The organism is Burkholderia humptydooensis, from assembly GCF_001513745.1.
Taxonomy (GTDB): domain Bacteria; phylum Pseudomonadota; class Gammaproteobacteria; order Burkholderiales; family Burkholderiaceae; genus Burkholderia; species Burkholderia humptydooensis.
On the sequence record NZ_CP013382.1, the window covers coordinates 2,286,883 to 2,342,295 of the forward strand.

53 protein-coding genes, 1 tRNA gene and 3 pseudogenes (2 of these 57 cut by a window edge) are annotated in these 55,413 nt (G+C 64.5%); 22 read left to right on the plus strand and 35 right to left on the minus strand.

Annotation, left to right across the window (positions count from 1 at the left end; translation table 11 throughout):
* The 8 genes from AQ610_RS28810 to AQ610_RS28845 all read left to right on the plus strand — a co-directional run.
* Positions 1 to 431, plus strand: the final stretch of a protein-coding gene (locus tag AQ610_RS28810) for an AMP-binding protein (RefSeq protein ID WP_006027798.1). The gene continues 1,192 nt to the left of window position 1, outside the view; only the last 431 of its 1,623 coding nucleotides appear in the window; the start codon falls outside the window, past its left edge; the stop codon is at positions 429 to 431.
* Positions 428 to 1,189, plus strand: coding sequence for a thioesterase II family protein (locus tag AQ610_RS28815; RefSeq protein WP_009916017.1), 762 nt, complete (start codon positions 428 to 430; stop codon positions 1,187 to 1,189). The genes AQ610_RS28810 and AQ610_RS28815 overlap by 4 nt, the downstream gene beginning before the upstream one ends.
* A gap of 34 nt (positions 1,190 to 1,223) precedes the next feature.
* Positions 1,224 to 2,270, plus strand: coding sequence for a PLP-dependent cysteine synthase family protein (locus AQ610_RS28820; protein ID WP_015602768.1), 1,047 nt, complete (start codon positions 1,224 to 1,226; stop codon positions 2,268 to 2,270).
* Positions 2,271 to 2,274: 4 nt separating this feature from the next.
* Positions 2,275 to 2,844, plus strand: coding sequence for an allene oxide cyclase barrel-like domain-containing protein (locus AQ610_RS28825; protein WP_006027800.1), 570 nt, complete (start codon positions 2,275 to 2,277; stop codon positions 2,842 to 2,844).
* A 12-nt stretch (positions 2,845 to 2,856) separates the two neighbouring features.
* Positions 2,857 to 5,739: a type I polyketide synthase gene (locus AQ610_RS28830; protein ID WP_043282910.1), complete on the plus strand. Its 2,883-nt coding sequence runs from the start codon at positions 2,857 to 2,859 to the stop codon at positions 5,737 to 5,739.
* Between the two features lie 20 nt (positions 5,740 to 5,759).
* On the plus strand, positions 5,760 to 6,773 hold the full coding sequence (locus AQ610_RS28835; RefSeq protein WP_006027802.1) for a Glu/Leu/Phe/Val dehydrogenase dimerization domain-containing protein: 1,014 nt from the start codon (positions 5,760 to 5,762) through the stop codon (positions 6,771 to 6,773).
* 156 nt (positions 6,774 to 6,929) lie between these two features.
* Positions 6,930 to 8,102, plus strand: coding sequence for an ABC transporter substrate-binding protein (locus AQ610_RS28840; protein WP_009916012.1), 1,173 nt, complete (start codon positions 6,930 to 6,932; stop codon positions 8,100 to 8,102).
* A gap of 72 nt (positions 8,103 to 8,174) precedes the next feature.
* Entirely contained in the window at positions 8,175 to 9,458 is a 1,284-nt protein-coding gene (locus AQ610_RS28845) for an FAD-dependent oxidoreductase (RefSeq protein ID WP_006027804.1), read from the plus strand.
* Positions 9,459 to 9,595: 137 nt separating this feature from the next.
* On the opposite strand, the pseudogene AQ610_RS28850 reads toward AQ610_RS28845, so the two are convergent.
* Positions 9,596 to 10,736 (minus strand): annotated as a pseudogene (locus AQ610_RS28850) (AprA-related methyltransferase); the annotation flags it as partial.
* Here AQ610_RS28850 and AQ610_RS28855 point away from each other — a divergent pair.
* Together AQ610_RS28855 and AQ610_RS28860 are read left to right on the plus strand one after the other, a co-directional pair.
* Positions 10,687 to 11,076, plus strand: a pseudogene (locus AQ610_RS28855) (DUF3138 family protein); the annotation flags it as partial. The pseudogenes AQ610_RS28850 and AQ610_RS28855 sit on opposite strands and share 50 nt — an antisense overlap.
* 114 nt (positions 11,077 to 11,190) lie before the next feature.
* Entirely contained in the window at positions 11,191 to 12,495 is a 1,305-nt protein-coding gene (locus AQ610_RS28860) for an NAD(P)/FAD-dependent oxidoreductase (RefSeq protein ID WP_045554720.1), read from the plus strand.
* 448 nt (positions 12,496 to 12,943) lie between these two features.
* On the opposite strand, the gene AQ610_RS35310 is transcribed toward AQ610_RS28860, so the two are convergent.
* Positions 12,944 to 13,831 (minus strand): pyrroline-5-carboxylate reductase family protein, encoded by an 888-nt coding sequence (locus tag AQ610_RS35310; protein ID WP_080595147.1) that lies wholly within the window; start codon positions 13,829 to 13,831, stop codon positions 12,944 to 12,946.
* A gap of 411 nt (positions 13,832 to 14,242) precedes the next feature.
* On the opposite strand from AQ610_RS35310, the gene AQ610_RS28865 reads away from it, so the two are divergent.
* Entirely contained in the window at positions 14,243 to 15,649 is a 1,407-nt protein-coding gene (locus tag AQ610_RS28865; protein ID WP_006027808.1) for an MFS transporter, read from the plus strand.
* A gap of 53 nt (positions 15,650 to 15,702) precedes the next feature.
* Here AQ610_RS28865 and AQ610_RS28870 read toward each other — a convergent pair whose 3' ends face one another.
* Complete coding sequence (locus AQ610_RS28870) at positions 15,703 to 15,942, minus strand: DUF6429 family protein (protein WP_197417883.1); 240 nt, start codon at positions 15,940 to 15,942, stop codon at positions 15,703 to 15,705.
* An 89-nt stretch (positions 15,943 to 16,031) separates the two neighbouring features.
* Here AQ610_RS28870 and AQ610_RS35315 point away from each other — a divergent pair.
* Positions 16,032 to 16,226: pseudogene (locus AQ610_RS35315) on the plus strand (IS4 family transposase); the annotation flags it as partial.
* A gap of 193 nt (positions 16,227 to 16,419) precedes the next feature.
* Here AQ610_RS35315 and AQ610_RS28875 read toward each other — a convergent pair.
* Together AQ610_RS28875 and rpoD are read right to left on the minus strand one after the other, a co-directional pair.
* Positions 16,420 to 16,495, minus strand: a tRNA-Ile gene (locus AQ610_RS28875).
* 123 nt (positions 16,496 to 16,618) lie between these two features.
* The gene (gene rpoD, locus AQ610_RS28880) at positions 16,619 to 18,829 is read right to left on the minus strand and encodes an RNA polymerase sigma factor RpoD (RefSeq protein WP_373281611.1); all 2,211 of its coding nucleotides are present in this window, start codon (positions 18,827 to 18,829) and stop codon (positions 16,619 to 16,621) included.
* On the opposite strand from rpoD, the gene AQ610_RS38260 reads away from it, so the two are divergent.
* Positions 18,720 to 19,070, plus strand: coding sequence for a hypothetical protein (locus AQ610_RS38260; RefSeq protein WP_009917297.1), 351 nt, complete (start codon positions 18,720 to 18,722; stop codon positions 19,068 to 19,070). The two genes, rpoD and AQ610_RS38260, sit on opposite strands and share 110 nt — an antisense overlap.
* Before the next feature lie 46 nt (positions 19,071 to 19,116).
* Here AQ610_RS38260 and dnaG read toward each other — a convergent pair whose 3' ends face one another.
* From dnaG to AQ610_RS28905, 4 genes are all read right to left on the minus strand, one after another.
* Positions 19,117 to 20,994, minus strand: coding sequence for a DNA primase (gene dnaG, locus AQ610_RS28890; RefSeq protein WP_006027810.1), 1,878 nt, complete (start codon positions 20,992 to 20,994; stop codon positions 19,117 to 19,119).
* 94 nt (positions 20,995 to 21,088) lie between these two features.
* Positions 21,089 to 21,535, minus strand: coding sequence for a GatB/YqeY domain-containing protein (locus AQ610_RS28895; protein WP_009917296.1), 447 nt, complete (start codon positions 21,533 to 21,535; stop codon positions 21,089 to 21,091).
* A gap of 166 nt (positions 21,536 to 21,701) precedes the next feature.
* Positions 21,702 to 21,914, minus strand: coding sequence for a 30S ribosomal protein S21 (rpsU, locus tag AQ610_RS28900; protein ID WP_004190342.1), 213 nt, complete (start codon positions 21,912 to 21,914; stop codon positions 21,702 to 21,704).
* A 75-nt stretch (positions 21,915 to 21,989) separates the two neighbouring features.
* The gene (locus AQ610_RS28905) at positions 21,990 to 23,360 is read right to left on the minus strand and encodes a BaiN/RdsA family NAD(P)/FAD-dependent oxidoreductase (RefSeq protein ID WP_006027812.1); all 1,371 of its coding nucleotides are present in this window, start codon (positions 23,358 to 23,360) and stop codon (positions 21,990 to 21,992) included.
* 1 nt (position 23,361) lies between these two features.
* Here AQ610_RS28905 and tsaD point away from each other — a divergent pair, with 1 nt between their 5' ends.
* The gene (gene tsaD, locus AQ610_RS28910) at positions 23,362 to 24,402 is read left to right on the plus strand and encodes a tRNA (adenosine(37)-N6)-threonylcarbamoyltransferase complex transferase subunit TsaD (RefSeq protein ID WP_006027813.1); all 1,041 of its coding nucleotides are present in this window, start codon (positions 23,362 to 23,364) and stop codon (positions 24,400 to 24,402) included.
* Positions 24,403 to 24,492: 90 nt separating this feature from the next.
* On the opposite strand, the gene folE2 is transcribed toward tsaD, so the two are convergent.
* The 4 genes from folE2 to AQ610_RS28930 all read right to left on the minus strand — a co-directional run bounded on the left by folE2 (position 24,493) and on the right by AQ610_RS28930 (position 28,596).
* Positions 24,493 to 25,302, minus strand: coding sequence for a GTP cyclohydrolase FolE2 (folE2, locus tag AQ610_RS28915; protein ID WP_006027814.1), 810 nt, complete (start codon positions 25,300 to 25,302; stop codon positions 24,493 to 24,495).
* Between the two features lie 130 nt (positions 25,303 to 25,432).
* The gene (gene dxs, locus AQ610_RS28920; RefSeq protein ID WP_006027815.1) at positions 25,433 to 27,337 is read right to left on the minus strand and encodes a 1-deoxy-D-xylulose-5-phosphate synthase; all 1,905 of its coding nucleotides are present in this window, start codon (positions 27,335 to 27,337) and stop codon (positions 25,433 to 25,435) included.
* Positions 27,338 to 27,421: 84 nt separating this feature from the next.
* Positions 27,422 to 28,306, minus strand: coding sequence for a polyprenyl synthetase family protein (locus AQ610_RS28925; protein WP_009917292.1), 885 nt, complete (start codon positions 28,304 to 28,306; stop codon positions 27,422 to 27,424).
* Positions 28,303 to 28,596, minus strand: coding sequence for an exodeoxyribonuclease VII small subunit (locus AQ610_RS28930; RefSeq protein WP_006027817.1), 294 nt, complete (start codon positions 28,594 to 28,596; stop codon positions 28,303 to 28,305). The genes AQ610_RS28925 and AQ610_RS28930 overlap by 4 nt, the downstream gene beginning before the upstream one ends.
* A gap of 269 nt (positions 28,597 to 28,865) precedes the next feature.
* On the opposite strand from AQ610_RS28930, the gene AQ610_RS28935 reads away from it, so the two are divergent.
* Together AQ610_RS28935 and AQ610_RS28940 are read left to right on the plus strand one after the other, a co-directional pair.
* A complete protein-coding gene (locus tag AQ610_RS28935) occupies positions 28,866 to 29,972 on the plus strand; it encodes an aromatic ring-hydroxylating oxygenase subunit alpha (protein WP_006027818.1) in 1,107 nt (368 codons plus the stop codon).
* Positions 29,973 to 30,119: 147 nt separating this feature from the next.
* Entirely contained in the window at positions 30,120 to 30,989 is an 870-nt protein-coding gene (locus AQ610_RS28940) for a sulfurtransferase (RefSeq protein WP_006027819.1), read from the plus strand.
* 58 nt (positions 30,990 to 31,047) lie between these two features.
* On the opposite strand, the gene AQ610_RS28945 is transcribed toward AQ610_RS28940, so the two are convergent.
* Positions 31,048 to 31,923 carry a dienelactone hydrolase family protein gene (locus AQ610_RS28945; RefSeq protein WP_006027820.1) on the minus strand — a complete coding sequence of 292 codons (876 nt, stop codon included), beginning with the start codon at positions 31,921 to 31,923 and terminating at the stop codon, positions 31,048 to 31,050.
* Between the two features lie 443 nt (positions 31,924 to 32,366).
* Here AQ610_RS28945 and AQ610_RS28950 point away from each other — a divergent pair, with 443 nt between their 5' ends.
* Complete coding sequence (locus AQ610_RS28950; RefSeq protein ID WP_006027821.1) at positions 32,367 to 34,154, plus strand: TadG family pilus assembly protein; 1,788 nt, start codon at positions 32,367 to 32,369, stop codon at positions 34,152 to 34,154.
* 146 nt (positions 34,155 to 34,300) lie between these two features.
* Here the strand turns inward: AQ610_RS28950 and AQ610_RS28955 are convergent, their stop codons facing one another.
* The gene (locus tag AQ610_RS28955; protein ID WP_006027822.1) at positions 34,301 to 35,701 is read right to left on the minus strand and encodes an NAD(P)/FAD-dependent oxidoreductase; all 1,401 of its coding nucleotides are present in this window, start codon (positions 35,699 to 35,701) and stop codon (positions 34,301 to 34,303) included.
* Positions 35,702 to 36,007: 306 nt separating this feature from the next.
* Complete coding sequence (gene polA, locus AQ610_RS28960; protein ID WP_006027823.1) at positions 36,008 to 38,788, minus strand: DNA polymerase I; 2,781 nt, start codon at positions 38,786 to 38,788, stop codon at positions 36,008 to 36,010.
* A gap of 1 nt (position 38,789) precedes the next feature.
* Here polA and AQ610_RS28965 point away from each other — a divergent pair, with 1 nt between their 5' ends.
* Entirely contained in the window at positions 38,790 to 39,539 is a 750-nt protein-coding gene (locus tag AQ610_RS28965; protein ID WP_006027824.1) for an LOG family protein, read from the plus strand.
* Between the two features lie 397 nt (positions 39,540 to 39,936).
* Positions 39,937 to 40,221 (plus strand): hypothetical protein, encoded by a 285-nt coding sequence (locus tag AQ610_RS28970; RefSeq protein ID WP_006027825.1) that lies wholly within the window; start codon positions 39,937 to 39,939, stop codon positions 40,219 to 40,221.
* 348 nt (positions 40,222 to 40,569) lie between these two features.
* On the opposite strand, the gene AQ610_RS28975 is transcribed toward AQ610_RS28970, so the two are convergent.
* The 5 genes from AQ610_RS28975 to AQ610_RS28995 are packed head-to-tail and all read right to left on the minus strand — an operon-like array spanning position 40,570 to position 42,493.
* The gene (locus tag AQ610_RS28975; RefSeq protein ID WP_009917287.1) at positions 40,570 to 40,767 is read right to left on the minus strand and encodes a hypothetical protein; all 198 of its coding nucleotides are present in this window, start codon (positions 40,765 to 40,767) and stop codon (positions 40,570 to 40,572) included.
* A 35-nt stretch (positions 40,768 to 40,802) separates the two neighbouring features.
* Positions 40,803 to 41,279 (minus strand): DUF2514 family protein, encoded by a 477-nt coding sequence (locus AQ610_RS28980; RefSeq protein WP_006027826.1) that lies wholly within the window; start codon positions 41,277 to 41,279, stop codon positions 40,803 to 40,805.
* Positions 41,276 to 41,824, minus strand: a complete 549-nt coding sequence (locus AQ610_RS28985; protein ID WP_006027827.1) for a hypothetical protein — start codon at positions 41,822 to 41,824, stop codon at positions 41,276 to 41,278. The genes AQ610_RS28980 and AQ610_RS28985 overlap by 4 nt, the downstream gene beginning before the upstream one ends.
* A complete protein-coding gene (locus tag AQ610_RS28990; protein ID WP_043282913.1) occupies positions 41,821 to 42,318 on the minus strand; it encodes a lysozyme in 498 nt (165 codons plus the stop codon). Before AQ610_RS28990 ends, AQ610_RS28985 begins: the two co-directional genes overlap by 4 nt.
* A complete protein-coding gene (locus AQ610_RS28995) occupies positions 42,311 to 42,493 on the minus strand; it encodes a hypothetical protein (protein WP_004532301.1) in 183 nt (60 codons plus the stop codon). The genes AQ610_RS28990 and AQ610_RS28995 overlap by 8 nt, the downstream gene beginning before the upstream one ends.
* A 169-nt stretch (positions 42,494 to 42,662) precedes the next feature.
* Here AQ610_RS28995 and AQ610_RS29000 point away from each other — a divergent pair, with 169 nt between their 5' ends.
* Both AQ610_RS29000 and AQ610_RS35325 read left to right on the plus strand, forming a co-directional pair.
* Complete coding sequence (locus tag AQ610_RS29000; RefSeq protein ID WP_006027829.1) at positions 42,663 to 42,935, plus strand: hypothetical protein; 273 nt, start codon at positions 42,663 to 42,665, stop codon at positions 42,933 to 42,935.
* 77 nt (positions 42,936 to 43,012) lie between these two features.
* Positions 43,013 to 43,825, plus strand: coding sequence for an SGNH/GDSL hydrolase family protein (locus AQ610_RS35325; RefSeq protein ID WP_009917284.1), 813 nt, complete (start codon positions 43,013 to 43,015; stop codon positions 43,823 to 43,825).
* Here AQ610_RS35325 and AQ610_RS29010 read toward each other — a convergent pair whose 3' ends face one another.
* From AQ610_RS29010 to AQ610_RS29030, 6 genes are all read right to left on the minus strand, one after another.
* Positions 43,826 to 44,008, minus strand: coding sequence for a hypothetical protein (locus tag AQ610_RS29010; protein ID WP_043282914.1), 183 nt, complete (start codon positions 44,006 to 44,008; stop codon positions 43,826 to 43,828).
* Positions 44,005 to 45,858: a hypothetical protein gene (locus AQ610_RS36605; RefSeq protein WP_144411866.1), complete on the minus strand. Its 1,854-nt coding sequence runs from the start codon at positions 45,856 to 45,858 to the stop codon at positions 44,005 to 44,007. Before AQ610_RS36605 ends, AQ610_RS29010 begins: the two co-directional genes overlap by 4 nt.
* A gap of 64 nt (positions 45,859 to 45,922) precedes the next feature.
* Positions 45,923 to 46,585, minus strand: a complete 663-nt coding sequence (locus tag AQ610_RS29015; RefSeq protein ID WP_006027832.1) for a DUF2612 domain-containing protein — start codon at positions 46,583 to 46,585, stop codon at positions 45,923 to 45,925.
* Positions 46,585 to 47,766, minus strand: coding sequence for a baseplate J/gp47 family protein (locus AQ610_RS29020; RefSeq protein WP_006027833.1), 1,182 nt, complete (start codon positions 47,764 to 47,766; stop codon positions 46,585 to 46,587). Before AQ610_RS29020 ends, AQ610_RS29015 begins: the two co-directional genes overlap by 1 nt.
* On the minus strand, positions 47,763 to 48,116 hold the full coding sequence (locus AQ610_RS29025; protein WP_006027834.1) for a contractile injection system sheath initiator: 354 nt from the start codon (positions 48,114 to 48,116) through the stop codon (positions 47,763 to 47,765). The genes AQ610_RS29020 and AQ610_RS29025 overlap by 4 nt, the downstream gene beginning before the upstream one ends.
* 8 nt (positions 48,117 to 48,124) lie before the next feature.
* Positions 48,125 to 48,877, minus strand: coding sequence for a Gp138 family membrane-puncturing spike protein (locus tag AQ610_RS29030; RefSeq protein ID WP_043282915.1), 753 nt, complete (start codon positions 48,875 to 48,877; stop codon positions 48,125 to 48,127).
* 10 nt (positions 48,878 to 48,887) lie between these two features.
* On the opposite strand from AQ610_RS29030, the gene AQ610_RS29035 reads away from it, so the two are divergent.
* Positions 48,888 to 49,259, plus strand: coding sequence for a hypothetical protein (locus AQ610_RS29035; RefSeq protein ID WP_006027836.1), 372 nt, complete (start codon positions 48,888 to 48,890; stop codon positions 49,257 to 49,259).
* Here the strand turns inward: AQ610_RS29035 and AQ610_RS29040 are convergent.
* The 8 genes in view from AQ610_RS29040 to AQ610_RS29070 are tightly spaced (at most 47 nt apart) and all read right to left on the minus strand, a layout consistent with a single transcriptional unit that may run on beyond the window.
* The gene (locus AQ610_RS29040; protein ID WP_006027837.1) at positions 49,256 to 50,224 is read right to left on the minus strand and encodes a phage protein; all 969 of its coding nucleotides are present in this window, start codon (positions 50,222 to 50,224) and stop codon (positions 49,256 to 49,258) included. The two genes, AQ610_RS29035 and AQ610_RS29040, sit on opposite strands and share 4 nt — an antisense overlap.
* Positions 50,221 to 50,538 carry a phage baseplate plug family protein gene (locus tag AQ610_RS29045; protein ID WP_006027838.1) on the minus strand — a complete coding sequence of 106 codons (318 nt, stop codon included), beginning with the start codon at positions 50,536 to 50,538 and terminating at the stop codon, positions 50,221 to 50,223. Before AQ610_RS29045 ends, AQ610_RS29040 begins: the two co-directional genes overlap by 4 nt.
* Entirely contained in the window at positions 50,538 to 51,113 is a 576-nt protein-coding gene (locus AQ610_RS29050; protein WP_006027839.1) for a phage baseplate protein, read from the minus strand. The genes AQ610_RS29045 and AQ610_RS29050 overlap by 1 nt, the downstream gene beginning before the upstream one ends.
* Positions 51,110 to 53,236: a hypothetical protein gene (locus tag AQ610_RS29055; RefSeq protein WP_006027840.1), complete on the minus strand. Its 2,127-nt coding sequence runs from the start codon at positions 53,234 to 53,236 to the stop codon at positions 51,110 to 51,112. Before AQ610_RS29055 ends, AQ610_RS29050 begins: the two co-directional genes overlap by 4 nt.
* Positions 53,229 to 53,372 carry a DUF6889 family protein gene (locus AQ610_RS37080; RefSeq protein WP_009917279.1) on the minus strand — a complete coding sequence of 48 codons (144 nt, stop codon included), beginning with the start codon at positions 53,370 to 53,372 and terminating at the stop codon, positions 53,229 to 53,231. Before AQ610_RS37080 ends, AQ610_RS29055 begins: the two co-directional genes overlap by 8 nt.
* Positions 53,373 to 53,419: 47 nt before the next feature.
* Positions 53,420 to 53,980: a phage tail assembly chaperone gene (locus tag AQ610_RS29060; RefSeq protein WP_006027841.1), complete on the minus strand. Its 561-nt coding sequence runs from the start codon at positions 53,978 to 53,980 to the stop codon at positions 53,420 to 53,422.
* 2 nt (positions 53,981 to 53,982) lie between these two features.
* Positions 53,983 to 54,423, minus strand: coding sequence for a tail tube family protein (locus tag AQ610_RS29065; RefSeq protein ID WP_006027842.1), 441 nt, complete (start codon positions 54,421 to 54,423; stop codon positions 53,983 to 53,985).
* A gap of 15 nt (positions 54,424 to 54,438) precedes the next feature.
* Positions 54,439 to 55,413: the 3' portion of a DUF3383 domain-containing protein gene (locus tag AQ610_RS29070; protein WP_006027843.1), read on the minus strand. It continues 501 nt past the right edge of the window; only the last 975 of its 1,476 coding nucleotides appear in the window; its start codon lies off the right edge, out of view; it ends in the stop codon at positions 54,439 to 54,441.

Below are 55,413 nucleotides of genomic sequence, written 5' to 3' on the forward strand. Positions count from 1 at the left end.
CACCGGACGGGTACTACCGCACCGGCGACCTAGCCCATCTCGATGCCGATGGCAACGTCTATATCGACGGGCGCGTGACCGACTCCATCAACCGCGGCGGCGAGAAATTCAGCCCCGAGGAACTCGAAGAATTGAGCAAGGGGCACGCCCGGCTCAAGGACGCCGCCTGTGTCGGCATGGCCGACCCGCGCTTCGGCGAAGTGGCCTGCCTGTTCGCCGTCGCGCATGAAGGCGAACCGTTGTTGCTGTCGGATATCCGCCAGTATTTGGAGACGGCTGGCGTCGCGTCGTTCAAGCTGCCGGAGAAACTCGTTCTGGTCGACGAGATACCCCGCAAGGGCATTGGGAAGATCGATCGCGCATTGCTCCGGGCAAGGGTTCGCGACGATGCCGAAGGTGCCGGACAGGCATCAAAGGCGGCACTGCTATGAGACACCTGCAAACCCAAGCCGAAGGAGCCGTGAGATTCAGCCTTGCGGGCGCAGCGCCGGTGCGGCACCAACTGGTGATCTTTCCGCATGCCGGCGGCAGTACGGAATTCTACCGCCCATGGCGCGACCACCTGCCGGCGGATGTCGAGCTGATCGTCCTGCAGTATCCACAACTCGGCGCAGGCACCGCCTCGGCCTGGGACGATCCCGTCGCCGCGGTCCGTCGTTGTACGCGAGGGCTGGCCAATCTTCTGGGCGTCGCGCCCATCACCGTCTTCGGCCACAGCATGGGCGCGCTGCTGGCCCTGCATGTCGCCCAGGCCCTGGCACCGTTGCGATTTCGAATCGAACAGCTCGTCCTGTCATCGCAGATGACGCCGGCCGCCCTGCAGACCGAGCTTCGAACGGAGCAGGACATCGATCGCCTCGCGCAACAAGCGCTGGGGCTCGGCGAAGTGGACGGGTTGAGCCGGATCGGGGAAGACGCTCAACACCTGCTGGTTTCCTTCATTCGCCAGGATCTCGCGCTGTTGCAAAGGCTGGCGCCGCTACCCGTCGGCGAATTGCCGGCAACCCGCATATTCGGCGGCGACGAAGATCCCCTGGTCGACCGACCCAAGCTCGCCGAATGGTCTGCATTCCTATCGCAACACCTGACACCAGAGGTATTTCCCGGAGGCCACTTCTATCTTCGTGACCAGGTACCGGCCGTGGTGGACGCCCTCCTGAGGTCCCATCGTTCGGCACTCGCCTCATAAACACTCAACTCAAATGCGCAGTGGGAGACTCATCTTGGATTTTGAACTGTTCAATGCTCAGCCAGCAGCCCCCGCATTCGGAAAAGCGCTGGAGCTGTTCCCTCAACTGAAGGCCTATCGCGATTCGCTAGGCAATACCCCGCTGGTAGAGGTCCCGGGGCCGACGAACGGCGCTCGCGTGTACGCCAAGCTGGAGTCCAAGAATCCGTCCGGCTCCATCAAAGATCGCGTGGCGTTCGGCCTCTTCTGCGACGCGATCAACGCCCACGACTTCAGCAGCGGCCCGCTGAAGCTGCTCGATTCCTCAGGCGGCAACATGGCCAAAGCCCTGGCTCACCTGGGCAATCTGTGCGGACTGCCGGTACACGTGGTGATTCCGGATTCTGCTTCGGACGAGCTGCTGCAATCGCTGAACGACAACAAAGCAATCGTCACGAAGGTGGATCGCAGCCACTTTCTGCTCGGCATCATCGCCCGGAGCCAGCAGATCGCTCGCGAAGAACCGGGCTGGACGCTGCTGTCTCAACACTTGAATCTGGTGAACACGGCGGTGCACCAGCACCACACCGGCACGGAGATTTGCCGCCAGCTCGACGGCCGCCGCGCCGATGCCTGGGTCGCAGCCGTCGGCACCGGCGGCACGCTCGCCGGTGTCTACGCGGCGCTGGCGCAGCAGAATCCCGATGTGCGCGTGGTCGGGTGTACGCCCGACGAAATGCCCTTCGGCACCATGGCGCCGCCAAATGGCAGCGCCCGCTTCGCCGGCGCCGGCGGCTTGGGCTACGGATTCCGCCAGCCGTTCGTTTCGCTGATTCCTTTCGCCGTGCCATTCCAGACGGTCACGCATGCCGAGTCGCTCAAGGCGATGTACCGTTTCCTCGAGGAAACGGGCATCCCGATCGGAGGCTCGGCCGCCGCCAACTGGATCGTCGCGTGCAACGTCGCCGCCGAACTCGGACGCAACGCCACCGTCGTGACCGTATTCGCCGATGCCGGCAGCGACGCCGACCGCGAGCGCGGCCGCCAGCTGATGGAAAGTGACAAGAACCCTATCGGGAACCCCGACTATGCCAATGCGTGAGCAAATGCCTGAACTCGACATGATGTCCAGCCTCGTCGCTCTCGCCAATCTGGCAAGAGCGCAACTGGGCCAGCCCGACGGAATCGAAACGGCGCGGCAAGCCGTAGCCGAGCGGATCGGCCATGACCACATGGTCATCATTCCGGCGGTCGAACTGTGCGAAATCAAATTCAAGGCCCAGGCCGACGACCGGCCCAGCGTGGGCGACGTCAACTCGCACAACGACCGGTGGGTCGGCGACGACGGCGATGAACTGGGAACCATCTGCGGCGAAGGCTGGAAGATCTCGCGCCTGGACGATGACGTCGTTTCCTACTATCGGGAAACGGCGGAGACGAAGTTCGGCAGGATCGAGACCGCGGGCATCTGGAATTCGTCCGCGATCTGGCAAGGCCGGTGGCAATCGCTGTTTGCCACCGGCGTCAGCGGCGAGGTGGCCGGCATGTTCGGAGTCCGGCAGTTGTATCAGGAAGTCCCTCGCCTGCGCTATCGGTCCTTTGTGCTGCTGATTCCCATCAACGCCGCCGACGCCGCCCTGCAACAACGCATCCGTCGCGGATACGTGGCCGACTGAATCGGGGATTCCATGCACATCCAGCCCTCTGATCGGGACATCGCCGTAATCGGCATGGCTTGCCGGTTCCCAGGTGCAAGCGATCCCGACGAGTATTGGCACAACCTCGTCAACGGCGTCGAATCGGTGATGGAACTCGGCGATGCGCCGAGCGACCGGCAAACCCTCCCATTCGCCGCGCCGCTGACGGGCGACGTGCTGGCATTCGATGCCGCCTTCTTTGGGATCGGCCATCGGGATGCCGCATTGATGGACCCTCAGCACCGCCTGTTTCTCGAATGTGCGTGGCACGCGCTGGAGCAAAGCGGAATTCGCCCCGGGCGCTTGCCGGATACCGGCCTGTTCGCGGGGGGGAGCAGTTCGGCGTATCTAGCGCACCTGCAGCGATCGGAACTGATGGAGAAATTCCAGCCGTCCGCTTTCGAGCTGCAGATCACCAACGACAAGGACTATCTGGTCAGCCGCACAGCGTGGCATCTGGGCATCGAGGGGCCGGTGCTCGGCGTGCAGGCCGCCTGCGCCACGTCCCTCGTCGCCGTCGCCGAGGCCGTGGAGGCGCTGCGGGCGGGCCGTTGCCGCACCGCGCTGGCCGGCGCATGTACAGTTCGCTTTCCCCAGCGGGTTCCGTACCAGGCCCAGCAGGGCATGGTCTACTCCCGCAATGGCCATTGCATGCCGTTCTCCAGCAACGCGAGCGGCACGGTGTTCGGCAGTGGCGTGGCTGTCGTCGTGCTGAAGCCGCTGCGGTTGGCGCTGGTCGATGGCGATCGTGTGCTGGCGGTGATCAAAGGCTGCGCCGTAAACAACGACGGAGCTCGCAAGGTGAGTTTCACCACCACCAGTGTCGACGGGCAACGCCGGCTGATCAGCCAGGCCATGAAGGATGCCAACCTCGCGCCATCGGCCATGCGGGCTATGGAAGCGCACGGCACCGGCACGATTGCCGGCGATCCGATCGAGTTCGACGCGCTGAACGAATTGTTCGCGACCGGCGACGTCGCCCCCCGCCATTGTGCGTTGGGCGCCGTCAAGGCAAACGTCGGGCACCTTGAAACGTGCGCCGGGATGGCTGGCCTGATCAAGGCCGTGCTTCAGATTCAGCACGGCTGGATAGCACCGCAGATTCATATCGACGAGGTCAACCCGTCCATCGCGCTGGATGGCAGCCCGTTCTACTTTCCAACGTACGCCGAGCGTTGGGAGTCGACGGACCCGCGAACCGCGATTGGCGTCAGCGCATTCGGCATCGGGGGAACCAATACGCACGTCTTGCTCGCCCGTCCGCCCCTGGACGCCGACGAGCGGCCTCCGGCTCCGGCTATCTACCCGTCGGCCGTTCCGGTGTCCGGGCAAAGCGAGGCCGCGTGCCATCGACTGATTCAGACCTACCGCTCGGATCTCTCGGCATTGCCGATCGATACGCTGGCGTGGAGCGCCCAAACGACGCGGCGGCCGCTCAGATACCGCGCGACCTTGCTGGCCGGCAAGGACGGAATGCTTCACGTGGGCGAAGAGGTGCGCGACAGCGGGCGCCGCGCGCCACATGTCGTGTTCCAGTTCCCCGGTCAAGGCAGCCAGTTCCTCGGCATGGCGACGGGCCTCGCGCAGTCCAATGCCCGCTTCGCCACCGTTCTGCGTGAACTAGTCAGCCTGCTTCGCGACAGCGCAAACGTCGACATCTCCCTCCTGCTGCATGGCAGCGGCGGCGCCGGACTCACCGACACCGCGACGGCTCAGCCGGCTCTGGTGGCCGTCCAGATCGCGATGGCGCGTTTTCTCATGCAGCATGGCATCGTGCCCGACGCAGTCGTCGGGCATAGCCTCGGAGAAATCGCGGGAGCGTGCATAGCAGGCGTATTGACTGACGAACATGCGCTCCTGTTCGCTGCCCGCCGAGGCCGGTTGATATCCGCCCTGCCTCCGGGCTCGATGCTGGCGGTATCCATGAGCGAGGAAGCCTGCCAGGACTGGCTTGCGGAGGATGTGTCGCTCGCCGCCGTCAATGGCAAGGAATCGTGCGTGCTCTCTGGCACGGTGGCGGCGATTCAACGCGTGCAGGCATCGTTGTCGGCGCGCGGGGTTCGCTGCCGCGCGTTGTCGGTATCCCACGCGTTCCACTCTTCGATGATGGACCCTGCTCTGGCCGAACTGGCACTGGCGGCGCCGGCCCCATCGACGGACGCTGCCGGGATCCGGTTCCATTCGACCTTGCTGGGTTCCGAACTTGCATCAATGGCGCAGTTGGACCGGGACTATTGGGCTCGGCACGCCCGCGAGCCAGTCCGGTTCATGGACGCGATCCAGTCGATACCGGTCCGGGAAGGAACGGTATTCGTCGAGGTCGGGCCCGGCACCACGCTGACCGCACTGACGATGGCGTTGCGCGAGAAAGACATCGCCGTCCGCACGATGCGCGCCGAACGCGACGAATCCCAAGAACACGAAATCTGGCACGGGGCGCTGCAAAAACTATGGATGGCAGGCGTGGACCTGGACTGGCGCCCGTCATGGGACAACGCCGGCACGGCCGCGCCCTTGCCTCACTATCCGTTCGACAGGACACGTCATGGCATCGCCGCGGATACGGATGCGGCCGGAAGCCCGCCGCCCGAGGCGCCCGTCCGCCGTCCGGCGTCGCGCGAGTATGAAACGCTCGACGCCGCAGCCGCAGCCCTTTGGGAGAAAGCCACTGGAGTGGCACCGTCGGACCCGCATCGGCAGTTCAGCGACGATGGCGGCGATTCGCTGTCGGTCATCAAACTGGTCGCACTTGCCGACTCCGAGCTCGGGGTCATGGTGAGCGTGCCGGACTTCATGCGCGCCCCGACACCAGCAGGCCTACGCGCCTGCCTAGTGGAAGCGGGTGCCGCCAAAGCTATTCGCACACATCGTTAAGGAAAAAAGTACGCTTGACTATGGCCATCATCAATCATCCCCGCTACGGCAAATACGAAGTCGAAACCATCGTCGTGGACGACCAGAGTTCCTTCACCATCGCATGCTCGCCGCGCCGGCACGCGCTGCCGAGCAACGGCGGAATCCGCTGGCATCGATATGACTCGCTGAGCAAGCAGAAGGACGAGGCAGTCATGCTGGCCCATGCGATGGACCTGAAGCACGGCCTCTACCGCACGGGCTTCAGCGGCGGAAAGATCGTCGTCAACAGCAACGCCGCGCCCGACGACGCGCAGCACGTGTTCGACGCAATCGGCGAGACGCTCAACCGGTATGCCGGCTCGATGTACACCGGATGCGACATCAACACCAGCAGTACCCACATGGCCTATCTCCGGAAGTCAACGCAGTGGATTCTGGACGCCATGGACAACCCCCAGATCAATACCTCGATCGCCACGGGCTACGGAGTCTGGAGTGCGTTGCTGGCCGTGCTGCAGTTCACGCACCGGAGCACCGACACGCCGCTGGTGGCAATTCACGGCATGGGCAAGGTGGGCCGGGAGGTGGCCCGGCAATGCCTCGAACGCGACTACGACGTGGTCGGATTCGACGTTCGGCCAAGTCCGGAGATCCCTACCGGCGTGCGTATGCTGAGCGAGGACGAGTTCTGGCCATGCGCATCCGACGTACTATGCGTCGCCTCCCTCTCCGGGATTCTCGACATGAAGACCGTCGATCGCATTCGCACTCGCTGGGTGGTCAGCAGTTCGAACTCCCCGTTCGAGAGCCCGGAAGCGGAAGCGAAGCTGATCGGCAGGGGCATCGGGTATCTCCCCGATTACGTCAGCAATGCCGGCGCTGTGATCTGCGACAGCGTCGAACGGTCGTTCCCGGATGTCTTCCGCATCATGACGCAAAATCAAGCAAACGAATACACCGGGGCGCTGATCGGCGCCAAGACGGAAGAGTTGCTCAAGCGCTCGCATCTGCTGGGTTGCAACATTCCCACGCTGCTTTCGCACGCCCACTAGCCTTGGCGCCCGCGTCCAGGCGATAGGAGCCTGCCTGGTCCGCGTTCGCTGCAAGCGGCACCGAGAGAAAGCGCCGCGTCCGGCGCAGCCCTGCCGTACAGCCGTGCAATCGAGCGGCTGCGCCCGGACGCGGCCCATTCGTCGCGAGATGAAAATTTGACTGACATTTCCCTGTCGCGCCGCGCGCTGCTGCACGGTATGCTCGCCACGGCGTGGCTGGCATCCCTGCCTTCGGCGCGGGCCGTCTCCGCCGAAGCGACGGCGATCAAGGACGTCGCAGACCGCGCCGTACCGCTGCGTCGCCCGGCGCGCCGCCTGTTGCTGGGTGACGGCGCGCTAGCCTATGTCCTGCCCTTGCTGCGTCCGAACGCGCCGTTCCACAACGTGGTCGGCTGGGGGGAGAACTTCCGCGCCGCCGATCTCGACGGCTATCGCGCGTATCAGCGGCGCTTTCCTGAAATCGGCAACATTCCCACGTTTCCGGGCGCGACGTCGGACGCGCTGAGCGCAGAACGGCTCATCTCGCTGGAGCCCGACGTGGTGCTGCTGAACCTGAGCGCACGCTCGGCCGCCGAATCGTCGGGGCTGGAATCGCATCTGGAGCGAGTCGGCATTCCGGTCATCTACCTGGATTTCCGCACGCCGCTGTCTGCCAACGCGACGCGCAGCGTGGAGATCATGGGCGAGTTGCTGGGGTGCCAGGCGCGCGCAAGCAGCTTCCTGGCATTCCGCGACACGCAAACACGGCGTGTGACGGAGACCTTGCAAAAGGTCGCATCGCGGCCGCTGCTCATGCTCGAGCGTGCCGCCGGCCTCTATGACGACTGCTGCCTGAGCTACGGCCATGGCAACTTCGGCATATTGGTCAGAGCTGCGGGCGGCGACAACCTCGGCGACCGATTTCTGCAAGGGGACTTTGGAATACTGCATCCGGAGCAGGTCATCGCATCCGACCCGGACGTCGTGATTGTCACAGGCGCCAACTGGTCACTGTATTCGCCGGCGGGCAATTGGGTCAATCTCGGGCCGGGCGCCAGCCTCGCCGAAGGGCAGGCCCGTCTTCAACGACTGATGGCAAGGCCCGGGTACCGGGCCTTGCGCGCAGTCAGAAGTGGGCGCGTGCATGCGATCTGGCATCCGTTCTACGACAACCCGTATTACTTCATCGCGCTGCAGCGCCTCGCCAAATGGCTGCACCCGGAGCCCTTTGCGGACCTGGATCCCGAAGCCACGTTTCGCGAGCTGCACGAGCGGTTTCTGCCGGTTCCCTATCAACCCGGGTACTGGGTCAGCCTGAGCGCGGCGCAGCCCCGGACCGAGCGCACTTAAGACCCGCTGCGCTGCCGGTCGCATCAATGAATCATCACCATCACGCAAGCTCTAGCTATCAGGAGAATACTGATGCATCCCATCAAATCCGGTTCGAATTTCGACGTGCTGGTCGTAGGCGGAGGCATTCTTGGTCTCGCAAGCGCCTACTATGCGACGGCCAAGGGCCTGAATACGCTGATCATCGATCAGTTCGGTGTCCGCAATGACGTCAATAGCTCCAAGGGCATCGAGCGGATGTTCCGCCTGATGCAGGACAACAAGTCGGAAACGCGTCTGGCCGAAACGTCGCTCGCCCTCTGGATGGAACTCCAGCACGCAACGGGCGCGCAACTGCTTGCGGTGAACGATCTCATTTTCTTTGGACATCGGGATGCGCCGATGACGACCGAAGGCAACATCATGCAGGTCCGGGCGACCATGGACGGCATGGGAATGCCGTACGTGTACTTGGACTCTCCCGATGCGATCCGCCGGCGGTTCCCGGTATTCAATCGGGCGGCCCTGCCTGACGATTATGCGGGGCTTGTCCAGGCCGCGAGCGCCTCTATCAATGCCCAAGCGGCCGCGAAGGCGTTCTTTCTGGCGGCGAAGCAGACAGGCCGTCTGCACGTGCTGGACAAGCATGCCGTGGTCGGCATCGAACATCATCCGGCGGCCGCGGGCCGCAGCTACATGCTGCACACCGAGAGCGACGGCGAGTCGCTCTCGGTCCACGGACAACATCTGATAGCGTGTCCGGGCGTATGGACCGACTCAGTGCTGAAGAGCTTCGGCCTGCAGCAAACGCCGCGCTGGAAGATCTGGCAGATGAACTACGCGTACTGGGAACTCAAGAAACGCAGTCCCCAGGTACCAATCTGGTTTGAGTTCGGGAACATCGATGCGAGCGACCATGGCACGTTCTACGGCTTCCCGCCGCTGGATTTCTCGCCGACCATGAGCAACATGGTGAAGATGAGCGCGGACTACACCTACGATGTCTTCGACTCGCCCGCGGCAATCCGGCCTGGCGTGAACGAGCGCCTGCTGGATGAGCTCACCGGTCATCTCGGCCGGCTCATCGATCCCGGTGTCATCGATGCCGGCCGCTACCATCACGCCGGCACATGCCTCTATTCCATGAGTCCGGACGGCAAGCTCGTCATCGGCCGGATCCCGACGGAACCGTCCACCGACGCGTTCTATCCACGCGCTTCAATGTGCGTCATGGAGTCTGGGCGCGCATTCAAATACGCTCCGTTGTTCGGGCGCGTGCTGGTCGAACTGGCAGTCGAAGGTCAATCCCGCTACCAAGCGGACCTCGATGTCTTTTCGCCCGTTCGCGAAGGACTGTTCGACGTGGCGCGTCCTTGACGTGAAAAGCCTGTCCGTACGGTCACTCCCGCGCAGACAGAAGTGACCGTCCGCGCGACTCTTGTTTTGTCGATCGGGCGGTCGAGTGGGGTTGACCCGGTTTCGTGGACACCTATCCTTTGGAACAGGAGGAGCCCATCATGGGAAAGCACCACAACCCTACGCGCCGGAATTTCGGGCGCAGATGGTCGAGACTGTATGACGTACTGCGCGAGGCGCCGCAGCGCGCTGCCGTCGCCGCAGCCCATGTCGGAAATGCCGGCCGGCTGCTAATCGAGCGGCGTATCGTCGAACAGGCGGCGAATGATCTTTGTCGAAATCTCCCTCGACGCCGGACCCGATCCGGCGCTGCTCGACGCGTACACGTTCATCATGCGATCGATGTGTCCGTCGCGATCGACATCGAGCGGATCGGGGTCGCCGAACAGCAATTCGTCGAGCAACGCGTACGTGCGCAGGTACGATGCGGCAAGCCCCGCATACGGCGCGGCGATCGGCCGATGGATGCGTCCCGCTTCGTTGAGCTGCACGCGCTCGCCCTCGGAATCGACGTCTGCAACGCCCGCGTGGCCCATCAGCGCCCACGCCGCGCTCAGCGCGACGCGATCCACGTCGGGCCGAGCAGCAGCCCGTCCATCGCGTTGCGCAACTGCGCATGGACGTGCCGCCCGAGGCCATCCCGCGGTTCCGGCAGCGGCCATCCGTCGATGCAGATTCGCACGAGCTCCGCATAGAGCGCGCTTTCGTCGTCGTTCACGCGCCGACGATGGCACAGCGCATGCAGGTGCTGCAGCATCGACGTTGCATCGGCCAAGCGCGTGAAGAGCGGTCGCTGCTCAGCGTGACCCAGCCGGCCAGCGCGAGCAGGTTCAGCGTCCCCCACAGCAGCCCGAGATTGCGCGTCGGATCGGCCTTGTGCCCGGCGGCGAACGCGTGCATCGCCCGCGGCTCGCCGGCCTTCAGACCGTCGAACGCGCCCGCGAGCACGAGGCGCGTGAGCGTCGGCACGAGCACGATGCCGTTCGCCCAGTTGCAACTGCGCGTGTAGGCCATCACGCGCTGCGCGTCGTCGCTGCCGATGCGCAGCGTCGCCTCGCGGTCGCCGCGGCGGGTTTCGATCGGCGCGCCGGCGTCGGCGATCTCGACGCGCAGCGGCGTGCCGAGCGGCACGCCGAGCAGCTTGCAACTGTCGTCGGCGTGCGAGCGGAGGTAGTTTTCAAGCTGCTCGTTGTCGCTGCTCGCGCACCGCAAGTTCAACGTGCCGGTGCTCGGCCGGATGGGCGCGACGCTGCGCTACGACTTCCTCGCGAACAGCAAGAACGGGGGCGGCGGCGGCGGGGTCGCGCTCAACGGCAACGGGATGGATACCGCGGACGGCTTCGGCATCGATGCGGACTGCCTCGCGACATCGAAGGCGAACGGCGGCCTCGGCTTCGAGTGCAAGGGCGCGAACCGGCAGGACGTCGCGCTCGACCTGCTGTTCTACCCGACGCAGCAGATCACCGTGAAGGTCGAATACCGGCACGACTGGGCGAACAACAAGGTGTTCCTGCGGAACGACGGCTCGTACAGCAAGTCCAACGATCTGCTTGCGACGCAGTTCATCTACTCGTTCTGACGTCAATGGCGCGACGCGCGTGCGTTTGCGCCACAACCTTTCTCTGAAGCATCACGCGCCGCGACTGCACGACGTCGCGACGCGTGCATGCCGAACGACTTTCGCGTTTTGCCCATGATCGACACCTTCGCCCGCCGCGCCGACGCGCTCGCCCGCCGCTCATACTACGAAGCCACCGTTCGCCGCCCGGCCGACGACCCGGTGCTCGACGATGCGCTCGACGTCGACGTCTGCGTGATCGGCGCCGGATTCGCCGGCCTGTCGACCGCGCTCGACTGCCGCGCGCGCGGCCTGTCGGTCGCCGTGCTCGACGCATACCGGCCTGGCTGGGGCGCGTCCGGCCGCAACGGCGGGCAGTTGATCGCGGGCTTCGCGAAGGACGGCGAAATCGAGCGCCAGCTCGGCATCGAAGGCGCGCGCGAAGCATGGGCGCTGTCGCTCGACGCGCTCGCGCTCGTCGACGAGCGCATCGCGCGCTACGGCATCGACTGCGACCTCACGCGCGGCTATCTGACCGTCGCGACGCATCCGCGCCGCGTGCCGGAGCTGCGGCAGTGGATGGATAGCGCGACGTCGCGCTGGGGACATCCGTCGCTCGAATGGCTCGATGCGCACGCGGTTCGCGCGCGCATCGCGTCGCCACGCTATGTCGCGGGCGTCCACGATCCGCTGTCCGGGCATCTGCATCCGCTCAAATACTGCATCGGTCTCGCCGACGCGGCGCGGCGCGAAGGTGCGCGGCTGTTCTCGCACACGCCCGCACTCGAAGTCGCGCGCCGCGCGCGGCCCGTCGTGCGCACGCCGTCGGGCGAGGTGCGCTGCCGCTACGTCGTCGCGTGCTGCAACGCGGGCCCGGGCGGCGTGCTGCCCGCCGCGGCGGCCGCGCGCATCGCGCCCATCGCGTCGTACATCGTCGCGACCGAGGCGCTCGGCGCCGACCGCGCGAACGCGCTGATCTCCCGGCGCGACGCGGTCTGCGACAACAACTTCTTTCTCGATTACTTCCGGCTGTCCGCCGACCACCGGATGCTGTTCGGCGGCCGCGCGAGCTCGGCGGGCGCGTCGCCCGACGCGCTCGTCGGCGCGATACGCAGCCGGATGATCGGCGCGTTCCCGCAGCTCGCCGACGTGCGCATCGAATTCGCATGGGGCGGCTTCGTCGACGTGACCCGCAACCGCGCGCCGGATTTCGGCGCGATCGATCCGAACTACTTCTATCTCCAGGGCTTCAGCGGCCACGGCGTCGCGCTCACCGGCATCGCGGGCCGCATCGTCGCGCACGCGATCGCGGGCGACGCGCGCGCGTTCGATCTGTTCGCGCGGCTGCGACACCGGCGCTTTCCCGGCGGCCCCGCGTGGCGGCAGCCCGCGCTCGCGCTCGGCATGCTGTATCACCGCGCGCGCGAGCTGCTGTTCTGAACGCGCATTTCGCCTGATTTCGCTCGACACATTCGTCACTCGGTTGCCGCAACCCCGCGGTCAACCAACTGCTCCGCATGGGAAAAACAACAGGGATGCGATCTACAGACAAACCATGCCGACGGCACGCTGATTTGCCGTCGCGTCAAGCGAGACATCGAGGATCGCGACCGTTGTACATCACGATATCCATCGTCAGATTTCGATCGCACTCGTTCGCGCACATCCCGCGTTCGACGAAGATACACTTGCGACCGAAATCAGCTCGCACTTGGCGCTCCGCGAATTGGCCTCTCCGACGACCGTGACCAAGAGGCAAAACGTTCTCCATCACAAAGCGCCGCCTTTTGTCCGGACGCTTGTTGCGCCCAAGCATTCGATTCTTGCATGCTCGTCCTCTTTCACAGGTCGCCATCGAGAACGCCGCTCGAAGACGCCTTCGGTTTCGTCAAACGTGCCCGCCAAGCCCGATGGATCCGTGTTTCTCCAACTGAACGCAAAGCATCGTTTGAGCATGTTCGATCCCTTCTCGAACGGTCCTTGCAAAATCCCCGTGAAGACGAAGCGAATTCATGATGCTCTCGGCAATGCCGCCCGGCGTCGCGCATTGATTTACATAATCCTCGATTTCATTTTTCTTTAAATCTACAAGCCTAACCCGCCTCGCCCAATCGATAACCTCGCCCCACTCACCGAGCCCGTATTCTTGAGCACATTTCAATATTTCCCGATCACCAACAGCCGTTCCGATAAAATCGCAATACATTAATATAAACGGAAGACAAGTGCCGAGCACGGTAACTGGCTCAAAATGATTCTCGGATCGCAAATTCAAAAAGTTCGCCACCATGGATTCAAATAAATCCCTTGCGCTTTCATTCATGTCGCCGCAAGTTACACCGAGCGCCTGCCCGCTGGAAATCGTATCCGGTGAGCTTATAATCGCCCGTGCGATCGACCCCGATCCATGCGCAACGCCTGACAATCTGGAAAGCGAAACACCGGCCAAAAACGAGATGATTATCTGCCCATCTCTCAATTTGTAATTGGATAGCATTCCGTAATCTATCGGCCGTACGGTATACAAAATTACATCGCAATTCTGCATGACCGCATCTACGTCTACAAGACGGTCTTCGACTCCCGATGTCGCACTCGTCGTATACGATTTTTGGGAACCACGATGTCCGAGCCAAACATTTCCTCGATCAAACCCAACATCGATCAAGCGCGACGCAAGAGCAACCCCCAAGTGCCCCGCACCAATAATTCCGATTCTTTGACTCGTCATCCCATCACCTCCGATAGCCTTCGAAAGTTCGATTTGTTCTGCCATTGGACAAGCAGGTGAGTCTGAAAACGGCCGGCGTCGCCGTGCCGCTAAAGGGCTCATGAGGCCTCGCGCCCGATGATCAACACGAACCGCGATCACTCGACATTCGGCTCGAACAAGCCGTTCGCTGAGCCATGCGCCCCACGGCATCGCGACGTGACAGCGTCAGCATGAGTTGCTATCCTAGAGCTTGACCGACCATCGGTCAATGGGATGTCGCTGCACGTGTCGATACCTTCCCAGACAACCAGGAATGCAAATTTGGGCGCGTATTCAAACCCTTGTTCGATTACGCGCACATGCTCCACTGCAAACGGTCTTCGACTTTCCGTTGCATCGAGCTAACGATATTAGGATTTTTCCAGATTCAAGGTGGAGCCCACCGCCCGCATATTGAATTCAATCGAGGTTCACATGATCAGCCATCAACGCTATGTTTTATTCGCACTCTTGCTATCCGGATTCGTAACGATTTTCGATTTATTTGTTGTCAATATCGCGATCGTCAACATTGAGAAGACACTGCACGCAAGCTACGTAGAGCTGACGATGATTATCGTAGCCTATGAGTTATCGTTCGGCCTCTTGCTCATCACCGGAGGAAGGCTGGGCGATCTATGGGGGCGCCGTCGGGCCTATCAGATCGGCATGCTGTGCTTCACGGTGTCATCGGTTCTTTGCGGACTCGCGCCCCACGCGGCGGTACTGATCTTCGCGCGCTTTTTACAAGGGCTGTCTGCCGCCATACTCTTTCCGCAAATCTACGCAAGCATCCGAGCAGATTTTGACGAAACCGGCGCCCGACGGGCTTTCGGATACTTGGGAATGACGCTCGGGCTCGCTGCGATCGCGGGGCAAGTTCTAGGCGGCCTGATCATCTCGATCAATCTGCTGGAGTTGCAGTGGCGAGCTATCTTTTTTATCAACCTCCCCATCGGCTTGTTGGCGCTGGCTTTTTCTCGTCATTTACGGAACACGTCTATCGAGCAGAAAAACAGCCTGGACTGGGCCGGCGTCGCTCTTTCGAGTATGGGAATCTCCGTTTCACTGCTGCCTCTGCTAATGAGCGCGGTCTGGGGATGGAGCTTCAAAAGCTATGTCCTGATGTTGATCGGTCTGGGCACCTTGTATCTATTCATGCGTCACGAAATCCGGTACGCACGCAATGGCCACGTTCCTCTCATCAATATGAAGCTTCTCCAGGAAAGACGATTCATCAAGGGCTCGTCGCTGGTCATGTGCATCTATGCGACTGCCGGTTCATTCACGTTGGTGTTTTCGATTTTTCTTCAGTCCGGTTTGAAGCTAAGCCCGTTTGAAGCGGGAATGACCTATGTTTCGACCAGCATCGGATTTGCAATTTCGTCGCTATTGATGCCCCGGCTAATCGGCCGATCCGGCCCCCAAGTCGTTTCCGTTGGCGCGGTCTCTTACGCGGCAAGCTTCATCGCGCTAATACTCGCCGTGCGATATTTCCCTATCCTCGAACGGCCGTGGCTCCTGATGCCGGTACTGTGGACGCTGGGCTTTACTCAAGGCATGGTCATGACCCCTCTTTTGAATATCGTTTTGGCAAACGTCCAGGAAAATTTCGCGGGAATGGCCGCTGGAGTCGTTTCGACCTTGCAGCAGGTGGGCGCGGCATTTGGCGTAACGGCGGTCAGTACGATCCTGCAGATGACCTTAAAAAAAATGTCCCATCTGCAGGAATTCTCTCAACTGCAAAGCGCGTTCGTCTACAGCATGTTTTTCAACGTGGGGGCTGCTGTCGTCGCCAGTTATATCCTGCGGAAGATGTTGAATCAAGCGCAGCGCGTTTGAACGGAACCATTAGTTGCTGACCTAGTGTCGTGAGTTAGAAGTTCGTTTCATTATTATGTTTCGCCACTTGTGGCAACGAAGTGCTGCTTGAAGAGGCGTTCGGATTCGCGCAAGCCCTCGTCGGTAAGGATCACGGATTTCGCCTTGTTGACAGGATCGTCGATGAGACCACGTGCATGAAGCCGGTCGAGCACATCCCAATCGAAGTTCTTCCATGCTCGGTTGTGGTCATGCAGTGTCAGGTAAAGAAGGGCGAGAACCGTATCGTCAATCGCAGCGGTGTTGATGTTCATGGCGTTCATCCGGAAACCCAACGCAATCGCGCGGCAATCTCACGGTCCATCACCGCATTTTAGTTGAAACGATGTCCATGAATCACACATCCCATCTCATCCAGCACGAGATGATGTCGGCCGCACGCACGCCGGCCTTCGCCAAGCTGCCCACCGTCCTCAAGCGACTTCGCGAACACCTCAAGCTGCTCATCAATGTAAAACGGCCCGATCGCAAATGCGTTCGGGCCGTCAAGTCCCGTCCCGCTCGTTATGCCGTCCGGTTCCTCAGAAAAAAACCTTAACTGAACGGCATTAGACCCACGGGTCGGCTTTTTTGCGTCCAATCGCGACTGCCCGCCGCGACCAAACTTTTAAACTTATCACCAATTCCCGATAAACCAAAATGCGTCCCATCCGAAAATAAAGCATAACCTGTCCAGGTGGCCACTTTATGCTTAACGGCACAGTAAATCGTTGATTTTCAATAGAAAAGAGTGGTGGGCCCGGCGGGGTTCGAACCCGCGACCAATCGATTATGAGTCGACTGCTCTAACCCCTGAGCTACAGGCCCTAAAAACGAATGCGGCGCAAAAAAAGACCCGGTGATGCTGGCCGGGTCGGCATTGTAACAACTAAGTAAGGAAATCGCCGCCGGATTTTTGCGCCCCGGCGGCGATCAATCGGAATCGGACGATCAGTTCCCCTCGAGGAATGACTTCAGTTTGTCCGAACGGCTCGGATGACGCAGCTTGCGCAGCGCCTTCGCCTCGATCTGACGGATCCGCTCGCGCGTGACGTCGAACTGCTTGCCGACTTCCTCGAGCGTGTGATCGGTGCTCATCTCGATACCGAAGCGCATCCGCAGCACCTTCGCCTCACGCGGCGTCAGCGAATCGAGCACGTCCTTCACGACGTCGCGCATGCTCGCATGCAGCGCGGCATCCGCCGGCGCGACCGTGTTGGAGTCCTCGATGAAGTCGCCGAGATGGGAATCGTCGTCGTCGCCGATCGGCGTTTCCATCGAGATCGGCTCCTTCGCGATCTTCATGATCTTGCGGATCTTGTCCTCCGGCATCTCCATCTTCTCGGCGAGCGTCGCCGGATCCGGCTCGAGGCCGGTTTCCTGCAGGATCTGCCGCGAGATGCGGTTCATCTTGTTGATCGTCTCGATCATGTGAACCGGAATCCGGATCGTGCGCGCCTGGTCCGCGATCGAGCGCGTGATGGCCTGGCGGATCCACCACGTGGCGTACGTCGAGAACTTGTAGCCGCGACGGTATTCGAACTTGTCCACCGCCTTCATCAAACCGATGTTGCCTTCCTGGATCAGGTCCAGGAACTGCAGGCCGCGGTTCGTGTACTTCTTCGCGATGGAGATCACGAGACGCAGGTTCGCCTCGGTCATCTCGCGCTTCGCCTGGCGCGCCTTCAGTTCGCCTGCCGCCATCTGGCGGTTGGTTTCCTTCAGGTCCTTCAGCGGCAGCACGACGCGCGCCTGCAGATCGAGCAGACGCTGCTGCTGCTCGCGGATCGCCGGAATGTTGCGCGACAGGATCGCGCTGTACGAATGGCCTTCCGCCGCAACCTTCTCGGCCCAGTCGAGATCGGTCTCGCTGCCCGGGAAGCGCGCGATGAATTCCGAGCGCGGCATCCCGCACTTGTCGACGACGATGTGCAGGATCTGACGCTCGACCTGACGCACTTCGTCGACTTGCGCGCGCAGCGTGTCGCACAGGCGCTCGACGGTGCGCGCAGTGAAGCGGATCGACATCAGTTCGTTCTGGATCGTTTCCTGCGCCTTCAGGTACGACTTCGACTTGTAGCCTTCCTTCTCGAACGCGCGGCGCATCTTGTCGAACCATTCGCTGATGAGCGCGAACTTCTCGAGCGACGCGCGCTTCAGCGCTTCGAGCTGGGCCGCGTTGGCGGTCGCCTGCGCGGCGCCGTCGTCCTCGTCCTCTTCCTCTTCGTCGCCCTCTTCGGCTTCCTCGTCCTCGTTCTCGATTTCCTCGGCGTCCTTCTCCGAGAAGCCGTCGGAATCGGCGGCGTTCGGATCGATCAGGCCGTCGACGAGTTCGTCGACACGGCTCTCCTCGTTCGCGACGCGCTCGGCCATCGCGAGGATGTCGGCGATCGTCGTCGGGCATGCGGAAATCGCCATCACCATGTGACGCAGGCCGTCCTCGATCCGCTTCGCGATCTCGATTTCGCCTTCGCGCGTGAGCAGCTCGACCGTGCCCATCTCGCGCATGTACATCCGGACCGGATCGGTCGTGCGGCCGAATTCGGAATCGACGGTCGACAACGCGACTTCCGCTTCCTCTTCGACTTCATCGTCGGACGACGCGGCGGGCGCGTTGTCGTTCAACAGCAGCGTCTCGGCGTCGGGCGCCTGCTCGTACACCGCGACGCCCATGTCGTTGAACGTGCCGATGATGCCTTCGAGCGCTTCCGTTTCCGTGAAGTTGTCCGGCAGATGGTCGTTGATTTCGGCGTACGTGAGGAAGCCGCGCTCCTTGCCGAGCTTGATCAGCGCGCGCAGCTTCGTACGGCGCTCTTCGAGTTCCTCGGCCGTGCCGGGCGTGCTCGTCGCGAACGCTTCCTTCAGCAGCGCCTTTTCCTTGGCGCGGCGATCGCGCGCCTTGGCCTTTTCGCCTTTGCCCGACGCAGCGGTAGGCTGGTCGTCGCTCTGGTTTGCGTCGTCATCGACGGATACTTCGTTCAGCTTTTTCGTCATGGAGTTCGCCGTACCGGCTAAATCGACTCGCGGCTGCTGGACTACAGCCGGTTGAACCGTGGATGCTCGAGTAGCTGCCGTTTCGTCCGGCGCGGCAGCCGCTCCCCTTGCGCTTTTCGCACTCGCCCGCGTCAAAGCCGGCTTCGCCGTCTTCGCCTTGGACCTCACGACGACCCGTGATGTGCTGGCCGTCGGCGCCGGCGCAGCCTTGGCGGTGCCGGCCGCGGCTCTCTTCCTCGCAGGGTGCGCCGCGCGGGCCGAAGACGTCTTTGCGGAAACTGCGGATCGGCCCGGCGCGACCTTCACGGTCGATTCCGTCGCCTTGCCCGCCGCTTTTTTTCCGCCGGTAGTCTTTGCCATCGCGATTCTCGCCTTCTTTCTCGCCTCTGCCAGGAAAACAAACCGCTGAAAACCTTATATTATAGCACGTTGAGGCAGCCCCTTCCCCGGCCGGTTCACAGCCCGAGCCTCCGCTTCATGTCTGCCAGGTTCTGATGCAAGTCCTTGATTTCCGCCAATTCCTCGGAAGAGGGCGCCGAACGCTTCGACAGGCTGTTGAGCCTGTCGCAGCACACGTCATAGCGCATCTTGAGCACCGCTGCCTGAAGTTCCTCGCCTGCGATCCGTTCGCGCTCGCGCAACTCTTCCTGCGCCGCGTCGCTTTCCGGATTCTGCTGCATCAAGTCGCGGACGTTTTCATCATAGACCAGAATTTCCCGGAAAATTTCGTCGTAAGTTGGCGCGTTAGCCGAATTGCGTAGCACGTCAGACAAAAGCCGGAATTCCGCTCCGTCCCCGAGCGCGTGCGCGTGGCCGATCACCTCGTCGAACAGTTCCCCGATTCTCGGCAGCGCCCGCAGCGTCGCGACACTCTCGTCGTCGAGCGCCGCCGCGATGCGCGGATGCATCACCAGATTGCGCAGCGCGCGCTTTTCGCTGTCCGTCACGCGCCGCCGCTCGCTGCGGGCGGGCGCCTGGCGGGCCGGCGCGGCGATCCGCGCGTCCACTTCGGCGAGCGCGGCGACTTCGTCGAACGGAATCTGCAGCCGGTCGGCGAACATGTGCATGATCTGCGCGCGCAACGCGTTCGCGGGCAGCGCCTGCAGCAACGGCTTCGCGTCGAACAGCGCCTTCGCGCGCCCTTCCGGCTGGTCGAGCTCCTTGCCGGCCGTCGCCTCGTTGAGCAGGAACTGGGACAGCGGCATCGCGCGCTTCACCTGCTCCGAAAACGCATCCGTCCCGAATTCCCGCACATAGCTGTCCGGATCGTGCTCCGGCGGCAGAAACAGGAAACGGATCGTCCGGTTGTCCGCCGCGTGCGGCAGGCACGCCTCGAGCGCGCGCCGTGCGGCGCGCCGGCCGGCCGCGTCGCCGTCGAAGCTGAAGACGACCGTGTCCGTCTGCCGCAGCAGCTTCTGCACGTGGATCGGCGTGCACGCGGTGCCGAGCGTCGCCACCGCGTTCGGAAAGCCGAGCTGCGCGAGCGCGACGACATCCATGTACCCTTCGACGACGAGCGCGTATTTGTGCTCGCGAATCGCGAGCCGCGCCTCGAACAGGCCGTACAGTTCGCTGCCCTTGTTGAACAGCGGCGTCTCGGGCGAATTCAGGTATTTGGGCTCGCCGCCGTCCAGCACCCGGCCGCCGAAGCCGATGACCTGCCCCTTCACGTTGCGGATCGGAAACATGATCCGCTCGCGGAACCGGTCGTAGCGGCGCGCGACGCCGTTCGCGTCGGTCTTCTCGCTGACGATCACGAGGCCCGCGTCGACGAGCGAATCGTGGCGGTAGTCGCCGAATGCCGACTCGAGGTTCTGCCAGCCGTCCGGCGCGTAGCCGAGGCCGAAGCGCAGCGCGATCTCGCCCGTCAGGCCCCTCCGCTTCAGATACTGGATCGCGTTCGGCGCGCCGCGCAATTGCTTTCGGTAGTAGTCGCAGGCGGTCTGCATCACGTCGGACAGCGCGGTCGTGACCGATTTCGATGCGGCGGGCGGCGCATGGCCTTCGCCCGAGCCGCCGCCCGCGCCCCGCATCGGCGACGGCTCATGCGGCACCGTGAGCCCGACCGATTGCGCGAGCTCCTGAACGGCCTCGGGAAACGTGAGCCCCGCGTGCTCCATCAGGAAGCCGATGGCGGTGCCGTGCGCGCCGCAGCCGAAGCAATGATAGAACTGCTTCGTCGGGCTGACCGTGAACGATGGGCTCTTCTCGTTGTGAAACGGGCACAGCCCCATGAAATTGGCGCCGCCCTTCTTGAGCTGCACGTACCGGCCCACCACGTCGACGATGTCGACGCGGTTCAGCAAATCCTGCAGGAACGAATGCGGAATCACCGTTGGATCGATCGGAAGACGTGCCGGCCGACACGCGCCGTTGCGGCCGGCGCGGGCCGCTTGAACGACGGGCGCGCGTCGCGCCGGCTGAGGGTCACTTCGAGAGCGCCGCCTTGACGAGCGCGGACACGGCCGTCATGTCGGCGCGGCCGGCGAGCTTGCCCTTGAGCACGCCCATCACCTTGCCCATGTCCTGCGGGCCCGCCGCGCCCGTCTGCGCGACGGCCGCCTGCACTTCGGCCGCAACCTCGGCCTCCGACAACTGCGCCGGCATGTACGCGGTCAGCACCGCAACTTCCGCCTGCTCCTTCTCGACGAGATCGGTGCGGCCAGCGGCCTCGAACTGGCTGATCGAATCCTTGCGCTGCTTGATCATCTTGTCGACCACCGCGGTGACGCCCGCGTCGTCGAGCGTCACGCGCTCGTCGACCTCGCGCTGCTTGATCGCGGCGAGCAGCAGGCGGATCGTCGCGAGCCGCTCGCTTTCCTTCGCGCGCATCGCGGCCTTCATGTCTTCACTGATCTGGTCTCTCAGACTCATCGTATTTCCGGTATCAAAATTTCCATGCGACGCCGCCCGGCGGCATCAACACAAAAACCCGCTTGAGACGGTTTCTCAAGCGGGTTTGCTCGAATCCGGCATCGACGGCCTCGCTTGCGGAGCCCGCCGGCGCGCCGCCCCGCGAACCACGCGGCGCGGGCAATGCTCAGTAGAGCTTCTTCGGCAGCATCTGGCTACGGATGCGCTTGTAGTGGCGCTTCACCGCAGCGGCCTTCTTGCGCTTGCGCTCCGCGGTCGGCTTCTCGTAGAACTCGCGCGCGCGCAGTTCCGTCAACAGACCGTTCTTTTCGATCGTGCGCTTGAAGCGGCGCATCGCAACTTCGAAAGGCTCGTTTTCTTTAACGCGGATGATCGTCATGACCCGTCACGTAAAAAAAGTAAAGGTATTGCGGAGAAAGATTTTTAAGTATACCAGACGCTTTGCACAAACGCACTAACCCGTCAAGCGCCGCGTGCTGTCGGCGGCCGCGCGCCCGGCCGCGACGCCCGACGCCCAAGCCCACTGGAAATTGTAGCCACCGAGCCAGCCTGTCACGTCGACCGCCTCGCCGACGAAGAACAGGCCCGGCACGCGCTCGCTCATCATCGTCGCCGACGACAGCTCGCGCGTGTCGACGCCGCCCTTCGTCACCTCGGCCTTCCGGTAGCCCTCGGTGCCGCTCGGCGCGAGCGTCCAGCGCGACAGCGTCTCGCCGATCCGGCGCAGCGTCTTGTCCGGCAGGTCGGCAAGCCGCGCGTCAGCGCGCACCCGCTCGGCCTCGAGCCACGCGTGCGCGAGCCGAGCGGGCACCCATTCGGCGAGCAGCGTGCCGATCTGCCGCCGCGAGCCGGCCTTCGCGCGGATCAGCTCGTTCGCCGCGTCGATCCGCGGCACGAGATCGACATGGATCGGCTCGCCCGAGCGCCAGTAGCTCGAAATCTGCAGGATGCCCGGCCCGGACAGTCCGCGATGGGTGAGCAGGATGTCCTCTACGAACTCACCGCCGCCCTTCTTCGCGCCGGTCGACACCCGCGCCTCGAGCGACACGCCCGACAGCGCCGCGAACGGCGCCCACGCGTCGGCCGAAAAGGTCAGCGGCACGAGCGCCGGCCGCGTGTCGACGAGCTTGTGGCCGAACTGTTTCGCAATCCGATAGGCGAAATCGGTCGCGCCGATCTTCGGGATCGACAACCCGCCCGTCGCGACGACGAGCGCCCGCGCGCCGATCGCGCCCGCGCTCGTGTCCAGCGCGAAGCCTGGCGTGAAGCCGTCCGCCTGCGCGTGCCGCACCGCGTCGACCGTCACCGGCCGCCGCCACGCGACGCCGCCCGCGTCGCACTCGCTTTTCAGCACGTCGATGATCGCGTCGCTCGAATGGTCGCAAAAGAGCTGGCCCTTGTGCTTCTCGTGCCACGTGACGCGGTAGTTCTTCAGGAGCCCGAGAAAATCGCGCGGCGTGTAGCGCGCGAGCGCCGAGCGGCAAAAATGCGGATTCGACGACAGGTAGTTGTCCGGCCCCGCGTACCGGTTCGTGAAATTGCAGCGCCCGCCGCCCGAGATGCGGATCTTCTCAGCGAGCCGCGCCGAGTGATCGAGCAGCACGACGCGCCGGCCGAGCTGCCCCGCCACGGCGGCCGCCATCATGCCCGCCGCGCCCGCGCCGATCACGGCGATGTCGAAATTTTCCATGGCGCGGATTGTACCCGCGTCGCGCGCCGCTTCGCCCGCGCGCCCGGGCAAGGCAGCCGCGCTGTTATACTTTTCTGTTACGTTGATTTCCGGCCGCGCGCGTACGCGCGTATCGATGCGGCCGCCGCACACCATCATGCTCGTTCTCGGCATCGAAAGCTCCTGCGACGAAACCGGCCTCGCGCTCTACGACACCGGGCGCGGCCTGCTCGCGCACGCGCTCCACTCGCAGATCGCGATGCATCGCGAATACGGCGGCGTCGTCCCCGAACTCGCGTCGCGCGACCACATTCGCCGCGCGCTGCCGCTGCTCGAGGAGGTACTTGCCGCCAGCGGCGCGCGCCGCGAGGAGATCGACGCGATCGCGTTCACGCAGGGGCCCGGCCTCGCGGGCGCGCTGCTCGTCGGCGCGAGCATCGCGAACGCGCTCGCGTTCGCATGGGACAAGCCGACGATCGGCATCCATCACCTCGAAGGGCATCTGCTCTCGCCGCTCCTCGTCGCCGAGCCGCCGCCGTTTCCGTTCGTCGCGCTGCTCGTGTCGGGCGGCCATACGCAGTTGATGCGCGTGACCGACGTCGGCGTCTACGAGACGCTCGGCGAGACACTCGACGACGCCGCCGGCGAAGCGTTCGACAAGACCGCGAAACTGCTCGGCCTCGGCTACCCCGGCGGACCGGAAGTGTCGAAGCTCGCGGAAGCCGGCGCGCCGGGCGCGGTCGCGCTGCCGCGGCCGATGCTCCATTCGGGCGATCTCGACTTCAGCTTCAGCGGGCTGAAGACCGCCGTGCTCACGCAAATGAAAAAGCTCGAAGCGGCGCACGCGAGCGGCGTCGAGCTCGAGCGCGCGAAGGCCGATCTCGCGCGCGGCTTCGTTGACGCGGCCGTCGACGTGCTCGTCGCGAAATCGCTCGCCGCGCTGAAGAAGACGCGGCTCAAGCGGCTCGTCGTCGCGGGCGGCGTCGGCGCGAACCGGCAACTGCGCGCGGCGCTGTCGGCCGCCGCCGGCAAGCGCGGCTTCGACGTTCATTATCCCGACCTCGCGCTCTGCACCGACAACGGCGCGATGATCGCGCTCGCGGGCGCGCTGCGGCTCGCGCGCTGGCCGTCGCAGGCGAGCCGCGACTACGCGTTCACGGTGAAGCCGCGCTGGGATCTGGCGTCGCTCGCGCGATAACGCGCGCACGTCGTCCGCCATCCCAAAACGAAAAGGGCCGTTCGAATCGAACGGCCCTTTTCGCATCCGGCGGCAAGCACCGCACGACGCTCACGCGCCTCGCCGCTTGTCGCGCTCGATCAGCGCATACGCGCTGTGATTGTGGATCGACTCGAAGTTCTCCGCCTCGAGCACATACGCGACGATCCGCTCATCGGCGTCGAGCCGCCGCGCGACGTCGCGCACCAGATCCTCGACGAACTTCGGATTTTCGTACGCGCGCTCGGTGACGAACTTCTCGTCGGGACGCTTGAGGAGGCCCCACAGCTCGCACGACGCCTCTTCCTCCGCAATACGAATCAGATCCTCGACCGGCACGTCGGCCGCGAGCTCCGCGTCGATCGTCACGTGCGAGCGCTGGTTGTGCGCACCGTACTGGGAGATCTTCTTCGAGCACGGGCAAAGGCTCGTCACCGGCACGAGCACCTTCGCGAATACGCGCGTGAGCCCGTCGCGCACGTCGCCCGTCAGCGTCACCTCGTAATCGAGCAGGCTGCGCACGCCCGACACGGGCGCCGTCTTGTTCACGAAGTACGGAAACGACACCTCGATGCGTCCCGCCTGCGCCTCGAGCTTTTCGAGCATCGTCGCGAGCATCGCGCGGAACGCGTCGGCCGTCAGCGGCCCGTCGCTTTCCTCGAGCAGCGCGACAAAGCGCGACATATGCGTGCCCTTCTGATCGGCCGGCAGATGCACGTCGAGATTCCAGGTGCCGACGGTAGCCTGCGTCTCGCCCTCGGCGGTGCGCACCGTCAGCGGATGGCGGACCGCGCGCACGCCGACGCGCTGGATCGGCATCTGCCGGGTATCGACCGTGCTTTGCACGTCGGGCATCACGAATTCGGGATTCATCAGGTTCATCTTGTTCGATCCTTGTAGGGTCGCGCGGCGCGACATCGCCCTATGCCGCCCGACCTGCCGGAAATGCAACATGGGCCCGCAGGCCCATGCATTCGAGGGAACGCCGCCGCGCGGCGGCCTGACGCGACGGTTATGCGACGCGCTTCGCCGGACTCGCGACGCTCGCCGTATGGTTCAGGAAGCGTTCGCGAATCGAGTTCGCGATGCCGTCGCTGTCGAGGCCGCACATCGACAACAGCTTCGCCGGATCGCCGTGATCGACGAAGCGGTCCGGCAGGCCGAGCTGCAGCACCGGACGGACCACGCCGCTTTCCATCATCGCCTCGACGCACGCGGAGCCCGCGCCGCCCATCACGCAGCCTTCCTCGACGGTGACGAGGTAGTCGTGCGTCTGCGCGAGCTCCCGCACGAGCTCGGCGTCGATCGGCTTCACGAAGCGCATGTTCGCGACGGTCGCGTCGAGCGCCTCGGCCGCCGCGATCGACGGCGCGACCATCGTGCCGAACGCGAGAATCGCGATGCGCTTGCCGTCCGGCTGCGACGTGCGACGGCGCACTTCGCCCTTGCCGAGCGGAAGCTCCGTGAACGCCTTGACGGTTGCAACGCCCGTGCCCGCGCCACGCGGATAGCGAACCGCGGTCGGGTTCGGCTGTTGCAGCGCGGTGTACAGCATCTGGCGGCACTCGTTCTCGTCCGACGCGGCCATCACCGTCATGTTCGGGATGCAGCGCAGGAACGCGAGATCGTATGCGCCGGCGTGCGTCGCGCCGTCCGCGCCGACGAGGCCCGCGCGGTCGATCGCGAACACGACGGGCAGGTTCTGCAGCGCGACATCGTGAATCAACTGATCATAGGCGCGCTGCAGGAACGTCGAATAGATCGCGACCACGGGCTTGAGTCCCTCCGTCGCGAGGCCGCCCGCGAACGTCACCGCGTGCTGCTCGGCGATGCCGACGTCGTAGTAGCGCTCCGGGAAGCGCTTCTCGAACTCGACCATGCCCGAGCCTTCGCGCATCGCGGGCGTGATGCCGACCACGCGCGCATCGAGTTCCGCCGCGTCGCACAGCCATTCGCCGAACACCTGCGTGTAGGTCTTCTTCGCGGGCGTCGTCGACGGCTTGATGCCTTCCGCCGGGTTGAACTTGCCGGGCCCGTGATAGAGCACCGGATCGGCCTCGGCGAGCTTGTAGCCCTGGCCCTTCTTCGTCACGACGTGCAGGAACTGCGGCCCGCGCAGCTCCTTGATGTTCTGCAGCGTCGGGATCAGCGAATCGAGATCGTGGCCGTCGATCGGCCCGATGTAGTTGAAGCCGAATTCCTCGAAGAGGGTGGCCGGCACGACCATGCCCTTCGCATGCTCCTCGAGCTTGCGCGCGAGCTCGAGCACGGGCGGCGCGACGCTCAGCACGCGCTCGACGCCCGCGCGCGCGGCCGCATAGAAGCGGCCCGACATCAGCCGCGCGAGATGGCGGTTCAGCGCGCCGACGGGCGGCGAGATCGACATGTCGTTGTCGTTCAGGATCACGAGGAGCTTCGCATCCTCGGACACGCCCGCGTTGTTCATCGCCTCGAACGCCATGCCGGCCGTCATCGCGCCGTCGCCGATCACCGCGATCGAGAAGCGGTCGTCGCCGTTCAGCTTGCTGCCGATCGCCATCCCGAGCGCGGCCGAGATCGACGTGCTCGAGTGCGCGGTGCCGAACGTGTCGTATTCGGATTCCGAACGGCGCGGAAAACCCGAGATGCCGCCGAGCTGGCGCAGCGTCTTCATCCCGTCGCGGCGGCCCGTCAGGATCTTGTGCGGATAGGTCTGGTGACCGACGTCCCACACGATCCGGTCATCCGGCGTATCGAACACGTAATGCAGCGCAATCGTCAGCTCGACCGTGCCGAGATTGGACGACAAATGGCCGCCCGTCTTCGACACGCTGTCGAGGACGAACGCGCGCAGCTCGTCGGCGAGCGGCTGCAGTTGGCGACGATCGAGACGGCGCAGGTCCGCCGGGTCGTCGATGGTTTTCAGCAAGTCGTACATCGTCGTTCCATTGTAGGAAAACAAACGCGCCCGCACTTCTTGCGCGCACCACCCGTAGCGTGGGCGCGGCGGCGGGCTTTCGCGTCAGCTAACCCGGTTCACCACCAGGTCCGCCAGTTCGGCCAGGCGCTGCGCGCGCGCGCCGAACGGCTCGAGCGCGGCGTGCGCATCGGCGCGCAGTTGCGCGGCAAGCGCACGCGACGCGTCGAGGCCGATGATCGACACGTAGGTCGGCTTGTCGTTCGCCGCGTCCTTGCCGGCCGTCTTGCCGAGCGTCGCGGAATCGGTGGTGACGTCGAGAATGTCGTCCACCACCTGGAACGCGAGGCCGACGGCCGCCGCATAGGCGTCGAGCGCGCGCATCGCGTCGCCGGACGGCGTCTCGCCCGCGAGCGCGCCCATGCGCACCGACGCGCGCAACAGCGCGCCCGTCTTCATCCGGTGCATCGTCTCCAGCGCGTCGCGCGTGAGCGCCACGCCGACGCTCGCGAGATCGATCGCCTGGCCGCCCGCCATGCCGATCGAGCCGCTCGCGAGCGCGAGCTCGCACACGAGCGCGGCCTGCCGGTCAGCCGGCAGCGCGGCGGCGTCGGTCAGCGCGACGAAGGCCTGCGACTGCAGCGCATCGCCGACGAGGAGCGCGGTCGGCTCGTCGTACTTGACGTGGACAGTCGGCTTGCCGCGACGCAGCGCGTCGTCGTCCATGCACGGCATGTCGTCGTGCACGAGCGAATACACGTGAATCATCTCGAGCGCCGACGACGCGGCGTTCAACGCCGCCTCCGACGCACCCGTGAGCTCGCCCGCCGCATGGCACAGCAGCGGACGCACCCGTTTGCCGCCCCCGAGCACCGCATAGCGCATCGCTTCGTGCAGTTGCGCGGGCGCCACAGTCTCAGCCGGCAAATAATGGCCGAGGGCCGTCTCGACACGCTCGAGCACCGAGCGCATCCATTGGTCGAATGTCATAGATCGTCGTCTTCGCCGTCCGCGGCGGCCGTTCCTGCGGAAAGCGGCTTGAGCGCGGCGCCGTCGAGCACGCGCACCTGCTGCTCCGCTTTTTCCAATTGTTGTTGGCAAAATGCAACGAGCGCCGCGCCGCGACGGTACGCCGCAAGCGAATCCTCGAGGCTCAGCGTCCCGCCCTCCATTCGGGCGACGAGCGCCTCCAGTTCCGCGAGCGCCATCTCGTAGTTTTCCGGCAGCGGGCCGGAACCGGGGTCGGACGCGGACGCGCCTGGGGTTGCGGTTTTCGCCATGGACGGGGTGTCAAAATTCAAAACAAGTCGGACATTCTACGGCAAAAGAGAATTTTCCGACCTGCCGACTTGGCTTCACGGGGCCTGCACGCGCCGCGCCGCGTGTGCAATTCGCACGGAACGCATTCCTATTCCGGGGGAAATTTGACACAAATCAGTCACTTATCCCACCCCAAGGAAGCCGATCCAGGTATAATCGCCGGTTCCCCTAAATCGAATTTTCGATGGTTGGGTTGTTCACTGCTTTCACGCTTTCACCGGGAGTGGGAATGTCCAATCTGAGCGACGCACTGCAATTGAAGTCGGCACATAGCCAGCTTCCCGTCACCGCTTATTTCGATGAGGCGCTCCTCGCGCGCGAAATCGAAACACTTTTCAAGAAAGGACCTCGCTACGTCGGGCACGAGTTGATGGTGCCCGAAGCGGGAGACTATTTTGCGCTGCCTTCCGAAAACGAAGGCCGCGTGCTGGTACGCAACCAGGCCTCGCAGATCGAGCTGCTCTCGAACGTGTGCCGCCACCGCCAGGCGATCATGCTGAACGGCCGAGGGCACGCGCGGAACATCGTCTGCCCGCTGCACCGCTGGACCTACGATCTCGAAGGCCAGTTGCTCGGCGCGCCGCATTTTCCGGACAAGCCCTGTCTGAACCTGCACGCGACGCCGCTGCAGGACTGGCAGGGCCTGCTGTTCGAAGCCGAGGGCCGCGACGTCGCGCACGATCTCGCGGAGCTCGGCACGAAGCATCACTTCGACTTTTCGGGCTACCAGTTCGATCACGTCGAGATCCACGAGTGCAATTACAACTGGAAGACCTTCATCGAGGTCTACCTCGAGGACTACCATGTCGTGCCGTTCCATCCCGGCCTCGGCAGCTTCGTGTCGTGCGACGACCTGAAGTGGGAGTTCGGCGAGTGGTACAGCGTGCAGACGGTCGGCGTGCACAACGCGCTCGCGAAGCCGGGCAGCCCGACGTACCAGAAATGGCACGATCAGGTCCTCCGCTATCGCGACGGTACGCCGCCGGAGTTCGGCGCGATCTGGATGGTCTACTATCCGGGCCTCATGATCGAGTGGTATCCGCACGTGCTCGTCGTGTCGTGGCTGATTCCGCGCGGCCCGCAGAAGACGACGAACATCGTCGAGTTCTACTACCCCGAGGAAATCGCGCTGTTCGAGCGCGAGTTCGTCGAGGCGGAGCGCGCCGCATACATGGAAACCGCGATCGAGGACGACGAGATCGCACTGCGCATGGACGCCGGCCGCCGCGCGCTGATGGAGCGCGGCGAATCGCAAGTCGGTCCGTATCAGAGCCCGATGGAAGACGGCATGCAGCACTTCCACGAGTTCCTGCGCCGGCAACTCGGCGCGATCTGAGCGCGGCCTTGGCGCGCTCCGCGCGACATTCGCCGAAACCTTGTTCGATCCGGCCTCGCGCCGGACCGGCACAGAAAAGACGGGCTGCGGCCCGTCTTTTTTTGTTTAGACTTAGAGCATCCGGCCCGTATCTCCAAGGGAGGCGTCATGCCACACACTCACTACACCACGCTCATCTCGGCCGACAATCTCGCCGAACGTCTCGCGGCCGCGCCGGGCAGCGTGCTCGTATTCGATTGCCGCTTCGATCTCGCCGATACCGGCCTCGGCGAGCAGGCTTACGCGGCCGGCCACATTCCGGGCGCCCACTACCTGCATCTCGACCGCGACCTGTCGGGCGCGAAAACCGGCACGAACGGCCGTCATCCGCTGCCCGCGCGCGATGCGCTCGTCGCCACGCTGAAGGCCCACGGGCTCAAGCAGAACCAGCAGGCCGTCGCGTACGATGCGCAAGGCGGCATGTACGCCGCGCGCCTGTGGTGGCTGCTGCGCTGGCTCGGCCACGATTCCGTCGCGGTGCTCGACGGCGGCCTGCAGGCGTGGCAATCGGCGGGCCACGCGGTGTCGCAGGACACGCCGCCGAAGTCGGCGGGCGACTTCCGCGCGGCCGCACCGCTCGCGACGGTCGTCGACGCGCAGACGGTGCTCGCGAATCTCAAGACGAAAGACCAGCTCGTAATCGATGCGCGCGCCGCCGACCGCTATCGCGGCGAGAACGAGACGATCGATCGCGTCGGCGGGCACATCCCCGGCGCGCTCAACCATTTCTTCAAGGACAACCTGACCGCCGACGGGCGCTTCAAGAGCGGCCACGAGCTGCGCGACGCGTTCAATCCGCTGCTCGGCGCGACGCCTTCGAACAAGGTGATCCTGCAGTGCGGCTCCGGCATCACCGCGTGCCACAATGCGCTGGCGATGGAGATCGCCGGCCTGCACGACCCGGCGCTGTATGCGGGCTCGTGGAGCGAATGGAGCTCGGACCCGTCCCGCCCCGTCGCGACGGGCGCGAATCCGTAAGGGCGCAAGCGACACCACACGCGCGCGCGCCGCGCGCCCGCGGGCAGCCGCGGCGGCATCACATCACGCCGTGATGCCGGAACCACGCGACGGCGCGCTTCCAGCCGTCATCGGCATCCGCCTTCACGTAGCTCGGGCGGTAGTCGGCGAAGAACGCGTGGCCCGCATCCGGGTACACGACGATTTCCGATTCGCGCGCCGCCTTCGTACCGGCCGCCGCGAGACGCGCGCGCATCTGCGCGAGCGAGCTCTGCGCAATGCTGTCGTCCTTGCCGCCATAGAGACCGAGCGTCGGCGCCTTCAGTTGCGCCGCACGATCGACGGGATTGAACGGCGTCATCTCGCTCGTCTGGCCGATCACCTTGCCGTACCACGCGACTGCGGCGCGCACATGCGGATTGTGCTCGGCGAAGAGCCACGCCTGCCGGCCGCCCCAGCAGAAACCCGTCACGCCGAGCCGCGACAGGTCGCCGCCGTTCTTCCCCGCCCACCGGAGCGTCGCGTCAAGATCCTCGGTCACCTGACGATCGGGCACCTTGCTGACCACCTGGTCGATCAGTTCCTGGATCGACGGATACTTCGACGGATCGCCCTGCCGCGCAAACAGATCCGGCGCGATCGCCAGATAGCCGAGCTTCGCGAAGCGCCGGCAGATGTCGGCGATGTGCGCGTGCACGCCGAACACCTCGTGGATCACGACGATCACGGGCAGATTGCTCTTGCCCTGCGGCTGCGCGCGATAGGCCGGCACGCTCGCGTCGCCCGAGCGGATCTCGACGGTGCCGACGTCGAGGCCGGCGGTATCGGTCGTGATCGTCTGCGCGGACACGGGCAGCACCGCCGCGGCGAACGTGCCGCCGAGCGCCGCCTTGACGAACTTGCGGCGGCTGAACGGAACGTGCGGAACCAGGCTGTCGACTTCGGGTTTCAACATGAATGCGCTCCTCTCTTCTCGTAGTCGCGCACGCGCGGCACACGCGACGGCGACATGAATTCGATCCACGACGGCCACGCCGAGGCGGAACCCGTACACGATGCCCAACAATGCGGGGATGCGTCAACCTTTTGTCAGAAGTAAAAGAGCGGCGGCGATGCCGAACCGACTTTTTTGCCTGGCTCGCCGCGATGCCGGGGCCGCCGTGCCCGCGCATCGCATGAATGCACGCGCTTCAAACGCGTCAAACACGTCAAACGAGCGCCCGTTTCATTGACAGTCCTACGAATTGCACGCACCGCATTTCATTCCCCTTTGCATATCGAGATAAGTCTTCTCCGATACGCGCATTCCGGGAAAATATTGGATTGCAAAATAACCGCGATTGACCGCATGATGTGCTGGCGCGACACGCAACGCCGACGAAGCACAACGAGGTTGGAATGAACAAGCCGACACGCCGCCCGACCACCGGTGATCTTTCCGACCGACGCGAGCCGAATCGGCGGCGCCGCTCGCCCGCACGCCAGCGCGGCTCGCTCGCCATCATCGCAGCGATCGCGATCGGCGTTGTGATCGCCGCGCTCGGCGCGGTCGATCTCGGCAATCTGTTCTATCAGCGCCGCGCGCTGCAAAGCGTCGCCGACCTGGCCGCGCTCGCGGCCGCGCAGACGATGGACGACGGCTGCGCGAAACCCGCCGCCACCGCGCAATCGGCCGCGCTCGGCAACGGCTTCGACAGCACTGCGTCCGGACAATCGATGACGGTCGTCTGCGGCAGATGGGACGTGAAGGACAACACAGGCCCCAGCTTCTTCGCAGGCTCGGCGCCGGGCGCCGGGGCCGGCAGCGACGCGCAGCTCAACGCGGTCCAGGTGACGGTCACGCGCGTCGTGCCGTACTACTTTCTCGGCGCGCAGCGCACGGTCGCGGCGACCAGCACAGCGCAGGCAACCAATGTCGGCGCCTACTCGATCGGCACGACGCTCGCGCAATTGCAAGGCGGCGTCGTGAACGCGCTCCTCAACGGGCTGCTCCGCACGAATCTGAACCTGTCGGTGCTGTCGTATCAGGGCCTCGCGAATGCGCGGATCAGGATCAAGGATCTGATGGCCGCCGCGAACGTCAGCACCGTGAACGCGCTGCTGAACACGCAGACGACCGTCCCGCAGCTCGCGAACTGGATGTTGACCGCGCTGTCGCAAACGTCGGTCGCGAACGCCGACTTGCAGACGAGCATCGGCGCGCTGCAGACGATCATCAGCGCGAACATCCCCGGCGGCCAGACCTTCACGATCGGCAGCACCGCGAATTCGACAGGCATCTTCTCGGTTGGCCTGTCCGACCCGCAAGCCGCGCTCGACGCGACGTTCAGCCCGTTCGACGCGCTTCTCGTCGCGGCCGAGATCGCGACCGGGCAAACGGCGTTCTCGCTCGCGAACGGGCTGAACGTCGGCGGGCTGAACGCGAGCCTGCAAGTGCAGATCATCCAGCCGCCCGTGCTCGGCATCGGCGAAGCGGGCGTCGATCCCATCACGAAAACGTGGCGCACGATCGCGCGCACCGCGCAGGTGCGGCTCTATCTGAACATCGGGCTCGGCACCGCGAACCTGCCGCTCGGTCTGCTCGGCGCGCTCGTGCCGGTACAGGTGAACCTGCCGTTGTCGATGCAGATCGCGCCGGGCCAGGCATGGCTGCAGTCGGCGAGCTGCACGTCGTCGCCGTCGACTTGCGCGTCGGCCATCGGCGTGCAGACGGGCCTCGCGAATCTGTGCGTCGGCGACACGCCGGCCAACCTGTCCGCGTCGCTGCCGTTCACCTGCTCGACGCCCGCGACGCTCGTCAACGTCGCGAACCTCGTGACGATCAAGTCGCTTGCGTCGCTCATGGCCGACGTGCCCGCGGGCAGCACGCCGACGCTCACGTTCTACGGCACGACGGGCGGCTATCAGAGCACGAACTCGAACGGCGTCGGCAGCGTGCTCGGCAACGCGCTGTCGGGCCTCGGCGCATCGCTGCAGCAGACGCAGATCTCGCTGATCGGCATCAGCCTGCCGCTCGGCCCGATCCAGACCGCGCTCGATTCGCTCCTGGGCGGCGCGCTGCCGCCGATGCTGTCGGGGCTCGACGCCGCGGTCGTGCCGCTGCTGCAACTGCTCGGCGTGCAGGTCGGCGAAAGCACGATTCACGACATGTCGCTGACTTGCGGAGTGTCGCAGCTCGTCTATTGAGCGCGCTGCGATCGGCGATGCGGCTATGGGCGCGCGTTTGTGCCCGATTCGGCAGCGCGACAGGTTGTCGAACCAAGCATGCCGTCCGTGTGTCGCGTCGAACGTCGGCATGGCCGAGCCGCGCCGACACCCGCGCGACACCGGCGCTAATGCAGCTTCACGCGCGGCAGCGTCGAGCGCCGCAGCCAGTGTGCGACCGTGTCGAGCACCATCCGCGGATAACCGTGCAGCGCCGCGACGTGCAGCCGATACAGCGACATGTACATGAAGCGCGCGAAAAGCCCTTCGATCAGCATGTTGCCGCCGATCAGCCCGCCCATCAGATTGCCGACCGCGCTGAAGTGCCCAAGCGACACCAGCGAGCCGAAATCGCGATAGGTGAATTCGGGCAGCGGCCGGCCTTCGAGCCGGTTGGCGAGCGCGCGCAGCATGAAGCTCGCCTGCTGATGCGCGGCTTGCGCGCGCGGCGGCACGTTCCGCTCGTGGCCCGGCCACTCGCAGCCCGCGCAATCGCCGAGCGCGAATATGTTCGGATCGGTTTCAGTCTGCAGCGTGCGGCGCACGACCAACTGACCGAGCTTGTTCACTTCGAGGCCATCGAGCTTCGCGAGCACCGAAGGGGCCTTGATGCCCGCCGCCCACACCGTCAGGTCCGCCCGCACGCTCTTGCCGCTCGCGGTGCGCACGACGCCCGGCGCGACTTCGGTCACGCGCTCGCCGAGCATCAGGCGCACACCGAGCTTCTCGAGCAATTCGCCGGTCGCCGTCGATACGCGCTCCTGCAGCGCCGGCAGGATGCGCGCCCCCGACTCGATCAGCACAATGCCGATGTCGTGCCGCGGATCGAGCTTGTGCAGCCCGTACGCGGACAGCACCTGCGCGGTGTTGCGCAGTTCGGCGGACAGCTCGACGCCCGTCGCGCCGCCACCGACGATCGCGACCTGAATGCGCGGCCCGGCCAAGGCCGGCGATGCTGACGAGGCCGGCGGATCCGCCAGCTCCGGCGCATCCGCCGGCCCGGCCGCGGCGGCGGTCTGCACGACCGGCTCCGCGGGCTGATGCTCGGCACGCATGCACGCGGCGATCAGGCGCTTGCGGAACCGCTCCGCCTCCGCGACCGTGTCGAGCGCGATCGAATGCTCCTGCGCGCCCTGCACGCCGAAATAATGCGTCGTGCTGCCGATCGCGATGACGAGCGTGTCGTATTCCAGCTCGCGCTGCGGCAGCAACTCGGCGCCATCGTTGTCGGCGACGGGGGCGAGCGTCACGCGGCGCGACGCGCGATCGAGCGCGATCAGCTCGCCCTGATGGAATTCGAAGCCATGCCAGCGCGCCTGCGCCGCGTATTCGAGCTCTTGCGTGAACGGATCCATGCTGCCCGCCGCCACTTCATGCAGCAGGGGCTTCCAGATATGGGTCGGGTAACGGTCGACGAGGGTCACGAGCGCGCGCGCCTGCCGATTGCCGCGCGCGCCATAGCGGTCTCCGAGGCGGGTCGCCAGTTCGAGCCCGCCCGCGCCGCCGCCGACGATGATGAAACGATGCATCCGATTCCCCTTACGATTCGAGACTGCCTGCGGTCACGGCGGCGAACGCGCCTGCGTTCGCCGCCAATCGACATCCTAACTAGTTCGGACACTTTAGGCGCGCGAGCGCCTCGGCGTCGAGCGCATCCGTGCGCGACGGATACGGCGACGCCCAAGTTTGCATTGTCCCGGAGTTTGTGTGACGACCGCAAGCGCTCAAATTCGATCGAGCGGGAAAGCGACGAAGCGCGACGCGATGGAAACGGTACGCACCGTGCACGATGCACGGTGCGTACCCGCGGGCGCGAAGGCCGGGCGGGCGGCGCGTCAGTGCGCCTCTTCCCAGTTCTCGCCGACGCCGACCTCGGCGACGAGCGGCACCTTCAGTTTCGCGACGCCGCACATCATCTCGGGCAGCTTCTCGCGCACGACGGACAGCTCGCCGTCCGGCACCTCGAGCACGAGTTCGTCGTGCACCTGCATGATCATTCGTGCGCGCAAGCCGCCGCGCTCGAGCCAGTCGTCGACCGCGATCATCGACAGCTTGATCAGATCGGCGGCCGTGCCCTGCATCGGCGCGTTGATCGCCGCGCGCTCGGCGGCCTGGCGGCGCGGCCCGTTGCCGCCGTTGATCTCCGGCAGCCACAGGCGGCGGCCGAACACGGTTTCGACGTAGCCCCTCTCTTTCGCCCGCGCGCGCGTCTCCTCCATGTAGTGGGCGACGCCCGGATAGCGGAGGAAGTAGCGGTCGATGTAGAGCTTCGCCGCGTCGCGCGTGATGCCGAGATTCGACGCGAGACCGAACGAGCTCATCCCGTAGATCAGGCCGAAGTTGATCACCTTCGCGATGCGCCGCTGATCGGACGTCACTTCGAGCGGCGTCACGCCGAACACCTCGGCCGCGGTCGCGCGGTGAATGTCCTCGCCGTGCGCGAACGCGCGCAGCAGCGACTCGTCCTCCGAGATGTGCGCCATGATGCGCAGCTCGATTTGCGAATAGTCGGCCGACACGATCTTGCTGCCCGGCGGCGCGATGAACGCCTCGCGGATGCGCCGCCCTTCCGCCGTGCGCACCGGGATATTCTGCAGGTTCGGATCGTTCGACGCGAGCCGCCCCGTGACCGCCACCGCCTGCGCATAGTTCGTGTGCACGCGGCCCGTGTTCGGGTTGACCATCCGCGGCAGCTTGTCGGTGTAAGTGGACTTCAGCTTCGACAAACCGCGATGCTCGAGCAGCAGCTTCGGCAGCGGATAGTCCTCGGCGAGCTTTTGCAGCACCTCTTCGTCGGTCGACGGCGCGCCGCTCGGCGTCTTCTTGACGACGGGCAACTGCAGCCGCTCGAAGAAGATCTGGCCGATCTGCTTCGGCGAGCCGAGATTGAATTCACCGCCCGCGAGCGCGTAGGCCTCCTGCTCGAGCTCGACGAGCCGCGTCGCGATCTCGCTGCTCTGTCGGCTCAACCGGTCGCTGTCGATCAGCACGCCGGTGCGCTCCATCTTGCGCAACACGAGCGACACCGGCATCTCGATGTCGCGATACACGCGCATGAGCCCCGGCTCGCGCGCGACCTGCGGATACAGCGCGCGATGCAGTTGCAGCGTGATGTCCGCGTCCTCGGCCGCGTATTCGGACGCCTTGTCGAGCGGGACTTCGTCGAAGCCGATCTGCTGCGCGCCCTTGCCCGCGACGTCCTCGTACTTGATCGTCTTCACGCCGAGATGGCGCAGCGCGAGGCTATCCATGTCGTGCGTGCGGTGCGATTCGAGCACATACGATTCAAGCAGCGTGTCGTGCTCGATGCCGTTCAGCGCGATCCCGTAGTTCGCGAGCACCTGCGCGTCGTACTTCAGATGCTGGCCGAGCTTCTTCCTGCTCGCGTCCTCGAGCCACGGCGTGAGCTTCGCGAGCACTTCGTCGCGCGGCAGTTGCGCGGGCAGGTCCGGCCCGCGGTGCGCGAGCGGCACGTACGCGGCATGGCCCGGCTCCACCGAGAACGACAGGCCGACGATCTGCGCGAGCATCGGATCGAGCGATGTCGTCTCGGTGTCGAATGCGGTCAGCTCGGCGGCGGAGATCGTCGCGAGCCACGCGTCGAACTGCTCCCACGTCTGCACGGTCGCGTAGTTGCGCGCAGCGGCGAGCGGCAGCTCGGCCGTCGCGCCACTTGCAGGGTCCGGCGCGGCGCCGGCCGCGGCCACCGTGGCGAGCGCGCCGTTCGCGGCGGATTCGCTGTCGAGCTCGCGCAGCCAGGTCTTGAAGCCGTATTTCGCGAAGATGTCGCGCAATGCGTCGCGGCCTTCGCCGTCCGTCGCGAGCGACGCGTCGAACGATTCGACGTGCGGCGCAAGCTCGCACGCGGTCTCGACCGTCACGAGCTGGCGCGCGAGCGGCAGGAAATCGAGCGCGCGGCGCAGGTTGTCGCCGACGACGCCCTTGATCTCGCCCGCATGCTCGACGACGCCGTCGAGCGAGCCGTATTGCGTCAGCCACTTGACGGCCGTCTTCGGCCCGCACTTCTCGACGCCCGGCACGTTGTCGACGGTGTCGCCGATGAGCGACAGGTAATCGACGATCCGCTCCGGCGGCACGCCGAACTTCGCGAGCACGCCGTCGCGATCGAGCGCCTCGTTCGTCATCGTGTTGATGAGCGTGACGCGATCGGTGACGAGCTGCGCGAGATCCTTGTCGCCCGTCGACACGATCACGTTCATGCCATGCTGCTCGGCCTGCTTCGCGAGCGTGCCGATCACGTCGTCGGCCTCGACGCCCTCGATCATCAGCAGCGGCCAGCCGAGCGCGCGCACGGCCGCGTGGATCGGCTCGATCTGCAGCGCGAGATCGGGCGGCATCGGCGGCCGGTGCGCCTTGTAATCGGCGTACAGATCGTCGCGGAAGGTTTTGCCCTTGGCGTCGAACACGCACGCGCTATACTCTGCACTGACATCCTTGCGCATGCGGCGCAGCATATTGATGATTCCGTAGAGCGCTCCGGTCGGCTCCCCGCCAGGGCCGCGCAAATCAGGCATCGCATGGTAAGCCCGATACAGATAGCTCGAACCATCAACCAATAGCAGGGTCTTACCTTCCAGATTTCGTTCTTCAGGCATTATGAATAAGAGAAAAGTGATTCCGAGTCTGCGTTCGCTCGCAGATCAAGAACGCGCGACGGCGAAGAAGGCCCGCGCTTCGTGGCAGATGTTCACGATTATGGCAGAGTTTATCGAGGCGACAGAGTACCTGTCCGAGATCCGCCCTGCCGTCAGCATCTACGGTTCCGCGCGTCTGAAGCCGGATTCCGCGCACTACAAGCTCGCCGTGCAGATCGCGCGCAAGCTGTCCGACGCCGGCTTCGCCGTGATCTCGGGCGGCGGGCCGGGCATCATGGAAGCGGCGAACAAGGGCGCGCACGCCGGCAAGGCGCCGTCCGTCGGCCTGAACATCGAGCTGCCGCACGAACAGGCCGGCAACCACTTCCAGGACATCTCGCTGCGCTTCCGCCATTTCTTCACGCGCAAGGTCACGTTCGTGAAGAATTCGGACGCGGTGATCGTGATGCCGGGCGGCTTCGGCACGCTCGACGAGTTGTCCGAAGTGCTCACGCTGATCCAGACGAAGAAGTCGCGGCTCGTGCCGATCGTGCTCGTCGGCAGCGCATTCTGGAGCGGCCTGCTGCAGTGGTTCCGCGACCAGATGATCCCGATGGGCCTCATCAATCCGGACGACATGAACCTGATGAAGGTGATCGACGATCCGGACCAGGTGCTCGAAGCGGTGCTCGCGTTCTACGAGGATCGCGGCGAGGAAACCGAGGAGGCGCACCCGCCGCGGCCCGAAGAAGACCGGATGTTCTATCTGTAACGGCGCGTGCATCGCGCATCGCCGGACGGGCGGAGCCGACGAGGCGTCCGCCCGTTTTTTTCGTGCGCCGCGGCGGCCGAAAACGGCAGCCGGCACGTGGCGCGGCGCGCACTTCGTAACCGTTCGTTTCACCCGCCGCAGGGTAAATGTCAAATTCGGCGCGCGATGTGCCGCAATGCGGCCCGAGCGCCGACCGGATTGTCAAGCAAGGCGCTACCCGCATCCGTGCGCGCAAACCATGCGCGAACGCGCCGTTACAAATCCACACGTCAATTAATCCATCGCACCGCCACACTCCGTCCTGCAGCGTGTCCGTCGAAACGGACGCGACGGGTTCGGGGCTCGACGCCCGCACACGTCGGAACGGACGCTCATTTCAACTCGTGAGGAAAAGAACATGAAACGCTCGTTGATCGCCTTTGCATTGACCGGTATTGGTATCGCGCTGTCGGGCGCGGCGCATGCCGTGAACGTCGACGTCAACATCGGCGCGCCCGCGCCTGTCGTCGTCGCGCCGGCGCCGGCGCCCGTCCTCGTCGCCCCCGCGCCCGCGATCGTCGTCGGCTGGCACGGCGACCGCTACTGGGATGGCAATCGCTACTGGGAACGTCGCGAGTGGGAAGAGCATCACCGCCATCGAGGCTTCTGCCCGCCGGGACACGCGAAGAAAGGCGAGTGCTGACGCGCGGCGACTAATCGCGCCGCGGCGACGTGGCGCGTCACCGTCACCGCGCGGCGACCGTCGGCGATGCCGTCGACGCGAAATGAAAAGGCCGTCCATGATCGGATCATGGACGGCCTTTCTGCTTTCCGCGATTCGCGCAATCGCTGCAACGCCGCAACGCCGCGCTCGTCGGCTTCGCCGCGCTATTGAAACGCCACTTCCGCAAAACTCCGCAGCTTGGAGACGCATTCCAGTTTAAAATCATGTACTTATGGAGTTTTTTCTAACTTGAAAGGCAAAGTAGATGGAGATATTTCAAGGGATTTTATGGGGGGTTGGAATATCAAGTTAGACAGTTTTTGGGCTCTAGGGGCGTTCCGTCAAGCTCTTACGCCAGTCGCCCATGAAGCCGAAGCTCGGCGCTCGGATAGGCTCCGAGAACCAGAAGTCTGTATAGGCAGCAACATTCGGCGCAAGAAACCAATGTGCCTCACCATTCGCGTCCATCGCCCACCAGCGAGCAGCCTTAGGGGCCTTCTTCCAGTCAACCTCGAACTCGACCATGCTGACCTCCACCGTGACGGTGGAAGTCTAGTGGATCAACGTACCGCCGTCAGCGCGTCGTAGTCGCGCTCGCATTGCTGGCCGGCGATTCGGGCACGGTCAGCGTACTCTGCCAGCTCGCCCGCGCGCTGATCAGCGCGGCCGAGCACGTCGGCAAGCAGATCGAGGGCGTCGCCGGCTGGCGGGCTTCCGGGGGAAGCGGCGGGATGGCGGGCGGCTGCGACGAGTTTGTCGACACGCTGCTGCAGGCTGCCAGCGGCAGCGCGAGCAGCAAAAGCGTCCGCGAGCGCGGCAGTTCGTAGTTGGTTCGCATCGTTTGCAATCTCCTGTTGAGCCGCGGTGCGGCGTTGCTCCTCGGCGCGCGCCGCCGCGAAGGCGTCGAGCTGCGCCTTCTGCGCGGCGGCCGCCGTCATGCGCACACCGTCGGCGTGCCCCTTGAAGTACCCGCCGGCGAGGCCGACGAAAGCCGCCACGACGACGGCAAGCCAGACACGGGGATCGAACCAAGTCATTTCCGCTCCTTCGCATGCAGTTGCTTCAGCTCGTCCGGTGAGTAGACGAAGCCCGGCAGCAGGAACGCCTGCACGCTCCAGACCGGGTCGCTTTCCTCGTGCCGGCCGTGGTCCTTGCCCCGGTGATGGAGCGCGCGCAGCAGCAGTTGGTTGTAGGTCGAGTCGACGAATGCCTCGGGCCGCGCCGGGTCGAACGCCCCCCAGTCGAATCCCTGCGTCAGACGAATCACGTCCCAGACCGGGTGCTGGCGCGGGATCGGCACGATGCGCTGCAGCTTGTGGCTGAACATCGTGTCGACCTGGTTCAGCGCGACGCCGCGGATCCACTTCCAGTCGATCGCGTGCGAGAACGCCCACTCGAAGAACCGGTGATGCGACTCGACCGTCCGGTCGTCGCCGCAGACCGCGCAGACGTAGCCGCCGGCCGCCTTCATCGCGCGCTTGCTCGCGCGGAACGTCGCCGACTCGGTGCGCGGTTCGTGGTCCGGGTAGAACACGTCCTCGGCCAGCGTGCGCCGCGTTTCATGGGTCTTCGTGGTCGTCATAGGTCGCGCTCGCACAATGCGCGCTCTTCAGCGCGCCGTTTCACCAGGCCCGGCAGCACGCGGCCGCCGGCCGTCACCCACTGCGGCCGGCCGTTGTCCGCCTCGTTCAGCGCGCGACACGCGCCCTTCCAGTCGCCGGCGTTGAAGCGCTTCGCCGTCGTGCTGCCGCAGTACGCGCCGGCGCCGACGTTGTAGGCAAAGCTCACGGCGGCCGCGAGCTGGTACGTATGCCCCTTCAGGACCGGCGTGCACTTCAGCACCGGCTCGGCATGCTCGATGAGCCGCTGTTCGAGGCGCGCGCGGCACTGGTCGGGCGTGAAGCGCTGCCCGGCCCGGACGTCCTTCGTGTCGCCGTTGCACGCCGTGATGATCCCGATCGGGTCCGGCCGCGCGACGAGCTCGAGCCCCTCGAACTTCGGGACCATGGAAAAAAGAAGGGCTGCCGCAGCAGCCCCCACAACACCCGCGAGTGTCTTCTTCGGTACGTTAGCCATCGAGCAATGCCCTCTTCCCCTTGTTCTTGATCAGGTAGTACGCCTGCAGCCCGATGTACGCGATCGTCGCGACGGCTACCCACCAGTTGATGTCGTGGCCGGTCAGCCACAACCAGAAATTGCTTCCCACCGCCGGCGCCGCCTTGGCAGCGCTCACCGCGAGATCGTTCTTCATCGAGTCCCCGAAATGAAAAAGCCGCGCGATGGCGGCAGTGAATATTCTTGACAGATAGGACCGTTGGTCCTAGATTTATCACCAGAGGAAGCGCAACCGCGCGGCCCACACATCCGAGAGGACTCCATGCACACCACGATCGTTGCGGCGTTGCGCCGCCTTTTCCCCTATGCGATACGACCCGCCGACCCCGAAAGACCTGGAGCAGCTCAAACACGACCTGCAATTCAGCAGCGCGCAGATGGCGGACCTATTCGGTGTGCAGGGTGGCCGGCAATGGCGCAAGTACACGGGTGGCGAAGAACCGCGCGACATCAGCCCGCATATCCTTTTCTTCGCAGCGGCACGACTGGAACTGTCGCCGGCGGACATCGAGCGGGTGCTGGCACGCATGAGATCGATCGGCGCCACGATCGACTTGAACGACGAGCCGGAAGCGTAGGCAGCGCCTCTATAACGGCCTCTTCAGCCGTTGCGGGTATCATCCCGCGTTGGAATCACACCACCATCAAAGAAAAAATGGCCAAAGGCGTAATTGCATCGTTTCTCGGGATGATTGTGATGGCATGCAGCGCGTGTGGGGGCGACGGCAACAATCCCGGCGTCAACCCGCCCACTCAGTCGGCGTCAAAATCGGTAGCTTCGACGTGCTATGTCGAGGGTGCGAAAGCCGGATCGGCCTGCATTCTGGACGATCAAGCCCTCGCGCGCTCGGTCGTACAGTTCGGCGATTCAACGCGTCTCAAGCAGGTGTTTGAGAAAGCACGCTCGGGGCAACCGATCACGATCGCGGCAATTGGTGGATCGATCACACAGGGCGCATGGGCGACGGCTCCGGAAAATCGCTACGTGAATCGCATGTTCGGGTGGTGGCAAGCCACCTTCCCCCAGAGCAAGATGACGCTCATTAACGCGGGCATCGGACAAACGAATTCGTTGTACGGACAGCAGCGCGCCCAACACGATCTGTTTCAGTACAACCCGGATTTCGTGATCGTCGAGTTTGCGAACAACGACGCAATCACGCAGCAGATGCAGGACAGCATGCGTTCGCTGATCCGGATGATCCTCGATTCGCCGTCACACCCGGCCGTGATGATGCTGTTCACGATGGCGCGTGACGGCACAAATTCCGAGGACAATCAAATCCCGGTCGGCAAGGAATTCAACGTGCCGATGGTTGCTGTCCGTGAAGCGATTCTTCCGCTCGAGAAAAGCGGTCAACTCGACCCGGTCGACATCACCGCTGACCCGATTCACCCGAACGATCTGGGTCATAAAATACTCGCCCAGATCGTCGCATATCGGCTCCAGTCATCCTTGCACGAATGATCACTCGGTCGACGGCGGCACGAAAGTGCCGTCGCTATACGAGTATCCCGCGCTGACCGATACCCCTTCCTCGACCGGGATCGCCTCGGTATTTTCGGGCGGCTGCCACGTCTCCGTATCGCCATCCCACAAGACCGTGTTGTCGACAATCCCGTCCTTCACGATCGCGTACATGCTCGTCATGACCATTCCTCCACGATGAAATAGGCATTGCCCCCGGCACCTCCCGAGAGCGCACCGCCTGTGTTTCCTTGGGAACCACCGCTAGCACCCGTCCCGGACGACTGAGCAGGGGTTCCGGGCTGACCTTGGATACGACCGCCCGGACCCGGTCGTCCGTCCCCAGACGCTCCACCGTCCCCACCCACCCCTGCGCCCGAGGCAAACACCTGGCCGACTGACCCAGGGCCTCCAACGGCCGAATCAAGGATGATCCCGCCGGTCGCTGTCGGAGGTGAACTGATCGTGCCGGCGCCAGCAATAAGAGGTGGAACACCTGCGGCCGTGGCCGCGCTCCCCACACCACCAGGAAGCGTCACTAGGCTGCCAAACGTACTCGTGCCACCGTTGCCCCCGTTATTCAGCCCAGCAGCGCCGGCAGTTCCCGGCGCGCCGATCGTCACCGGGACTCCCCCGGTAAATCCTGACGTGAACCACACGTCGATGTACGGACCACCACCACCACCGCCGGCCGCGGCAACCTGAGTGGAACTTGTCGACGGAACTCCCGCCGAACCGCCGCCGGTACCGCGCCCACGAACTCGAATCTTGTTCGTGCCAGGCGTGTTGGTGTACGTGGAACTGGACGTGAATGTCTGAACGTTCAGCAACCTTCCGGCGTTCACATTTGCCTGTACATACGCCGTCGTCGCGAGCTTCGTGCTGTTGTCGCCAGAGGCGGCCGTGGTCCCCGTGGCATTGGGGCCGAGCGTGACGGCTTCATTCGAAATGATCCACGAGCCACCGGTGACATCCCACTCGTTTCCGCTACGGTTCGTGAGCTCGACGGTATCGTTATTGTTCAACGTCAACGTCGTATTCGACGACCCCATACCAGCGCCGGGCGCGTAAATAAATGCTCCCCCAACGGCCTTAATCGTGTATGTAGCGCCTGCCGCTCCCTGCGCGTAGAAGCGGATCGTCGAACCGGGCTGTGCACCGTTTCCTGACGGCAAAGTGATCGTGCATGATGATCCACTGATCTGGATCGCAGTACCAAATGCAGTCGCGTCCAGCGTCGTATTGGTGCTCTGGACGAGCTTGATTCCCGAGAAGCTACCGAGCGCCCGCTGTACGAACGCCGTCGTTGCCAGCCGCGTCGAGCTGTCGAACTGCGCCGCCGTCGTAAAGTTGGGACCAGACATGACGGCCGCGTACGGAAGTTGAGCGATTCCGGCCGCAGTCCATTGCGAGCTATTGTTGACGCCCGTCAGCAAGACTGAGTCACCCGGGCCGAGTGTCAAACTTGTGACCGTCGAAGAACCGACAATGATCGTGTCCGTTCCCGCACGATTGATCGTCAGCGATGCCGACGAAATGTTCTGGATGAAAAATGCCCCGCCAGCCGGGACAGCAGATTCGGCAGGAAGATTGAACGTCCCGGCCGAGGATCCGAAATACACGATGAAACTACCTGCGAGAGAAGCAGTCAGGTTTTGCGGGGTCGTATTGAACGAATAAAACGCTTGGAAATTGCCGAGTGCCCGCTGAACGAAAGCGGTCGTTGCCTGCTTGGTGCTGTTGTCGAACTGGCCGGCCGTAATACCCGCCGCATTGAGCGCTACCACGAGGTTTGCCAACAGCGTCGCGGTCGTGCCGTCATCGACGGAGTTCTGGCCGGAATAGTTCGCCGTGAACTGTGCGAGCACGGCCGCCATGATGGAGCTCTGCCGCCACACCTTGTTGAGTTGCTGCGACTGAGCCGTACCGGACACGAAACCCGACAGACGTGCGGCGAGCGCTGCGTAGGTCGCCTGATCGATGACGTTCGGCGAACTGCCGCCGCCGAAAACGAGAAAGTCATTGGTTGCCATCAATGCTCCGAGCATAAAAAAAGCCACCCGAAGGTGGCTATGAGCGGTTGTTTCGTGAATTCGGTTAGACGGATCTGCCCCACGCTCCGACATCGAAACCGGCGACGAGCGCGCTGTTCATATCGAAACCGAACAACGGTGCGTCGTCGACAGTCGTCACGATCGTGTAGTTGACGCGAACGCCTTCAGGCTTGAGCGGGATGTACCCGCCTGACAGAAGCGCGAGGAACGTCGCGGGCGGGATCTTCCCTGCGATGCCGATCGTCATCGACATGTCCTGGTGGTCTTCAATGAACACGTGCGTGTCGGCGTCGAAGATGCTGTTCAGGATCGCGGCACTCTGCTCGAGCGTCCCGTCCCAGTGGTTCGCGCCAATCTTCGCGCGGATGACCAGCCGGTACGTGTCGTCGTCGAGAATCGTGAGGCCCGTATCAGGGTCAAACGGACCTTTCCACGTGCCTTGATCGAAGCCGAGGCCCGCGATATCGAACGAGAAATAGACGCCCGTCAGCGGCGTGCGAATTTTCCGAGACACGCCGACCCAGAGCCCAACATCGTCCAGCTGGACGCCGACAGCGTTATCGAGGTCAAACTTTCCCGGCATGCTCTGCAGCACGCCCATCTGATCGACGAGCGGCTGCACGAGCGCACTGATCGTCGCCATGAATCGCGGCTTGTCGCTGTGCTCCGAGGTGATCAGCGAGGTGTAATCGTTCAGCTCGGCCATCAGGTCACCACCAGTGTCACATTCGCCGGCGTGCAAGACGCTGCCTCGTTGAACAGCAGCGCGACGTCCGGCGCGCCGGCGCCGCGCGGCCCGGTCAGCGTCAGACCGGACAGCTTGAACGTGACGCCGCCACCGACGCTGTTCGCCGCAGTCAGCGCGTCACCCCATTCGACGCTGCCGGACAGGCCGCCGCCAATCTGCACGCCGTTGATGTAGTCGGAAACAGCCTGCTGGATCTGCTGCCCCGTCTGGCTGGTGTAGCCGGTGAGCGCCTTGATCGTGACGACGGCGCCAGTCGGCGCGGCCACCGGTCGGAAGAACTGGATCGTGATCGGGCGGCCATAAATGTCGGTGACGATAACCGCCGTTGTCCCGTACGTGCCCGCGCCGGGCGCCTTCTTCGCCGCGATCGCATTCGCAATCGCCGTCGCATCGCCGCCTTCGACCACAAGCGAAATCGAGTGCGACGGGATGCCGTTCGCGTCCGTCGCGCTGGTGTCGTTCTCGTATGCAACGTAGCGGGTAACGCCCGGAACGTTCGCGACAGCGCCGATGATGCCGTCGAGCACTGTGAGCGACGGCAGCGAGGTCGACACCATTTGGCGCTGCCGCAGCGCAGCATCGGATTCGACTGGCGCACCTTCCGCCGCATCCGCCGGATTCGTCACCGTCTGCCAGCCCAGCGTCGGCGTCGCGATCTGGTTGATCGTGCCGGCACGCGCGGACACGTCGCCGATGGCCGCGCACGTCGCCGTGACGGTAATCGTGCCGCTCGGCGGAATCGTCACCGTCGCCGGTAGCATCCACTGCACGCCGTTGGCGTCCTTCGCCGCGCCGTTTGTAATCGTCTTGCCGGCCTGACCGACCAACACCAGATCGGCGCTCGAATACGATGCGATCTTCCGCGCGATACCGTTGATCTTCACGTTGCTCGACAGAGCATCGCCTTGCGCGGTAGCTGGGCTGAATGAGCGATAGATCGCAATCGCGACCGAATTGACATCGCTGATTGCCTTCGCGAACACGCCGAGCAGCTGGCCGTCCTGGCTGTCCGGCTCGAGGTACGTGTCGGCGCCGTAGATCGACCGGTACTGGTCCTGCAGGAACGCAAGCACGTCGGCATACGTCGGAGCGGTGATGCCGTTCGCGTCGATGGTGGGTGCGATGGTCGTGAGAGTCACAATGTCGCCTGTACCGTGGTGGTGCCGTAGATGGTGTTGATCGTCGCGGTGACGGTCAGCAGGCGCGTCTCGGGATCCGCCGTGCTTGAGTAGCTCGTCAGCTCAGTCACGCCCTGCGTGCCGAGAATGCACGTCCGGATCGCCGCGTCGTACTTTCCGCTCGTGTACTTCCCGAGCACGTCCGTTGCCCACGGCATGCCGGCCGTCGTGTCGAGGAACCATTCGCCCCGCAACAGGCGCAAGCGCGTCAGCACGGCTTGCGCGACCGTCTCGGGCGTGTTCACGAGGAAGTCGGCTGCGCCCCCGCCGAAGACGTAATCGCCGTCAGCGTCGAGTTTTCGGTATCGCATGGGAGTCTTCAGTTAGGCGGGCTCGTATTGCTGCCCGCGCCGTTCTCGCGGTGGGTATGCGTGTCATCGACGCGCTTTCCGTTCGCCGTGATCTGGCCGATCACGTTGAGGATGCCGTTGAACACCGCGGCGGCCCCGCTCGCGGCACTCCCCACCATCCCGCCGACGAACGTCAACAGGCCAGTGATCGTCACGGCCGCCGAGAATGTCGACAGCGGCGCGACCACGTCGAAACCGCCCGGCGCCACGATCTTCACCTTCTGCAGCGTCGGGTTCAGGTCGATGTACGTCGCGCCGTCGTCGCTGCGCAGCTGCGTCGAGGTGCCGCTGACGCCGGCAAGCGCGCGCGGCCGCGATCGAAAGCCGAGCAGCGCGAACCCGTCCGACAGATCGTGCATGCGCAGCTCAGCCTGCTCCTGCACGCCGCCCGACTGCCACCAAGCGTCGATGCAACGCGATGCGAACACGACCAGACACTCATCTCCCTGCTTCACCGGAAACGTCAACGTACAATTTCCGCCGGCGGGGAACTGGACCGGGCAGTCGACCAGCAGCGGTAGCGCGACGCTTTGAATCGTGCCGTCGATGCCACGCACCTGTGCCTTGATAGCCGGCTGAACGCTGCACGTGGGCGGTCGATCGGGCGCGCTTTCGAACGACTGAATGATGCCGGGCAACGCCGTCCAGATACCCGCGCGGACGCCGTCAAACGCTTCACGCAGGGCGACCTCTGGGTCGCCTACCCTTTCACGTCGATCCATGGGATGAAAAATGAAGAAACTGCTGTTGACCGCCGCGCTGCTCGCGCCGCTCGCCGCCGTCGCTGCCGACGCCTACGTCTACCCGTTCGCCGGCATGAAAGTCGGCGCGACTGTCGAAAACGAATTCCCGACCATCCTGTACACGGCGAAGAAGTGCGACCTTCCGCTTGCAAACGCGAAGAACATGCGGCGCTACGAGTCCTACCGCGGCGTCTGGGACATCGGCTGCTGGGGCGAGACGATCGACGGCGACGCCGTGATCATCGTTCCGAAGATGCCACCGAAGTCGATGCCGCTCAACGTGCTCGCGCGCGCAGACGTGAAGCGCAACGGCGACGGCACGACGATGACCATCAAGGCGCTGCCGACGTACGGCCGCTAGCCGAACCTCTTGATCACGTCCGCGGACGGCACCGCCGCCTTATCCTTGAACGAGTCGGGCAGGACCGTGACGTCCGCCGCGAGGCAGATCACGCTCGTGTACCACTCTTCGCCGCGCGTATCGCCGCTTACCTCCGCGAGCATCACGTAGTAGAAGCCGTCGTCCTGCAGCTTCGCCTGCATCTCGATTCGCTCGTTCTCGGCCTGCTGGCCGACGTTGAGGCTGTACTCGTATTGCTGGATGCTCGCGTTGTCGAGCCAGATCAGGCGGCCAATCTTCACGCTCGGATTCAGCAGCATCTTCACCTCGATGCCGTTCGCCGTCTGCTGCGGCAGTCCGACCATGCCGGTCTCCGACGTGATCTTCGGTATTTCGCCGGGCATGTAGGCTGTCTCCGGCACCAGTACCACCTTCCCGTCCTGAATGCTCCAGACCGTCTGGGTCGTTTTCGCGATCCCGCGGAGGAAGTCGCGCGCCATCCCGAACATAACCTTACCGCGAGGCAGCGGGTTCGCCGACACCGGCGGCATATATCCGAGCGACACGCCGTACGGATTCATGGCCGCCGTTGCGACCGAAACGTGATCGCTCGCGACCGAGCCGGCCGCCAGTGTCGTGTTCACCACGGCGAAGTTGTACGCCGAGTCGCCGTCCGCCGCCGTGATGTCGAGGAACGTGTCGGTCTGAGTCTCGCGCCCACGCCGCACCTGCTTTATCTGGCCGTCGAAGATAATCCCGTAGTTTCCTTCGTAGCCCGCCTGCAGCACCACGCGGGTGAACTCCTTCTGCGCCCGGCGTGCCGTCGTCGCGGAGACGTTGTAGACCCGGATACGCGCCGAGTTCGGCGTTTGCAGGTCGCCCCGCTGCACGCGGAACACGATCCGCAGCTCGGACAGGTCGAGAGCCTCGCCGCTGTCGAAGCCGATGATCAACGATACCTTGCGGCCGAACTGCAGAACGCTCATTGGTCCGTCACCCAGAAAACGTGCGACCCGATGCCGAGATCCTCATACGTCGGTACGTCGTCCGGATTCTCAGCTCCCTGCACCCACAGGCGCCCCTGAAAGCCCAGATGCTTGTACTGGCCGAGCAGATCGATACCGGTCACCAGCGGGATGCCGGACACCAGCGGATTGTCCGACGCGTCCGCGATGTCGAGCACCCACCCCGCGCCGCCGGCCTTCCGGTACTGCACCGTCAGGCGGTAGTCGGTCCCGCTCAGCGTTACCGTGAACCGCTCGGGACGCGGCGAAAACGGAATTTCGAAGTAGCTCGGCATCACATACTCCCCGGTGGCACTGCGCCGCCGGGCGCGGGCGTCGCAGGCATCGCTGCCTTGGTACCGCCGTTGGCCGTCTCGGCTGTCGACGCCGGATCGGCCTGGTTCTCTTTCGGCGGCAGCTTCGTGACCTGCGTCGAGACGATCCGGATCTGCTTGAGCGTCGCGGTCAAGATCAGCGCGCTCGACGTCTTCGGGTCCGTTGTGAGCCGTAGCCCCTGCAGAAGCATGTTCTGGTAGAAGCGACGGCTCGTCGTCACGTCGAACGGTGTGCGGGCCTGCTGCAGCGCGAGCAGCTGCGAGTAGATCGCGTTCACGTACTGCGCCGACGGCAAGCCGCCACCATCGAAAGTCGCTTCCGCGGTGCCGAGCAGCGCCTCGTAATCGGCATTGCTCCAACCGCACCGCATCACGACATCCGGCTGACGTTTGAAGGCGTGATCGGTGATCTGCGCCCCCTGCTCGACCGGATGCTCCGTGATGGTCAACTCGTCGTTGTAGACCTCTTCGATCGCGACCTGCACCGCAATGCTGCCGATCTTCTTCGGCGAGATCATGATCATGTCGAGGATCATGCGATCACCCCCTGCAGATTGCGAACCATGTCGGCATTCACCGCGCGCTGCTCGCGCTCGACCGCACGGCCGGCCACACTCGGATCGCTGGCGCCGGTTACATGGATCTGCGTGGACTGATGCAGCTCGACCTTCGCAGCACCGCCGCGCGCAGCCGACTGCGCTGCCAGCGTGGCCGGGGGCTGGTAAGTCGCTCGGGTGTTGCGCAGTGCCGCAGCCATCTCGGCAGCCGTGATGCTCGCGCGGTTGTTGCCCTTGCCGGCGTAGTAGCTGCGACCGGTTTCCGGATCCGCCACGCTCGCCCACTCGCGCGACGCCGCGCGCAGCGCACCGCGCAGATCGTCACTGCGCCCTTCGACGTAATCGGCGATGGCGCGCCGCTTGTTGCGCACCAGGTACTGCTCGAAGATCCGGTCCTGGAGCCGGCGGTCGAACATCTCATCGCCTTTCAGCTTCAACCCGCGCGCGGCCTCGGCCAGGGTGCTACCGATGATCTGGTAGCGGCCCGCCGCGTTGAACTGCCCCGCTCGCTGCGCGGCCATGACCTGAGCCAACGTCATGCCTTCGAGGTTCTCGGTGCCGGCTCGGTAGCCGCCTCGCGCGCCGCGGTTCACGCTGTTGTAATCGCCTTCGCCGCGTGCGATCAGCTTCCCGAACGCCGTATCCGCAAGCTGTCCGAGACGGCCGGCAAGACCACCGTCGTCGGAAGCCGAAACACGCTCGATCCGCGGCGCCAACACCGGCGCCGGAACGACTTGCGGTGATGGCCTCTGTGTGCCGGAAGGCTGCGGCCCCGGTGTCGACGGCCTTTCGGCACCTTGCGCCAGAGTCGGTTCCGGTGCAGCCAAAGGCGGTGTAGCGGCTCGTGGCTGCTCGGTGCGCGGCGGCGTCAGTTTCGCGCCGCCGCCGTCCTTCACACTGTCGATTTCGGCCTGTGTGTATCCGCCGGTAGCGTCGAGCCCGCGGCGATCCTTCAGCGTCAGGATGTCCCACAACGAGCGGAAGCGGCCGCCCGACAGCTTCGTGATCAGGCCATCGATTTGGTCGCGCACCCCGTCACCGATTTTCCAGCCAAGGAATGCGGCACCCACGGCGGCCGCGCTCGATGCGAGCGCGGCAAGCTCGACTCCCATCGCCGAAAGCAGGCCCGTTGCGCCGCTTGCCGCCGCACCGCCCGCGCGCAGCGCTCCCACGATCCTCCAGATACCGCCGGCGATTTTGAATACGCCCAGCGCCTTCAGTGCCACCCCGAGCAGCAGGATCTTCGTCGACCAGCCGTCCGTCGAGTGGTCGAGTTCGATGAACAGGTCTACCAGCTTCGCGAGCGGCGGTCCCGCCGCTTCTGCCACTTTCAGAATGGCACTCGCAATGTCGGCAATTCTGTTCGCGACCTCGTCGCCGTGCTCGTCCATCCAGCGCTGGAACCGATCGAGGCTGGGCCCGACCTTTCCCAGCATCGCGCCTTCGACTCGGATGCCGAGATTTTCGAACGACGTGCCGATGCCGCGCAACTGCGTCATGAAGCGATGCGAGTCGTCAGCCGCCTTGTCCAGGCCGGTCGACCTCGACATCTCGCGGTACTGCGCCAGGAGCTTCTCGAAGTCCCCATTGCGCATCGCGAGCATCAGGTTCTCATCGATGCCGAGAATGTTGCCGTACTGGCTGGCAAGCCACGTCGGCTTATTCGCCAGTGACTTCCCCAGGTCGGACATGATGTCGACCGTGTCGCGCAGCTCACCGTTCGCATTGCGCGTCTGCACGCCCAGCGTCGCGAGGTAGCCCTCCCCAGCCGGGTTGTTGCGCAGGAAGCGCGCGAGGTTCTCGATCGTCCCAGTGGCCGCTTCTGTCGAGATGCCCATGTTCCGTGCCGCGAACTCGAAGCCTCGCAGGTTGGTCGCCGACGCGCCGGTCCGTTGCGACACGAAGTACAGGCGCTCGAGCTTCGACGCGAATGCCGCGACGCCCGCGCCCACCGTGAGCGCCGCGCCGGACACCGTGGCGATCAGCAGCTTGACGCCCTTCGTCGTGCCTTCGACGCCTTCCTTGAAGTTCTTCAGGCCCTTCTCGTCGACCTTGAAGCCGAGCGCGACCAGGAACTCGCGGATGACGACCGAATCAGCCATTTTCTCTTTCCATCTTGCGGCGGTACGCCGCTTCGTTGTCCGCCCGGACGGCAAGGGAATCGTTCATGAGCGCGACGTCGGCCAGGCCGAGCGTTCCGTCGAGCAGCGACTCGTACCGACACATCTGGGCGTGCACCGGCGCGAGCAGCCAGTCCTCGCCGCCGGGCAGCGTGCGGATCCAGCCTACGTCGCCGCCGGGCTGCTCGCTTGGCTGGTAAGCAGCCCGCTGATAAAAGGGCCAAGGTTCGCCACCACGACGCGCACGACGAGCGGCAGCATCACGTCGATGCCGATGTCGTCGAACATCGACGTCTTGTGAATGGTGTTCCAGACCTTCGCCCAGCCCGGCCCCTGCCAGCGTTCGACAACGGACAGGCACGTGCCGAAGACATACTCGGCGTCCTCGTCCTTCAAACCGGCCAGCGCATCGGCGAATGGCTGCAGCACCGGGGCGATCGCGTCGACCATCGAGAGCAGCTCGCGCGAGCGGTCGGCCTCAGGGGCCGGCGAGTCGTCGTCCGGCGCCTCGGTGTCACCGGCGCCTTCAAGCGCCGCGAGCGCTGCGTTCGCGCGTGCCTGATCGCGTGCGACGTCAGCTTGCTCGAGCTCGGCGTAAAACTTCATCAGCACCGGGATCATCGGGGGGATGATCGGCGCGATGCGCCGCGAAACGTGGAACTGCTGCATCGCGCTCAGCTTGCCGACCGCGTATCGCACGCCATTGAGTTGCACTTCGGTCGTCATGTTCAGTACGTCCCGAGGATGTTGTCGATCTTGATCGAGTCGAAGACCCATTCGACGATGTCACCGTCCTTCGCGTACTTCAGGTCCGGCGCCTTCTTGAACGCGCAGCTGCGCGCGGTCGTCACGTCGCCGGCAGCCGTCTGCCGAACCTCGATCAGGTTCTTGCCCCACAGGCGGCTGTCGAGCGACTGCGCGTCGTACAGCGCCATCAACTTCGCGTTGATCGGCGCGGTCTTCAGGTATCGCAGCGTGACCTGGCCGGACTTGTCGGCATGCAGGCTGTGCATGCCTTCACCGTCCGAGCCGATCGTCATCGTGTTCTTGTCGCCGGCGCGCACGATCGTGATGCCCTCTTCGGCGGTCGCTTCGCCGTAGCCGAGCGAGAACGCGCCGCCCGGGCCCACGAGCGTCGCCGCGACGTCCTGAAAGCTGTAAGTCGTCATGTTGAGATGCCCCTGTTAGCGGTTGACGTTGACGAGGATGTCGACGCTGTGGATCGCCCCGGCTTCCTTCGCCGCGACCTGGAACGTGACGGACTTGCGCGCCTCGCGGTCGGCCTGCGACTGCGTCGCGATCGGCGGTGCGTAGACGTAGTAGCCCTTTGCCAACGTGTCGCCCTGATTCAGCGCGCCGAAGCCCGCCGAGTTCCACACGCCCGGAGCGAGATAGCCGTTGTTCACCGCGGCCTCGCACGCAGCCGAGATAGTCGCCGCGATCGTGGCGTTGCCGCCGTCGGTCTGCGGGATCTTCGTCGGGCTCTGGTACAGCAGGTTGTAGACGTCCGTCTCGATACGGTTGCGGAACCAGATCGCGTTGTAGACCGAGTCGGCAAACAGTCCGCTCGGCGTCACGCCGTACTGGATGATCGACGTGTCGTTGCTGTAGTTCACGAACACGTTGCAGTTCTTCGCCTGCAGCGCGTTCGCCTGCGTGCTGGTCAGCTGCTCGGCCGCCACGCTCGGCTCCTGCTTGAACATCAGCGTGATCGTCGTGTTGTTGCCGTTGAAGTTCACCGTCAGCAGCCGGCCGAGCAGCGACGACACCGCGTACGGCGACGAGCTGGAGTACTGCAGGATGGTGTACTTCAGGTTCAGCGCTTTCAGCTTGCTCGCGATGTCGGTCGACACGGTCGAGTCGAGCACCTGCGGGTTCTGCGTCGTGATGCCGTAGAGGTGACGCTGGTCCGCCTCGATGAGGTTCGCGACCGCGATGTGCTGCGCATCCGTGATCGATGCATCGGCGAAGTCGAGGCCGAGGAACTGATTGGCGAATCGGTCGATGAACACCGCAGCTGCATCGACCGGTTGCTCGGGCGCGATGCCGGCTGCCGGCGTGCCGGCGAGACTGCTGGTCAGGCCGAGCATGGACGAGACGTCCGTGCCACTCCCGGGCGCAGTCGCATACCCGACGGTCGAGCTGGTACCGGACGTGCC

Excerpts from the sequence above, each read along its gene's own strand:
- AQ610_RS28815 (WP_009916017.1), top strand. The coding sequence starts at position 428 with ATGAGACACCTGCAAACCCAAGCCGAAGGAGCCGTGAGATTCAGCCTT.
- AQ610_RS28825 (WP_006027800.1), top strand. The coding sequence starts at position 2,275 with ATGCCTGAACTCGACATGATGTCCAGCCTCGTCGCTCTCGCCAATCTG.
- AQ610_RS28830 (WP_043282910.1), top strand. The coding sequence starts at position 2,857 with ATGCACATCCAGCCCTCTGATCGGGACATCGCCGTAATCGGCATGGCT.
- AQ610_RS28835 (WP_006027802.1), top strand. The coding sequence starts at position 5,760 with ATGGCCATCATCAATCATCCCCGCTACGGCAAATACGAAGTCGAAACC.
- AQ610_RS28845 (WP_006027804.1), top strand. The coding sequence starts at position 8,175 with ATGCATCCCATCAAATCCGGTTCGAATTTCGACGTGCTGGTCGTAGGC.
- AQ610_RS28860 (WP_045554720.1), top strand. The coding sequence starts at position 11,191 with ATGATCGACACCTTCGCCCGCCGCGCCGACGCGCTCGCCCGCCGCTCA.
- AQ610_RS35310 (WP_080595147.1), bottom strand. The coding sequence starts at position 13,831 with ATGGCAGAACAAATCGAACTTTCGAAGGCTATCGGAGGTGATGGGATG.
- AQ610_RS28865 (WP_006027808.1), top strand. The coding sequence starts at position 14,243 with ATGATCAGCCATCAACGCTATGTTTTATTCGCACTCTTGCTATCCGGA.
- AQ610_RS28870 (WP_197417883.1), bottom strand. The coding sequence starts at position 15,942 with ATGAACATCAACACCGCTGCGATTGACGATACGGTTCTCGCCCTTCTT.
- AQ610_RS28895 (WP_009917296.1), bottom strand. The coding sequence starts at position 21,535 with ATGAGTCTGAGAGACCAGATCAGTGAAGACATGAAGGCCGCGATGCGC.
- rpsU (WP_004190342.1), bottom strand. The coding sequence starts at position 21,914 with ATGACGATCATCCGCGTTAAAGAAAACGAGCCTTTCGAAGTTGCGATG.
- AQ610_RS28905 (WP_006027812.1), bottom strand. The coding sequence starts at position 23,360 with ATGGTGTGCGGCGGCCGCATCGATACGCGCGTACGCGCGCGGCCGGAA.
- tsaD (WP_006027813.1), top strand. The coding sequence starts at position 23,362 with ATGCTCGTTCTCGGCATCGAAAGCTCCTGCGACGAAACCGGCCTCGCG.
- folE2 (WP_006027814.1), bottom strand. The coding sequence starts at position 25,302 with ATGAACCTGATGAATCCCGAATTCGTGATGCCCGACGTGCAAAGCACG.
- dxs (WP_006027815.1), bottom strand. The coding sequence starts at position 27,337 with ATGTACGACTTGCTGAAAACCATCGACGACCCGGCGGACCTGCGCCGT.
- AQ610_RS28925 (WP_009917292.1), bottom strand. The coding sequence starts at position 28,306 with ATGACATTCGACCAATGGATGCGCTCGGTGCTCGAGCGTGTCGAGACG.
- AQ610_RS28930 (WP_006027817.1), bottom strand. The coding sequence starts at position 28,596 with ATGGCGAAAACCGCAACCCCAGGCGCGTCCGCGTCCGACCCCGGTTCC.
- AQ610_RS28935 (WP_006027818.1), top strand. The coding sequence starts at position 28,866 with ATGTCCAATCTGAGCGACGCACTGCAATTGAAGTCGGCACATAGCCAG.
- AQ610_RS28940 (WP_006027819.1), top strand. The coding sequence starts at position 30,120 with ATGCCACACACTCACTACACCACGCTCATCTCGGCCGACAATCTCGCC.
- AQ610_RS28945 (WP_006027820.1), bottom strand. The coding sequence starts at position 31,923 with ATGTTGAAACCCGAAGTCGACAGCCTGGTTCCGCACGTTCCGTTCAGC.
- AQ610_RS28950 (WP_006027821.1), top strand. The coding sequence starts at position 32,367 with ATGAACAAGCCGACACGCCGCCCGACCACCGGTGATCTTTCCGACCGA.
- AQ610_RS28955 (WP_006027822.1), bottom strand. The coding sequence starts at position 35,701 with ATGCATCGTTTCATCATCGTCGGCGGCGGCGCGGGCGGGCTCGAACTG.
- polA (WP_006027823.1), bottom strand. The coding sequence starts at position 38,788 with ATGCCTGAAGAACGAAATCTGGAAGGTAAGACCCTGCTATTGGTTGAT.
- AQ610_RS28965 (WP_006027824.1), top strand. The coding sequence starts at position 38,790 with ATGAATAAGAGAAAAGTGATTCCGAGTCTGCGTTCGCTCGCAGATCAA.
- AQ610_RS28970 (WP_006027825.1), top strand. The coding sequence starts at position 39,937 with ATGAAACGCTCGTTGATCGCCTTTGCATTGACCGGTATTGGTATCGCG.
- AQ610_RS28975 (WP_009917287.1), bottom strand. The coding sequence starts at position 40,767 with ATGGTCGAGTTCGAGGTTGACTGGAAGAAGGCCCCTAAGGCTGCTCGC.
- AQ610_RS28980 (WP_006027826.1), bottom strand. The coding sequence starts at position 41,279 with ATGACTTGGTTCGATCCCCGTGTCTGGCTTGCCGTCGTCGTGGCGGCT.
- AQ610_RS28985 (WP_006027827.1), bottom strand. The coding sequence starts at position 41,824 with ATGACGACCACGAAGACCCATGAAACGCGGCGCACGCTGGCCGAGGAC.
- AQ610_RS28990 (WP_043282913.1), bottom strand. The coding sequence starts at position 42,318 with ATGGCTAACGTACCGAAGAAGACACTCGCGGGTGTTGTGGGGGCTGCT.
- AQ610_RS28995 (WP_004532301.1), bottom strand. The coding sequence starts at position 42,493 with ATGAAGAACGATCTCGCGGTGAGCGCTGCCAAGGCGGCGCCGGCGGTG.
- AQ610_RS29000 (WP_006027829.1), top strand. The coding sequence starts at position 42,663 with ATGCGATACGACCCGCCGACCCCGAAAGACCTGGAGCAGCTCAAACAC.
- AQ610_RS35325 (WP_009917284.1), top strand. The coding sequence starts at position 43,013 with ATGGCCAAAGGCGTAATTGCATCGTTTCTCGGGATGATTGTGATGGCA.
- AQ610_RS29010 (WP_043282914.1), bottom strand. The coding sequence starts at position 44,008 with ATGACGAGCATGTACGCGATCGTGAAGGACGGGATTGTCGACAACACG.
- AQ610_RS36605 (WP_144411866.1), bottom strand. The coding sequence starts at position 45,858 with ATGGCAACCAATGACTTTCTCGTTTTCGGCGGCGGCAGTTCGCCGAAC.
- AQ610_RS29015 (WP_006027832.1), bottom strand. The coding sequence starts at position 46,585 with ATGGCCGAGCTGAACGATTACACCTCGCTGATCACCTCGGAGCACAGC.
- AQ610_RS29025 (WP_006027834.1), bottom strand. The coding sequence starts at position 48,116 with ATGCGATACCGAAAACTCGACGCTGACGGCGATTACGTCTTCGGCGGG.
- AQ610_RS29030 (WP_043282915.1), bottom strand. The coding sequence starts at position 48,877 with ATGGATCGACGTGAAAGGGTAGGCGACCCAGAGGTCGCCCTGCGTGAA.
- AQ610_RS29035 (WP_006027836.1), top strand. The coding sequence starts at position 48,888 with ATGAAGAAACTGCTGTTGACCGCCGCGCTGCTCGCGCCGCTCGCCGCC.
- AQ610_RS29040 (WP_006027837.1), bottom strand. The coding sequence starts at position 50,224 with ATGAGCGTTCTGCAGTTCGGCCGCAAGGTATCGTTGATCATCGGCTTC.
- AQ610_RS29045 (WP_006027838.1), bottom strand. The coding sequence starts at position 50,538 with ATGCCGAGCTACTTCGAAATTCCGTTTTCGCCGCGTCCCGAGCGGTTC.
- AQ610_RS29050 (WP_006027839.1), bottom strand. The coding sequence starts at position 51,113 with ATGATCCTCGACATGATCATGATCTCGCCGAAGAAGATCGGCAGCATT.
- AQ610_RS29055 (WP_006027840.1), bottom strand. The coding sequence starts at position 53,236 with ATGGCTGATTCGGTCGTCATCCGCGAGTTCCTGGTCGCGCTCGGCTTC.
- AQ610_RS29060 (WP_006027841.1), bottom strand. The coding sequence starts at position 53,980 with ATGACGACCGAAGTGCAACTCAATGGCGTGCGATACGCGGTCGGCAAG.
- AQ610_RS29065 (WP_006027842.1), bottom strand. The coding sequence starts at position 54,423 with ATGACGACTTACAGCTTTCAGGACGTCGCGGCGACGCTCGTGGGCCCG.